The following is a 53037-nucleotide window of genomic DNA, read 5'->3' as shown; positions in this document are numbered from 1 at the left end:
CGGGCCAGCAGCTGTTCGGTCGCGGTTTCCGCCGCGCGGCCCGAGGCGGCGAATTCCGGCGCGGGCAGCGCCTTGCGGTCGAGCTTGCCATTCGACGTGACCGGCAGCGCCTTGAGCGCCACCTCGGCCGAGGGGATCATGTAGGCGGGCAGCCCGGCCGCCAGCTGCTCGGCCAAAAGGCCCGGCCGCCAATCCGCCGTCGGCACCAGATAGGCGACGAGGCGCTTTTCGCCGGCATGATCCTCGCGCGCGATGACCACGCATTCGCGGGCCAGGCCAGATGCCATGATCGCCGCCTCGATCTCGCCCAGTTCGACCCGCAGCCCGCGGATCTTGACCTGGTGGTCCGAGCGGCCGAGATAGACCACCGCCCCGTCCGGCCGCAGCCGGGCCAGGTCGCCGGTGGCGTAAAGCCGCCCCTGGGGCGCGTCGATGAACCGTTCCGCCGTCAGGTCGGGCCGGCCCAGATAGCCGCGCGCCAGCTGCACGCCGCCCAGGTAAAGATGCCCGGCCAGGCCCGGCGGCACCGGGCGCATGCGGTCGTCCAGCACCTCCAGCGCCGTGTTCCAGACCGGCCAGCCGATCGGGATCGGGTTCGCGCGATCCTCGGGTCCGGCGGGCCAGTAGCTCACGTCCACCGCCGCCTCGGTCGGGCCATAGAGGTTGTGCAGCTCGGCCGTGATCCGGGCGTGGAAGCGGTCGCGCTGGTCCGCCGTCAGTTCTTCGCCCGAGCAGAACACCCGGCGCATCGCCAGCCCCTGCGAGGCGGGCGAGGCCAGGAAGGCGGACAGCATCGACGGTACGAAATGACAGGTGGTGATGGCGCGTTCGCGGATCAGGCGGGCGATGGCGGCAGGGTCGCGATGCGCGCCGGGCGGCGCCATGACCAGTTCCGCCCCGGCCAGCATCGGCAGGAAGAATTCCCAGACCGAGACGTCGAAGGTCGCCGGGGTCTTTTGCAGGATGCGGTCCTGGGCCGTGACGCCGTAATGCGCCTGCATCCACATCAGGCGGTTGACGATGGCGCGATGCTCGACGGCGACGCCCTTGGGCTCGCCGGTCGAGCCCGAGGTGAAGATGACATAGGCCAGGTCGCCCGGCTGCGGCCCCCCCGTGGGGCGACCCTCGGCCGGCCAGTCGTCCGGCAGCAGCAGCTCGGTGCCGGCCGGGAACAGCGCGGCAAGGTCGGCCGTGGCCAGCACCGCCACCGGCCGGGCCTGCGCCAGGATGCGGGCGATGCGCTCGGGCGGATGGGCGGGGTCCAGGGGCAGATAGGCCGCGCCGGCGCGCAGGATCGCCAGCAGTGCGAGGGGCAGTTCCAGTGATCGCTCCAGCGCCACGGCGACGATGCGGTCGGGGCCGGCGCCAAGGTCTTGCAGCCGCGCGGCAAGGGCGGCGCTGCGGCGGTCGAGATCGGCAAAGCTCAGGCTCTCGGCGCCAAAGCTGACGGCCGGGGCCTTGGGCGTGGCGGCAAGCTGCGCCTTGATCAGCGCGGTCAGGGTGGTGTCGGGCAGGGGATGGCGCGTCGCCTGGGCGCGCGCCTTCGCCGCGGCGATCTCGGCCGGGCTGGCGGTCGGCACCTCGGCCAGGGTTTCGGCCGCAAGCGCGGCCTCCAGGAAGGCGACCAGCCGGTCGCCATGGCCGCGCACCTCGTCGGGCGCATAAAGCGCGGGGTTCGCGTCCACCTCGAAGATCATGCCCGAGGCCGGGTCGCCGCGGAAGGTCAGCGTCAGGTCGTCGACCGCGCCCGCCCCCAGGATATGCAACCGGGTTTGCAGCCCCGGAAATTCCGGTGCCTTGTCAAAGGGCTGCACGTTCACCAGCGGACCATAGAGCCGCCTGGTGCCGCCGACCAGACCCAGTTCGCGGCGCAGAAGCTCGCTGCGGTAAAGGCCGCGGCGGCGGCCCTGCGCCATGCGTTTCGACTGCGCGGCCAGCCATTCGGGCAGGGGCGCGTCCTCGTCCAGCCGCAGCCGGTGCGGCAGCACGTTCATCGCCATGCAGGGCACCTGCGCGATCTTGCGGCCCATCCGCGCCATGAAGGGCAGGCCGATCACCGCCTCGCCCCCGGTCCAGCGCGCCAGGTAGGCGCCGGTCAGCGCATTCAGCACATCGGGCCAGCCCAGCCGGTGCCGGGCGGCATAGCCCGCCAGCCGGTCCAGCAGCGCCTGCGGCAGCAGGCGGGAATCGCGCAGGAAGTCGGCCCCGCTGACCGCGCGGCCCGGTGCCAGCCCCGCGACCTCGGGCAGGCCGGCCAGTTCCGCGTGCCACCAGTCGCGGTCGGCCAGCCGGCGGGGCGAGGCGCGCCAGGCCGCGTCCTCTTTGGTCGCCAGCGACAGCGGGCCAAAGGGCTCGGGCGCCGGCGCCCCGGCCACCAGCGCGGCGTAATGCGCGGCAATGCGGTTCGTCACCAGCACCATGCCATAGCCGTCGATGGCCAGGTGGTGGATGCGTTCGTAAAGCAGATGCCGCTCGGGGCCCAGGACGAACAGCGTCAGCGCCCCGGCCGGCGCGCGGCCCAGGTCCAGCGGGCGCCGGCTGTCGGCGCGCATCTGCGCCAGGGCCTGCGCCTCGGCATCGGGCTGGGCCGAGAGATCGGCAAAGCCCAGCATCGGCGGCAGGCCGACCCATTGCCGCGGCCCCTGGGGCCCGGCGGCGAAGCGCAGCGCCAGGGCCGGGGTCTCGGCGATGGTGCGCTGCACGGCCTGGGCCAGCGCGTCGCGGTCCAGCGGGCCGGTCAGTTCCAGATATTGCCCGGTGTTCAGGATCGGGTTGCCGGGGTCCAGCGCCTGGACATACCACAGCCCCTCCTGCGCCTCGGTCAAGGGGCAGCCGGTCTCGGTCGGGATGTCGTGATGCGTATCCATGTCAGGCGCGCCGCGGCCGGAACGGGGAAATTCGCAAGAAAAAGGAAGAGCTGACAACCATGTTACCCCAGGCACCGGATTGCGGGCCTTGCCCGTCTGCGGTCATGGCCATAATGTCACTAAGGAATTTAGTCAACTTTGCACCCGGAACCATGCCCCCCAGATCCTTGCCCTTGCGCGATACCGAGCAGCTCTATGGCCAGGTGACGCGCCTGCTGCATTGGAGCATTGCCGCGCTGATGCTGTGGCAGTTCCTCGGCATGGGGCTGCGGGCGGCTTTGGGCCGCACGCCGCTGGTGTCCTTTTTCGTCGGCTCGCATCAGCCGGTGGGCACGGTGCTGTTCCTGCTGATCGTCCTGCGGGTGGTCTGGGCCGTGGCGAACCGCGGCCGCCGGCCGGATCACGGCCCCGGCCTTTGGGGGCTGGCGGCGCGGCTGGGCCATCTGGCGCTGTATCTGGTCATGGTCCTGGTGCCGGTCGCGGCCCTGCTGCGCGCCTATGGCGGCGAGCGGGCCTTTGCCCCCTTCGGCTTCCAGATCTTCCCGGCCCAGCAGCCGCCGGTCGGCTGGATGGTCGGCCTGGGCGAGGCGCTGCATGGCGAGATGGCCTGGCTGCTTCTGGCGCTGATCGCGGGCCATGTCGTCATGGTCGGCGTGCACGAGGGCATGTGGCGCGACGGCACGCTGGCGCGCATGGCCGGGCGCCGGCGGGCGGGCCTTTAGCAGGCTGCTGAAAAAGTCCTTGCGACAGGACAGCGCGGGCGGGGAACCGGGAAATCCGCCTCAACTTTGCCGAAAACACCCCATTTTCGGGCCGATATTAGCTGGATCCAGAACGATTTCCGCTGCGTCGCCCTCTCAAAATCCTTTTTCAGCAGCCTGTTAGGCCACAGGCGGGGCTTTAGGCCACAATCGCGCGGGGCGCGGCGCGGGGCCGCCCTTTTTCGTTGCTTGCGCGCCGGGGCGGTGTCACCATTCCTTCATGATGAATGCGCCCTTCGGTTTCCCGTCCGAGCATGATCGCGTGGCCTTCGACCGGGCCGAACTGGGCGTCATCCTGTCCCTTTACGGCCGGATGGTCGCGGCGGGCGAATGGCGCGACTATGCCATGTCCTTCCTGCGCGACATGGCGGTCTTTTCGATCTTTCGCCGCGCGGCCGAGCATCCGCTCTATCGCATCGAAAAGCGTCCCCGGCTGCGCCAGGCGCAGGGGCAATATGCGGTGATCGGCATGGACGGGCGCATCCTCAAGCGCGGGCACGACCTGCCCACCGTGCTGCGCGTGCTGGAACGAAAGCTGATCCGCCCGGTGGACTGACCGGCGCGGCCGCTGGGCGGGCAGTCAAGCTTGCGCGCCCTCCGGCGGGCGGCTGGCGCGGTTGCGCAGGTAGCTTTGCGGCGGGACGCCGAAATGGCTGCGAAAGGCCGCGACGAAGGCGCTGGCGCTGCGATAGCCCAGCGAATGGGCGATGGTGGTGCTGCTTTCGCCGCGCTCCAGCCGGCCTACGGCGGCCAGCAGCCGCACCCGGCTGCGCCAGTCGCGAAAGGACAGGCCCGTCTCGGCCCGGAACAGCCGTTCCAGGGTGCGGGGGCTGGCCCCGGCCTCGGCCGCCAGCAGCGGCAGCGGCCGCGGGTCCGAGGGATGGCGCCCCAGATGCGCCGTCAGCCGCCGCAGCCGCGGATCCTGCCCGCCCGGCAGGTCGAGCGGCGCGGGCGCCGCCGCCGCGATCTCGTCCAGCGCCACCGCGCCCAGCCGGGCCAGGCGACCGGCGTCCCCTTCGGCCGCCATGCGCAGGATCACCTCGCGCAGCAGGGCCGAGATCGGCAGCACTTCGCAGCCCCGCCCCTCGGGCCGCACCGGGCAGGAGGGATCGACGTAAAGGTTGCGCGTCCGCGCCCCGGTGCCGGGACGCGAGACCACGCGCATCTCGTGCCGGGTGCCGCCGGGGATCCAGATGCCGAAGCCGGGCGGCACCAGCCAGACCCCGTCCTCGGCGCCAAGCCGCAACAGCCCCTCGGCCGCCCACAAAAGCTGGCCGCGCGGATGGGCATGGGGGGCGACATGCGCGCCCGCCGCCAGGTCGCGCCCATGCGCCAGCACCGGGCGCGCGGGATCGAGGACAAAGGCGGTGCCGCTGGGGTCGAAGCGCAGGATTGGCGGATCATCGACATCTTTTGTCATGATGGCGAACTTACGCAGGGGGCCGGCTTCTGTCTAGGCTGCGCCGTTCCCCTGTTCAGGCGCCGCCATGAAGCTTTCCACCCGTCCCCTTGTCTTTCTTGCCAGCCTGGTCCTGGCCGTCCTGCTGGCCGTCGGGCCGGTGCCGCAGCCGCTGGGCCGCAATGCCGCCGTGGTGCTGGTCACGCTGGCCTTGTGGAGCACCGGGCTGGTGCCGCCCTTCCTGACCTCGCTGATCTTCTTTGCCGCGGTGCTGATCCCCGGCCTTGCGCCGCCCGATCTGGTCTTTGCCGGCTTCGGCTCGGCCGCGGTCTGGCTGATCGTGTCGGGATTCGTGATCGGGGCGGCGATCACCGGCTCGGGGCTGGGCGGGCGGATCGCCGGGGTGCTGGCGCCGCTGGCGGGCGGCAGCTACCTGCGGCTGGTGGCGGTGATGACGCTGGCGGCGATGGCGCTGGGTTTCGTCATGCCCTCGTCGGTCGGGCGGGCGGTGGTGCTGGTGCCGGTCGGCATGGCGCTGGCGGAACGGCTGGGGCTGCACAAGGGCTCGAACGGGCGCATCGGGCTGGCGGTGGCGCTGACCCTGGCCTGCAACATGCCCAGCTTTGCCATCCTGCCCTCGAACATTCCCAACATGATCCTGGCCGGCGCGGCCGAGGGGCAGCACGGCGTCACCTTCGGCTACATGTCCTATCTGCTGCTGCATTACCCGGTGCTGGGGATCGCGAAATCGGCGCTGACCGTGGCGCTGATCGTCGCGCTGTTCCCCGACCGGATCGAGGCCGGCAGCGCCGAGGCCACCCCGCGGGCCCCGCTTTCGCCGCAGGAGCGGCGGGTGGCGCTGATCCTGGCCGCCACGCTGGCCCTGTGGATGACGGACCGGCTGCACGGCGTCGGCCCGGCCTGGATCGGGATCGCCACGGCGGCGCTGCTCTTGATGCCGGGGCTGGGCGCGGTGCCGCCCAAGCAGTTCAACGCCTCGGTCGATTTCGGCATGGTGCTGTTCGTCGCCGGGGCGCTGGCCTTGGGGGCGGTGGTCAATGCCTCGGGGCTGGGCAGCGTGCTGGGCGGGGTCTTGCAGGACTGGCTGCCGCTGCACCAGGGCGCGAGCTTCGTCAACTTCCTGTCGCTGACCTCGATGTCGGGGCTGATGGGGCTGGTCACGACCAATCCCGGCGTGCCCACCGTGCTGACGCCGATGGCGCCGGACCTGGCCGCCGCCACGGGGCTGTCGCTCAAGGCGGTGCTGATGACCCAGGTGGTCGGCTTTGCCACGGTGATCTTTCCCTATCAGGTCGGGCCGCTGGTGCTGGCCATGCAGCTTTCGGGCGAGAAGCTGGGCCATGTGCTGCGCATCACCGTGCCGCTGGCGGTGCTGACCTTCCTGGTGCTGATGCCGCTGGACTGGCTGTGGTGGCGCCTGCTGGGCTGGCTGTGATCCGGGCGGGTGGGTTCAGCCGGCCCGCCTGCGCCGGGCAGCGGCCCGCCACGGCCGCCCGTCGATCGCCGCCAGCCCCAGGCCGATCAGCGCCATGCCGGCGAAATGGCGCGCTTGCAGGGCTTCGCCCAGAAACAACGTGCCCAGCAGGATGGCGCTGACCGGGATCAGGAACGTCACCAGCAGCAGGTTGGTCGCCCCCGCCGTGGCGAGGATGCGGAAATACAGCACATAGGCCAACGCCGTCGAAATCGCCGCCACCCCCAGCAGCGCCAGGGCGGCCGCCGGGCTGGGCGCCGCCAGCGTCCATGGCCGGTCGACGGCCGCCGCCAGCGGCAGCAGGACCAGACTGGACGCGATCACCTGCCCGGCGGCGGCGGTCATCGGGGCAATGCCCATCGCGCGGAACCTGCGCCCATGGATGCCGGCCAGGGCATAGGACAGCGCCCCGGCCAGGCAGGCAAGCTGCGCCGCGACCTGCGTGCCGAAGGCGTGCAGGGCATCGGCGCCGATCAGCGCCGCCACGCCGGCAAAGCCGACCAGCACCCCGGCAAGCTTGCCGCCGCTCATGCGTTCGTCGCGGGTCAGGACATGGGCGAGGATCACGGTGAAAAGCGGCGTCGCGGCGTTCAGGATCGAGGCCACGCCCGAGGCGACGTGCTGCTGCCCCCAGACGATCAGCGAAAACGGAATGGCGTTGTTCAGCAGCCCCATGCCCAGGAAGGCCGTCCAGGCGTCGCGGCCGTGCGGCATCCGCTCGCCCCGCAGGCGCAGGACGGCCAGCAGGATCAGCGCGGCCAGCGCCACCCGTGCGGCGACCACGGTCAGCACCGGCAATTCCCGCACTGCGACGGCGTTGAAAAAGAACGACCCGCCCCAAACCGCGGCCAGGGCCAGCAGCAGGCCCCATTCCACGGGCGTCATCGGGCGGTTGGCGGCGGGCGGTGCGGGCATGGGTTTCCTTCCTTCCGGCCCCTTCGGCCGGTTTCGGAAAGTCATGGCGCCGTCACCGCCCGGCCGCGATCCGTTTCTTGCGGCCGAAACCCCGCGGGATCAGCCCGCCTCGCCCGGCTTGATCTTTTGCGCCGTGCCCTGGGCAAAGCTGTCCAGCCGGCCGCGCGCCGCGTCCTGGGTGTTGACGATGCCGGCGACCATGGCCTCGGCATAGGCGGCGTCCAGCCCCGACATGTTCTGCATGTGCGAGATGGCCGAGCAGGCGGCGAAATTCGACAACGGCGTGTTCTGCGCCACCCGGCGGGCGAGGTCGTAGGCCATGGCCTCGCTGTCTGTCACGCGGTATTGCGCCAGCCCGACCTGCACCGCCTCGTCCCCGGAATAGAGCCGGCCGGTCAGCATCATGTCCACCATGCGCGCCTGCCCGATCAGCCGCGGCACGCGGATGGTGGCGCCGCCGCCGGTGAACAACCCGCGCTGGCCCTCGGGCAGGCCGAAATAGGTGGTCTCGTCCATGACCCGGATATGGACCGAGGAGGCCAGCTCCAGCCCGCCGCCGACCACCGCGCCCCTGAGCGCGGCGATGACCGGCACGCCGCCATATTCGATCTTGTTGAAGGCCTCGTGCCAGCGCAGGCAGATGCGCATGAACTCGGCTGGGCTGCGTTCCTCGCGCCCATGTTCGACCAGGTCCAGCCCGGCGCAGAAATGCGGCCCCTCGGCGCGCAGCACCACCGCACGGGCGCCCCAGGCGGGCAGGGCGGAAAACACCGCGACCAGTTCCTCGATGGTCTCGGCGTTCAGCGCGTTGCGCTTGGCGGCCCGGTTCAGGGTGACGGTGGCGATGCCGTCCCCGTCCATGGCGCAAAGCAGGTTGTTCAGCCGCAGATCCTGCATGGTCTAGCCTTTCGTGATCCAGTGAATGACGACGGGAACCGTGGCGATGCTGGCCGCGGTCGAGATCAGGATGGCGGCCGAGACGCGCTGGACCGCGGTGCCGAAATATTGCGCGAGGATATAGACGTTGCCCGCCACCGGCAGCGCCGCGGCGGCGATCATCACCCCCGCCGCGTAGGGCTCGACCGCGAAGACTGCCAGCGCGGCGATGCCCACCGCCAGGGGATGCAGCACCAGCTTGGCGAAGCTGAGCCAGGCCGCCGGGCCCATGCGCTCGGCCGCACCGCGGCCGGCCAGGCTGGCGCCGATGGCGAAAAGCGCCCCCGGCGTGGCCGAGGCGCCCAAGAGCGCCAGGAACTCGTCCAGCGGCCCCGGCATCGGCAGGTGCAGCCCGGCCCAGGCCAGCCCCGCCAGCATCGAGACGATCATCGGGTTCGAGACGATGCCGCGCAGCAAGGGCCACAGCGTCGAAACCCGCACCCGCCCCTGCCTTGCCGCGGTGACGATCAGGGTGATCAGCGTCGAGAACACCACCATGTCGATGGTCAGCACCATCAGCACCGGGCCGATGGCGCGCTCGCCCAGCAGCACGACCAGCATCGGCACGCCCAGAAAGCCGGTGTTGCCGGTCATCGCCGTATGCGCCTCCATCGCCGCGGCGACGAGCGGCTGGCGCCGCCAGCGCGCCACGGCAAACCCCAGCGCCCAAAGCGCGGCCGAGCCGGACAGATAGGCCAGCACGAAGGCCGGGTCGAAGAGGCTTGCCACGTCCAGCGTCGCGGCAAAGCGGAACAGCATGGCCGACAGCGCGAAGTAGAAGACGAATTTCGTCAGCCAGCCGGTCGCCTCGGCCGGGAAGAAGCGGGTGCGCCCGGCCAGCCAGCCCGTGCCGATGACCAGAAAGAACGGCAGGGTCTTCAGGAAGATCGCCAGCATCAGTCCGCGGCGATGGCGCAGGCGGGGCCGCGCTCGACGATATATTCGGTCTCGCCGGGGGCGACTTCGCGCCGGGCGATCAGCCGGTGGCCGGATTCGGCGCAGAAATGCGGCACGTCGATCACCGCGGCGGGATCGGTGGCCAGCAGCGTGACCCGCGTGCCCCTGGGCAGCGCCATCAGCCGCTTGCGCAGCCGCAGCACCGGCAGCGGGCACAGAAGGCCGCGTGCGTCGATCTGCACGGTCATGCGGCGGAATCCGCCAGCCGGGCGCGGCACCAGTCGTCGATCTGGTCCGGCCGCAACTCTTCGGCCAGGTCGCCGGCGAAGTCGCGAAAGCCCGGCAGCTGTTCGTCGGGCACATGCACCAGCACCGGGATGCCCGCGGCCAAGGCGCGGGCGATGGTGTCGCGAAAGCCGCGGCCGAAGCATTCCTGCTTGCCGAACTTGTTGACGATCATCAGCTCGGCCCCGCGGTCCAGCACCGATTCGGTGCGGGCGACGGCCTGGGCCAGCGCCCCGCTATCCAGCCGGCAGGCCTGCGAGCCCATGCCCAGCGACTGGGTGATGCGCACCAGCGGGCCGTCGTCGCCCAGGATGCGCAGGTCCATGTCGCAATCGCAGCCGGGGCTGATTTCGGTATTGATCTGCACCGCGCCGGCCAGCCGCATCCCGGCCGCGGCCAGCCGTTCGGCCGTGGCGGTCAGCAGCCGGTCGCCGGCGCCCGGCGTCTGGTCCTGGATGGTGACGAAACCCAGCATGGCGGCCCCTCTTTCAGCGGCCAGAATAGCTCTTGGCGGCGCGGGTGCAATATTGGGTATTTGGGCAACGGAGAAGGGCCTTAGTTCCCCTCGGCCAAGGGGCCGTAGAGGATCAGCGCCGGATGCGGGCTGGGGCCTTCGGTTGCCAGTTGCTCGGCAAGGGCCGCCACGGTCGTGCGGACCAGGCGCTGGTGCGGATGGCCCACCGCCTCGGCCAGCAGGGCCGGGGTGTCCGCGGGCAGGCCGTTTTCGACCAGCAGCGCCGCCATCTTCGGGAAGGTGCGCTGGCCCATGAAGACGACGGTGGTGGCGCGCGGATCGGCCAGGGCGGCCCAGTTCTGGTCCTCGGGCAGGCCGCCGGTCACGTCGGCGCCGGTGACGAATTGCAGCCGGCGCGCGGTCTGGCGGCGGGTCAGCGGCAGGCCGGCCACGGCGGCCGCGGCCATGGCCGAGGGCACGCCCGGCACGATCTGGAACGGGATGCCGTGGCTGCGCAGCGCCGCCAGCTCCTCTTCCAGCCGGCCGAAGATGCCCGAATCGCCGGATTTCAGCCGCACCACATGCTTGCCCGCCTGCGCATGTTCGACCAGCAGGGCGTTGACATGTTCCTGCTTGGCCGAGGGGCGGCCGGCGCGCTTGCCGACCGGGATGCGCTCGGCCTGCGGGCCGGCCTGCTCCAGCACCGGCCCCGAGGCGAGGTCGTCGTAAAGCACCACGTCCGCCTGGGCCAGCAGCCGCGCGGCGCGCAGGGTCAGGAGTTCGGGGTCGCCCGGACCCGAGGAGACGAAGCTGACAAGGCCGATCTGTTCACGCATGTTTTCGCGATGCGGCAAAATCCGCGCCAAGGCAAGGGGCTGCTTGCCGCCCGGCCCGCCATTTGCCATAGAAGGCGCGACCGCGACCTTGGGGACCAAGCCATGTTCCGTGCCCGCCACCTTCTGGGGATCGAGCCGCTCGCCCCCCCCGAGATCACCACGCTTCTCGACCTTGCCGAGACCTATGTCGACCTGAACCGCCGCACGGTGAAGCATTCCGATGCGCTGGCGGGGATGACGCAGATCAACATGTTCTTCGAGGCCTCGACCCGCACGCAATCCAGCTTCGAGCTGGCCGGCAAGCGGCTGGGCGCCGACGTGATGAACATGGCGGTGGCCTTGTCCAGCGTGAAGAAGGGCGAGACGCTGATCGACACCGCCCTGACGCTGAACGCCATGCATCCCGACCTGCTGGTGGTGCGCCATCCGCAATCGGGCGCGGTGGACCTGCTGGCGCAGAAGGTGAATTGCGCGGTGCTGAACGCCGGCGACGGGCGGCACGAGCATCCGACCCAGGCGCTGCTGGACGCGCTGACCATCCGCCGCGCCAAGGGCCGGCTGCACCGGCTGACCGTGGCGATCTGCGGCGACATCGCCCATAGCCGGGTGGCGCGCTCGAACCTGATCCTGCTGGGCAAGATGGAGAACCGGCTGCGGCTGGTCGGCCCGGCGACGCTGATGCCCTCGGGCGCGCGGGACTGGGGCTGCGAGGTCCACGAGGACATGCGCGAGGGGCTGAAGGGCGCCGATGTGGTGATGATGCTGCGCCTGCAAAAGGAGCGGATGGACGGCGGCTTCATCCCTTCGGAACGGGAATATTACCACCGCTGGGGCCTGGATGCCGAAAAGCTGGCCTTGGCGGCGCCCGATGCCATCGTCATGCATCCCGGCCCGATGAACCGCGGGGTCGAGATCGACGGCACCATCGCCGACGACATCAACCGCTCGGTGATCCAGGACCAGGTCGAGATGGGCGTCGCCGTGCGCATGGCGGCGATGGACCTTCTGGCGCGCAACCTGCGCGCCGAGCGCGGCGCCAAGGCGGCGGAGATGATGGCATGATCCTGCACTTCCACAATGCCCGCCTGGTCGACCCCGAGGCGCAATCGGTCGGCGAGGGCTCGCTGACCGTTCGCGACGGCCGGATCGAGGCCCTGGGCGCCGAGGCCCCGCAGGGCGCCGAGCTGATCGACTGCGGCGGCAGGTGCCTTGCCCCCGGCTTGATCGACTGGGGCGTCAAGATCGGCGAGCCGGGCGAGCGGCACAAGGAAAGCTTCCGCAGCGCCGGCCGGGCGGCGGCCGCGGGCGGCGTGACCACGGTGATCGCCCGCCCCGACACGCTGCCGCCGATCGACGCGCCGGAATCGCTGGAATTCGCCACCCGCCGCGCCGCCGACGCGCCAGTGAACATCCGCCACATGGCGGCGCTGACCCGCGCCCGCGAGGGGCGCGAGATGGTCGAGATGGGCTTTCTGCAGGATGCGGGCGCCGTCGCCTTCACCGACGGGGTGCGGGTGGTCGCGGACACCCGGCTCCTGTCGCGCTGCATGACCTATGCCCGCGGCCTCGGCGCGCTGATCGTCGGCCATCCGCAGGATCCGGGCCTGTCGAAAGGCGCCGCGGCGACCGGCGGCAAGTTCGCCTCGCTCTACGGCCTGCCCGCGGTCTCGCCCATGGCCGAGGTGATGGGGCTGGACCGCGACCTGGCGCTGGTGGCGATGACCGGCGCCCGCTATCACGCCGACCAGATCACCGTCGCGGCCAGCCTGCCGGCGCTGCGGCGCGCGCGCGAAGGCGGGCTGGACGTCAGTGCCGGCATCTCGATCCACCACCTGACGCTCAACGAATACGACGTCGGCGGCTACCGCACCTTCTTTCGCTTCACCCCGCCCCTGCGTTCCGAGGACGACCGGCTGGCCATGGTCGAGGCGGTGGCCGAGGGGCTGATCGACGTCGTCGCCAGCTTCCACACGCCGCAGGACGAGGAAAGCAAGCGCCTGCCCTTTGCCGAGGCGGCGCCGGGCGCGGTGGGGCTGCAGACGCTGCTGCCGGCGGCGATGCGGCTCTACCACCAGGGCGGGCTGAGCCTGCCGCAGCTGTGGCGGGCGATGTCGCTCAATCCGGCGCGGCGGCTGGGCCTGCCGGGCGGGCGGCTCGCGGCGGGCGCGCCGGCCGACCTGGTGCTGTTCGATCCCGACGCGCCCTTCGTGCTCGACCGCTTCACGCTGCTGTCCAAGTCGAAGAACACCCCCTTCGACGGGGCGCGGATGGAGGGCAGGGTGCTGGGCACCTGGGTCGCCGGCCGCCGCGTCTTCGGAGAGGACGCATGAGCCTGATCCTCTGGGCCGTCATCGGCTACTTGCTGGGCTCGGTGCCCTTCGGCATCGTCATCACCCGCGCGCTGGGGCTGGGCGACCTGCGCCGGATCGGCTCGGGCAATATCGGCGCGACCAACGTGCTGCGCACCGGCAACAAGCCGGCGGCGCTGGCCACGCTGCTCCTGGACAGCGGCAAGGGCGCGATCGCCGTGCTGCTGGCGCGCTGGCTGGCCGGCCCCGACGCGGCGCTGGTCGCGGGTGCTGCGGCCTTCCTGGGCCATCTGTTCCCGGTCTGGCTGGGCTTTCGCGGCGGCAAGGGCGTCGCCACCTTCCTCGGCACGCTGCTGGCGCTGGACTGGCGGCTGGGCCTCGCGGCCTGCTGCATCTGGCTGCTGACGGCGCTGGCCGGCCGGATCTCGTCGCTCTCGGCGCTGGTCGCGGCGGCGCTGACGCCCTTCGTTGCCCTGGGGCTGGACGGGACGCGCATGGCGGCGGTGACGGCTTTCATGGCGGTGCTGATCTTCATCCGCCACCATGCCAACATCGCCCGCATCCTTTCCGGAACCGAGCCCAGGATCGGCCGGAAACCCTGAATTTCTTCCGTGTGGAAATATCCTGGGGGAACGCCTCATGCGCCCCATCAAGGGGCGCCTGAGGCGTGGGGGCAAAGCCCCCGATCTCAGCGCGTCGGCACCGGCTCCTCGCCGGAATAATCGTAGAAGCCGCGCCCGGTCTTGCGGCCCAGCCAGCCCGCCTCGACATATTTCACCAGAAGCGGGCAGGGCCGGTATTTCGTATCCGCCAGCCCCTCGTGCAGCACGTTCATGATCGCAAGGCAGGTGTCCAGCCCGATGAAATCCGCCAGTTCCAGCGGCCCCATCGGATGATTGGCCCCCAGCTTCATCGACTGGTCGATGGATTTGACCGAGCCCACGCCCTCGTAGAGCGTATAGACCGCCTCGTTGATCATCGGCATCAGGATGCGGTTGACGATGAAGGCCGGGAAATCCTCGGCACTGGCCGAGGTCTTGCCGATCTTCTCGACCACCTCGACCAGGGCCTTGTAGGTCTCTTCGTTGGTGGCGATGCCGCGGATCAACTCGACCAGCTGCATGACCGGCACGGGGTTCATGAAGTGGAAGCCCATGAAGCGCTCGGGGCGGTCGGTGCGGCTGGCCAGCCGCGTGATCGAGATCGACGAAGTATTCGAGGTCAGGATGGTCTCGGGCTTCAGATGCGGCAGCAGATCCTCGAAGATCGCCTGCTTGACGGTCTCGCGCTCGGTCGCGGCCTCGATGATCAGGTCGGTCTTGCCCAGATCGGCCAGGGTCATGGTGGTGGCGATGCGCCGCATCGCCGCGGCCTTGTCCTCGGCCGAGACCTTGCCGCGGCTGACCTGGCGTTCCAGGTTGTGGTCGATCTGGGCCAGGGCCTTGTCCAGCGCCTCGCGCGAGATGTCGGTCATCAGCACGTCATAGCCCGCCAGCGCAAAGACATGCGCGATGCCGTTGCCCATCTGCCCGGCGCCGATCACGCCCACCGATTGAATCGCCATGAACCTCATCCTTTCGTCGGTCAGGCCGGACGATAGGCGCAAGCAGGCCGGACGTTCAATGCAAAAACCGCCGGGCCGCGCGGCCGCGCAGCTTTCCAGCCTTGCCGCGGGGATGGGCGCCGCGACTCGCACCTGATCCCAAGGATGGCGGCGGGTTGAGCGAGAATTTCATGTTACCCTTCCTGCCTGCCTGGCGGCTTGAACAGGAAAAAGGCAGCGCCTGGCCGGATGCCTGGGCCCGGCGGGGCCTTCGCAAGGATGCTCATACGCCCGGCACGGGTTGCCCGGATGAAACCGCGGGTGTTCTTTCGGGCGCTCATCCCTTGCCGGGGTCGCCAGGGGCTGCGTCGCCGCTTTGGTGGCCTGCGGGCATCTTTTGGTCTTGGCAAGGCGAGCGGTCAGCCGGGATATTGCTAAAGCGTCGGATCCCGGTTCATCACGGCAAGCGACGTTCCCGTGGTCGCCGAGCAGCGCATGGAAGAATGAGCGGGCCGTCGCCATTGTCGCTCTGTTTCCAGAGCAACGGGATTACTTCGGGTGCAGCGCATTCTTTGCGGGGTGGGGCGGGGGGCTCTGCCCCCCGCGCCCCTGCGGCCCTCGATGGGGCCGCAGGGGCGCTCCCCCCGGAGTATTTGCGGAACAGAGAAGTTCAGAGCTTGCCGGTCAGTTCCGGCACCAGGCTGAACAGGTCGCCCACCAAGCCGTAGTCGGCGATCTGGAAGATCGGTGCCTCCTCGTCCTTGTTGATCGCAACGATCACCTTGCTGTCCTTCATCCCCGCAAGGTGCTGGATCGCGCCCGAGATGCCCACCGCCACGTAGAGCTCGGGCGCCACCACCTTGCCGGTCTGGCCCACCTGCCAGTCGTTCGGGGCATAGCCCGAGTCCACCGCCGCGCGCGAGGCGCCCACCGCGGCGCCGAGCTTGTCGGCAAGCGCCTCGATGATGGCAAAGCTCTCCTTCGAGCCCAGGCCGCGGCCGCCCGAGACCACCCGCTTGGCCGAGGTCAGCTCGGGGCGGTCGCTCTCGGCAACCTCGTCGGCAACCCAGGCCGACAGGCCGGGATCGGCGGCGGCGGCGGTCTCGGCAACGCTGGCCGAACCGCCGATCCCCGCCGCCTCGAAGCTCGCGGTGCGGATGGTGAAGACCTTCCTGGCGTCCTTCGAGCGCACCACCTGGATGGCGTTGCCGGCATAGATCGGGCGCTCGAACGTGTCCGCGTCGATCACCGCCGAGACGTCCGACAGCACCATCACGTCCAGAAGCGCCGCCACGCGCGGCATGACGTTCTTGGCGTCCGTCGTCGCCGGGGCGGCGATGTGGTCGTAATCGCCGGCAAGGCCCACGATCAGCGCCGCCGTCGGCTCGGCCAGGCGGTGGCCGTAGAGCGCGTCTTCCGCCACCAGCACCTTGGCGACCCCGGCGATCTTCGCGGCCTCCTCGGCGGCCGCTTTCGCCGAGGCGCCGGCGCAGAGCACCGTGACATCACCCAGGCCCTTGACCGCGCCCACCGCCTTCGCCGTCGCGTCGCGGTTCAGCACCCCGTTCGTCACCTCTCCAAGCAGCAGAACAGCCATCAGATCACCCCCGCTTCTTTGAGTTTGCCGACCAGCTCGTCCACCGAGCCGACCTTGATGCCGGCCTTGCGGCCCTCGGGCTCGCGCACCGAGACCACCTCGAGCCGCGGCGCGACGTCGACGCCGTAATCGGCTGCGGTCTTTTCCTCCAAGGGCTTCTTCTTCGCCTTCATGATGTTCGGCAGGCTGGCGTAGCGCGGCTCGTTCAGGCGCAGGTCGGCGGTGACCACCGCCGGCAGCGCCACCGCGATGGTCTGCAGCCCGCCGTCGACCTCGCGGGTGACTTTCGCTTTGCCCCCGTCGATCTCGAGCTTCGAGGCGAAGGTCGCCTGCGCCCAGCCCAGCAGCGCCGCCAGCATCTGCCCGGTCGCGTTCATGTCGTTGTCGATCGCCTGCTTGCCGGCGATGACCAGCTCGGTGCCCTCGGCTTCGGCGACCTTGGCGAGGATCTTCGCCACCGCCAAGGGCTCGATGTCCTGCTGCACGTCATCCGTAGCGGTGACGAGAATGGCGCGGTCGGCGCCCATCGCCAAGGCCGTGCGCAGCGTCTCCGCCGCCTGCTTCACGCCGATGCTGACGGCGATGACCTCGGAGGCCTGGCCCTTCTCCTTCAGCCGGATCGCCTCCTCGACCGCGATCTCGTCGAACGGGTTCATCGACATCTTCACATTCGCAAGATCGACGCCAGACCCGTCAGCCTTCACACGGGCCTTCACGTTGTAGTCGATCACGCGCTTCACTGGCACGAGGATCTTCATCAGCCTCTCCCCTTTGGTTGCGTCACCTTTTCGGAGGGTTTGTTAGCGGGCCATCGGCGGCAATGACAGGGAAAAAACGACCCTAACGCGTCGTAACATTTCCATTCCGTCATGTTGTCGCTAACGGCTGGCTCCTGGTACCCACAGGATATCCTGCGCGCCGTTTTCATTGGCGACGCGCCCCGCCACGAACAGCCAGTCCGACAGGCGGTTGAGATATTTCACGGCGGCCGGATTCGCATCCTCGGCCGCCGCCAGCGCCACGGCGGCGCGCTCGGCCCGCCGCGCCACGGTGCGCGACAGGTGCAGATGCGCCGACAGCGCCGAGCCGCCCGGCAGGATGAAGCTGCGCAGGGCCGAAAGCCCGGCGTTCATCGCGTCGATCTCGGCCTCGAGCCGCGCGACCTGGGCGTCGATGATGCGCAGCACCGGATAGGGCGCCTCGGCATCCTCGTCCATGCGCGGGCGCGAGAGGTCCGCGCCGAGGTCGAAAAGGTCGTTCTGGATCACCGCGATGCGCGCCGCGATCTCGCCCGCGGCATGCAGTCGCACCAGGCCCAGCGTGGCATTGAGCTCGTCCACCGTGCCATAGGCCTCGACCCGCAGGGAGTGCTTGGGCACGCGCTCGCCGTTCGACAGCGCCGTCTCGCCCTTGTCGCCGGTGCGGGTGTAGATCTTGTTCAGCACGACCATCAGCTGCTCCTGACCCAGAGATAAAGCAGGAAGACCGCGATGGCGATGGCCTGGGCGATGATGCGCCAGCGCATCATGCGGTTGCCGTGCTTGCGGTTGAATTCGCCGCCCTTGGCGAAGCCGCCGATGCCGGTGGCCAGGATCACCACCACGGCAAGGCAGCAGATCGCGAGCAGGTAGAAAAGCGGTTTGTCATGCATGGGCGGGCCCTTTCGGCGCGAAGCCTAGCTGCGGCGCGCGAACCAGTCCAGAGCGCGCGTGGAAAGAAGCCGCCGCCCGATGCCCGAGACATGGGTCGGCGCGGTGACGTAATAGCGCGGCCGCGGCCGCGGGCTTTCCAGCGCCTGGGCGATCCGGGCGCTGACGGCCGAGGGCGGCAGTTCGAAGCGGTCCTTCCTGGCCGCCGGCTCGTAGAGGCGCTTCAAGAGCGTGCGCCGGTATTGCTCGGCCCGCGGGCTGGACCGCCAGTCGATCCAGCGCTCGAAATGCGGGATCGAGTTCTGGCGGATCTTCGTGCCGATGGGGCCGGGCTCGATCAGGATGAAGCGCACCCCGGTATCGGCCATCTCGACGCGCAGCACGTCGGTCAGCCCCTCGAGCGCGAATTTCGTCGCCACATAGGCGCCGCGCCAGGGGATGCCGACCAGGCCCAGGACCGAGCTGATGTTCACCACCCGCCCGCCATGCGCGCGGAAATGCGGGATCAGCCGGCGGGTCAGGTCATGGGTGCCAAAGAGATTGGCCTCGAAGATCGCCCGCAACGCGCCGCGCGGCAGATCCTCGGCGGCGCCGGGGATCGCGAAGGCGGCGTTGTTCACCAGTGCGTCGATGCGCCCCAGCGCCAGCGCCGATTCGGCGCAGCGGGCGACACTGTCATCGCAGCCCAGTTCCAGGGGCAGGGTGTCGAAACCCTCGGCGCGGCGGGCCTCGATGTCCTCGGGCTTGCGGCAGGTGGCGATGACGCGCCAGCCGCGCCCGCGCATGTGCCGCGCCGCGTCCAGCCCGATGCCCGAGGAACAGCCGGTGATCAGAACGGTCTTCATGCGCGCCTCCTTGCCGGATGGGGTTCTGCGCCATGGCCGGGCCTTGCGCAAGCCGCGCATTTCCGGCTGGACCGGGGCGGCGCGCGGCCCTATTCAATCGGCCATGTCCGACGATCCGAATGTTCCCGATCCGACCCCGCCCGATCCCAGCGCGGATCAGACCAGCTCCGAGCCGCTGTCGCGCGCCATCGGCGAGCGTTACCTGACCTATGCGCTGTCCACCATCATGAACCGGGCGCTGCCGGATGCGCGCGACGGGCTGAAGCCGGTGCATCGCCGCATCCTTTATGCCATGCGCGAATTGCGGCTTAGCCCGACCGGCGCCTTCCGCAAGTCGGCCAAGATCAGCGGCGACGTGATGGGCAACTATCACCCGCATGGCGATGCCGCGATCTACGACGCCATGGCGCGTCTGGCCCAGCCCTTTGCCATGCGCTATCCGCTGGTCGACGGGCAGGGCAACTTCGGCAATATCGACGGCGACAACCCCGCCGCCAGCCGCTATACCGAGGCCCGGCTGACCGCGGCCGCCGAGGCGCTGATGGAGGGGCTGGCCGAGAACGCGGTCGATTTCCGCCCGAACTACGACGGCACGCTGGAAGAGCCCATCGTGCTGCCCGCCGCCTTCCCGAACCTTTTGTGCAACGGCGCCTCGGGCATCGCGGTCGGCATGGCGACCAACGTGCCGCCGCACAACCTGCACGAGGTGATCGACGCCTGCCTGCATCTGATCAAGGCGCCGGATGCGCGCGACGACACCCTGGTCTCGATCGTGCCGGGACCGGATTTCCCGACCGGCGGCGTGCTGGTCGAATCGCGCGAGACCATCGCCGAGGCCTACCGGACCGGCCGCGGCAGCCTGCGGCTGCGGGCGCGCTGGTCGGTCGAGGATCTGGGCCGCGGCCAGTGGCAGGTCGTCGTCACCGAGATCCCCTACCAGGTGCAGAAATCCAAGCTGATCGAGCGGCTGGCCGAGGTGATCCAGCTGAAGAAGGTGCCGATCTTGGCCGATGTGCGCGACGAATCGGCCGAGGACATCCGCATCGTGCTGGAACCCCGCACCCGCGCCGTGGACCCCGAGCAGCTGATGGCGGCGCTGTTCCGCGTCAGCGACCTGGAAGTGCGCTTCGGGCTGAACATGAACGTGCTGATCGACGGGCGCGTGCCCAAGGTCTGCTCGCTGAAAGAGGTGCTGCGCGCCTTCCTCGACCACCGGCGCGAGGTGCTGGTGCGGCGCTCGAACCACCGGCTGGACAAGATCGCGGCCCGGCTCGAGGTGCTGGAGGGCTACATGATCGCCTTCCTGAACCTCGACCGGGTGATCGAGATCATCCGGCACGAGGACGACCCCAAGGCGGTGATGATCGCCGAGTTCAAGCTGTCCGACGTGCAGGTCGAGGCGATCCTGAACATGCGCCTGCGCGCGCTGCGCCGGCTTGAGGAAATCGAGCTGCGCGCCGAACACGAGAACCTGACCCGCGAGCGCGAGGGCCTGGCCGCCATGCTGGCCGACGAGGGCGCGCAATGGGCGAAGATTGCCGAGGAGCTGCGCGAGACGCGGGCCAAGTTCGGCAAGTCCGCCCCCGGCGGCCAGCGCCGCACCGAGATCGGCGAAGCGGGCGAGGTGGCCGAGATCGACCTGGACGCCATGATCGAGCGCGAGCCGATCACCGTGATCCTGTCGAAGATGGGCTGGATCCGCGCCATGAAGGGCCACCAGCCGCTGGACGCCGAGGTCAAGTTCAAGGATGGCGACGGCCCCTTCATGGCGATCCATGCCGAGACCACCGACAAGCTGATGGTCTTTGCCGCCAACGGCCGCTTCTATACCCTGCTGGCGAACAACCTGCCCGGCGGGCGCGGCATGGGCGAGCCCCTGCGGCTGATGATCGACCTGCCCAACGATGCCGCGGTGATCGACCTCTTTCCCTGGCGCGAGGGCGAGCGCTACCTGGTCGCCTCGAAGGCCGGGGACGGGTTCGTCGTGGCGGCCAGCGACATGCTGGCGCAGACCCGCGCCGGCAAGCAGGTGCTGAACGGCGAGGCGTTGCTCTGCCGCCGCGTGACCGGCGACCATGTCGCGGTGGTGGGGCAGAACCGCAAGCTGCTGGTGTTTCCCCTGTCCGAACTGCCGGAAATGGCCCGCGGCAAGGGCGTGCGCTTGCAGAAATACAAGGACGGCGGACTGTCGGACGCGATCTGCATCACCCTGGCCGAAGGGCTGCGCTGGCAGGAAACCGGCGGCCGGACGCGCAGCGAACCGGACCTGTCCGAATGGCTCGGCAAGCGGGCGGGCGCAGGCTATATGGCGCCGCGCGGCTTTCCGCGCGACAACAGGTTCAATTGAAAAAGGGCGGGTCTGGTCCCGCCCTTTACGCTAGCTGTTCACGCTCGGCGCGGGGGCCGGGCTTTCGGTCGGCGTGGTCGCCGCCGTTTGGTCGCTGGAGACCTTCTTGTGGCCGGGGCAATCCGCAAGCGCGGGAATGGCGGCCATCGAGAAAGCCAGCGCGAGGGCGACGGTCTTGCTGATCATCATCGGCTCCTTCGTGCGGTTCAGGCATGCCGGACAGGCCTGAGCGCAGGCCTCGACACGCTTCCAGCCTGACATGCGGGGGCGATTCGATCAATTCCGCTGCCTCAGTCTTCACGAACCTGTTTGCGGCCGGTAATCATCGGCCGCACCAGATCCTCGCGCTTCCAGTAGCGATAGAACAGGATCACCGCGACATGCAGCAGCACCAGGACCAGGATCAGGTTGGCGCCCAGGTTGTGCCAGCCTACCGCCTTGGACCGCGTGGCCCCGCTGACGTAAGAGGCCAGGGGCCCCACGTTGATATAGTCGTCGGGATCCGAGATCAGCCCGCTGCTGACCTGCGCCGCCAGCACCGCCAGCATGGCGATCACCGACAGCGCGCCCATCGGGTTGTGCCCCGGCCAATAGCTGGGCTCGCGCAGCATCAGGCCGCGCATATAGCCGGCGACGGCCCCCGGCCCGCGGACGAAATGCGAGAACCGCGCCGGGGCCGGGCCGACGAAGCCCCAGACCAGGCGAAAGACCAGCAGGCCCGCCACGACATAGCCGCACCAGAAATGCAGCGTCATCCTGGCCGGGCCGAACTGGCCCAGGCCCCAGGCCGCGATGACGAAAAAGGCCAGCAGCCAGTGGAATGCGCGCAGCAGCGGATCCCACAGCCGGACCTCGCGCACCGGGCCTTTCATCAGCTCTTTTCGCGATAATTGTCGTGGCAGGCCTTGCAGGCGCCGCCCAGCTTCTGCACCACCGCGCCGACATCCCCCGCGCCGCCCCGGACGGCATCCGAGGCGCCGGTCGCCGCTTCGCCCAGCCCGGCGAACTTGGTGCGGAAATCCTCGGGGTCGGACCAGATGTCGGGCTTGGCCGCGCTGTCCTGGGCCTCGGCCGAGCTGCTGCCTTCGATGAACAGGCTCGGCAGGTCGTATTGCACCAGCGCCTCGATATTGGCGGCGGCGCGGCTGGCCGCGGTCTCGTCATAGGCCAGGTCGCCCTTGGCCATGCCCGAAAGCGTGCCCATGTTGATGGCCAGCATCTGGTAAAAGCCGTGGCGGGCCTCGATGGCCTGCTTGACCGGGTCGTCCTGGGCCAGGCTGGCCAGCGGAACCGCAGCAAGGGCGGCGGCAGTGAGAATCAGGCGCATGTCGTCGTTCCTTTCATGTGGCATAGGGCTGCAATCGGGTTCGCGCCGCCTCAGAGTTGCACAGCCCGTCCCGCCTGCCAACGCATCCGGCGATGCCATTTTCGTGAAAACTCCCTGGTCCGGCGGGGTTTTCCATTCGCGGAACCGTGGTTTTTTCACCGCCCGACGGTGCCGATGGTCAGGATTTGGGCAAAACCGCTCTCATTGCGGTTGCGCGGGGCTGCGGCGCTTGCGCCCTGCCGCGCGCCGGGTGCAGGCTGAAACGGACGGGGCATTATCCCGTTACCCCGCGCCGCACGGGGTGCTTCATGAGCGACCGCCGTCCATGCCGCGTCTCCTCCCTCCGCGCGGGCATGGGCGGCGGCTTTTTCAGCCCGCCGGGATGCGCAGCTTCAGGCAATGCCGCAGCCGCCCGCAGGGCCGGGCGTCCATGATCCAGCCATCCGGCGCCGCCAGATAGGCGCGGATTGTCGCCGCGATGTCGCCCGCATCCGCGGGGCGCAGGTCGTGGAACAGATAGGCGCCGCGCCCCGGCGCCTGCAGCGCCATCAGCACCGGCCGGGCATCGCGGGCCCGCAGCGCGGCGCGGCGCAGCGCGATGTCGGGGCCAAGCGTGCGCAATGCCTCGGCCAGCGCATCGGCATCAGAGCCCGGCGGCAGGGTCAGCGTGACCGGCATCGGTCCAGCAGATAGACGTCCATGATCCAGCCATGCTCGGCCCGCGCGCGGGCGCGGGTTTCCAGGATGCGGCCCGCCACCTCGGGCAGCGGCCCGGAGATCAGGATCTGCTCGCGCATGCCCAGGAATGCGCCCCACCAGATATGCAGCCCCTGGGCATCCAGGCTTTGGAACGAGCATTCCCCGTCCAGCATGACGACCAGCCGGTCCACGGCCTCGGGCCAGCCATGGTCGCGGATCTGGCGGCCGGTGGTGATCAGCACCGGCGCCGCCACCGCGTTCAGCGGAATGGCATGGGCGGCGCAAAGCGCCTGGATCGCGGTGATGCCGGGGATCACCCGCAGGTTCAAGGGCAGGCGCCGCGCCACCCGTTCCGCGATGCGCAGCGTGCTGTCGTAAAGCGAGGGGTCGCCCCAGACCAGCAGCGCCGGGCGGATGGCGCCATGGGCGCGGATCACCTGTTCCCAGCGCGCGGCGATGGCGTCGTGCCAGGCCTCGACGCCCTGGCGGTAGCCGTCCGAGATGTCGCGCGCGGGCATGTCGAAGACGGCCAGCGGCGGCGGGCTGACCAGCACCTGCCGGCAAAGCGCCTGGCGCAGCGCGGCCAGGTCGGCCTTGTCCTCGCCCTTCGAGGGGATCAGGATCAGGTCGGCATCGGCCATGGCGGCCACGCCCTCGCGTGTCAGGTGGCCGGGGCTGCCGGTGCCGATGCCGATCAGCGCAAGCTCGATCATGGCGCCTCTCCGATCAGGTGGAAGAAGGTGCCGGTGGCATGGCCGCGGCGCGAGCCGGTCTCGGGCACCGCATCGCCATTGGCGTCAGTGACGCGGGCCAGGGCTGCGTCGGGCTGGGCCAGGATGGTGGCATAGTGGAACTCGTGCCCGGCCAGCGGCTGGCGATAGAGCCCGGCCAAGGGCTCGGCCCGGCGATAGCCCAGGTGCATCCGGCGCCGCTCGTAGCTGGTCTCAAGCCCCAGCAGCCCGGCCATTTCGTGCCGGGTGCCCTGGGCATCGACCAGCCCGGCGCCCATGGCCATGTAGCCGCCGCATTCGCCATGCACCGGGCGCGTCTCGGCAAAGCGGCGCAGCCCCTGGCGAAAGCGGCCGGCCGCGGCCAGCCGGCCCGCGTGCAATTCGGGATAGCCGCCGGGCAGCCAGCAGGCCCCGGCGCTGTCGTCCGGCGCCTGGTCGGCCAGCGGCGAAAACGGCAGGATCGTCGCCCCCGCCGCCCGCCAGCCGGCAATGAGATGCGGATAGACAAAGGAAAACGCATCATCCTGTGCCAGCGCGATGCGTTCGGCCGGCGGCGACAGCGGGCGAAAGGGCTCGGCCGCGATCCCGCCCGTGGCGGCGGCGATGATGGCGTCCAGGTCCAGGTGCCGCGCCGCCGCCTCGCCCGCCGCCGCCAGCAGGGCCTCCAGCGCGGCATGTTCCTGTGCCTGCACCAGGCCCAGGTGTCGCTCGGGCAGCTCGATCCCGGCCTCGCGCGGCAGCACGCCCAGCACCGGGATGGCCAGCGCCTCCAGCGCGTGCCGCATCAAGGCTTCGTGGCGGGGCGAGGCGACGCGGTTCAGCACCACCCCCGCCAGGGCCACGTCGCGGCGCATTGCGCGGAACCCCAGCGCCACGGCGCCGGCGGATTGCGCCTGCCCCTTGCAATCCATGACCAGCACCACCGGCCAGCCGGTCAGCGCGGCGATGTCGGCGCTGGCGCCATTGCCGCAGCCGCCCGCATGGGCCACGCCGTCGAACAGCCCCATCGAGCCCTCGGCCAGCGCGATATCCGCCCCTCCGGCCGTGCCGATCAGATGCGCGATCTGCGCCCGGCCCATGGCCCAGCTGTCGAGGTTATAGGATTCGCGCCCCGCCGCTGCGCGGTGAAAGGCGGGGTCGATATAGTCCGGCCCGCTCTTGAAGGGCTGCACCACCAGCCCGCGCGCCCGCAAGGCCGCGATCAGCCCCAGCGTGACCGTGGTCTTGCCGGACCCCGAGGCGGGGGCGCTGACGACAAGGCCCTTCATTCGGGGAACCTCGGTGCGGTGCCTACGGGGCGGAAGCGGCGGTCGTAATCGCCGGCATAGAGCCGGCTTTCGTCGAAGCCCTCGGCCGCCAGCGCAGGGCCGACCAGGATCAGCGCCGTGCGCTCGCCCGCACCGATGGCGGGGTCCAGCGTGCCCAGCGTGGCGCGAATGATGCGCTGGTCGGGCCAACTGGCGCGGAACACCACCGCGACCGCGCAACCCTCGCCGTAATGCGGCACCAGCTCGGCCTGCACGCGGTCCAGCACATGCACCGACAGGTGGATGGCCAGCGTGGCGCCGGTGGCGGCGAAATTGGCCAGGGTCTCGCCCGCGGGCATCGAGGAGGCGCGGCCCGAGGTTCGGGTCAGCACCACCGATTGCGCGAGGCCGGGCAGGGTCAGTTCCGTCCCCAGCGCCGCCGCGGCGGCGGCGAACGAGGGCACGCCGGGCGTCACGTCATAGGGGATGCCAAGGTCGCGCAGCCGGCGCAATTGCTCGCCCATGGCCGACCAGACCGACAGGTCGCCCGAATGCAGCCGCGCCACGTCATGGCCCGCCCGATGCGCGGCGGCGATCTCGGCGACGATCTGGTCCAGGTCCATGGGCGCGGTGTTCACGATCCGCGCGCCGGGCGGGCAATGGCTCAGCAGCGCCTCGGGCACCAGCGAGCCGGCATAGAGGCAGACCGGGCAGGCGGCGATCAGGTCGCGGCCGCGCAGGGTGATGAGGTCGGCCGCACCGGGGCCGGCGCCGATGAAATGGACGGTCATGCGGGGTCTCCTTCTGCGACGGCGGCGGTGGCCATGCCGTCTTGCGATGTCACGCGCGGCGCGACGATGCGCGCGCCGGGGCCAAGCGCGGCCAGCGCCGCCGCCTCGGCCAGCGAGCCGGTGCCAAGCCGCGCCAGGATGCGCGGCGATTGCGTGGGGGTGGCGATGCCGGCGACCTCGACCGCCAGCAGCGGCAGGCCGGTCCGGGCGGCCAGTGCCCGCATCACCCCCGCCTGCGCCTTGGCCGGGCTGGTCGCCAGCGCATCCGCCGCGCCGGCGCGGGCCAAGGCGTCTTGCAGCGAGGCAAGGCTTGCCGCCTGCCGAAAGCCGATGCCCGCGACCCTCATGGCCAGCTCCATTGCGTGACGCTGCGCGCCGGGGTCCAGCCGCGCATCCGGCCCAGCGGCGCGGCTTCCTCCAGCGCGATGCGGGTCAGGTTGCCGCCGCGCGTGGCGTGAAGGGCGATCAGCAGCGCCTCGGTCTCCAGCGTCACCGCGTTCACCACCAGCCGGGCCGGGGGCAGGGCGTCGATCAGCGTGGCCGAAGCGCCGCCGCCGACGAAGATCGCATCGGGCGGCGGTAGGCCGGCCAGAGCCTCGGGCGCGCTGCCGTGCAGGGCACGCATCCGGCCGGCCAGCCCGAAGCCCTCGATATTCGCGGCGATATTGGCGATGCGGTCGGCGCGGGGCTCGACGGTCACGGCGCGGCCGCCGTTCAGGCACCACTCGACGCTGACCGAGCCCGAGCCGCCGCCGATGTCCCACAGCATCTCGCCCCCCCGCGGGCCAAGCGCCGCCAGCGTCATCGCCCGGACGCTGCGGCGGGTGATCTGGCCGTCATGGGCGAAACTGTCGTCGGGCAGGCCGAAGCCGCGCGGCAGGCCGGCGCCCGGCGGCAGGTCCGTCCCGTCCAGCGCCACCGCGACCGGGGCGGCGCAGTCCAGCGCGAAGCCCTGGGCGCGCGCCTGCCGGATGCGTTCGCGCGGGCCGCCAAGCGCCTCCATCACCACCATGCGCGTCGCGCCCAGCCCCTGCGCCCGCAGCCACTCCGCCAGGGCGGCCGGGGCAGAGCCGTCGCGCAGCAGGCAGATCGCCCGCGCGCCGCGCGCCATCACCGGGCGCAGCCGGGCCAGGGGTGCGGCGTGCAGGCCAAGGCAGGCGACCTTTTCCAGCCGCCAGCCCAGCCGTGCCGCGGCCAGGGAAAACGTGCCGGGCGCGGGAAAGGCCCGCCATTCGCCGGGGTCCAGGACGGCGGCGATGCTGCCGCCGGCGCCGTGCCAGAACGGATCGCCCGAGACCAGCGCCGCCACGCCTTGCCCGCGCAGGGCCAGCAGCGGGGCCAGGTCGAAGGGCACCGGCCATTCCCGGCCCCGCGGCCCCGCGATCCCCGCCAGGTCCAGGTGCCGCGGCGCGCCGAAGACGATTTCCGCCCGATCCAGCGCATCGCGGCTTGCAGGCGGCAGGCCGGCAAGGCCATCTTCCTGGATACCGATGATGGAAAGCCAGGGATCAGGCATGACGCGCATCCTTTTGCTGGGCGGCACCACCGAGGCGGGGGCCATGGCCCGCGCGCTGGCCAAGGCCGGCCTGGATGCGGTCTATTCCTATGCCGGCCGCACCGCCAACCCGGTGGCGCAGCCCCTGCCCACGCGCATCGGCGGCTTCGGCGGGCCCGAGGGGCTGGCCGACTATCTGCGGGCCGAGCGCATCAGCCATGTCATCGACGCCACCCATCCCTTTGCCGAGGGTATGAGCCGCAATGCCGTCGCCGCCTGCTGCGCGACCGGCACGGCGCTGATCGCGCTGGAGCGGCCGCCCTGGGTGGCCGAGCCGGGCGACCGCTGGACCCGCGTCGCCGATTACGAGGCCGCCGCCCGCGCGCTGCCGGGCGACGGCTCGGCGGTGTTCCTGGCCATCGGGCGGCAGAACCTGCAGCCCTTCGTCGGGCTGAACCATGTCTGGATGCTGCGTTTCGCCGAGGTGGCGGCGCATCCCTTGCGCGACGCCACGCTGATCGTCTCGCGCGGGCCGTTCACCGTCGCGGGCGACATCGCGCTGATGCGGCGCCACGCCATCGCCCATGTCGTCGCCAAGAATGCCGGGGGCCAGGCCGCCCAGGCCAAGCTGGCTGCCGCCCGCGCGCTGGGCCTGCCGGTGGTGATGATCGACCGTCCCGTGCTGCCGTTGCGCCGCGTCGTCGCCACGCCGGCCGAGGTGATGGCCTGGCTTCATGGCACGGATCGCGGCGTATAGACCCAGGGGCCGACCCGGCGGGTGGCGCTGTTGCCCAGGATGACGACGGTGCGCATGTCGGCCATCTCGGGGCGGGCCTCGGCCAGGGTGACGGTGCGGATCGCCTCGTCCGGGGTCGAGACGGCGCGGGCGAAGCAGATCAGCCGGTCCGGCCCGCAAGCCTCGCGCAGGATCTCCAGCACGCGGGCGAACCCCTCGGGCCGGGCCTTGGAGCGTGGGTTGTAGAAGGCCATGGCGAAATCCGCCTCGGCCGCCAGGCGCAGGCGCTTTTCGATCAGCGCCCAGGGCTTGAGGTTGTCCGACAGGTTGATGGCGCAGAAGTCATGGCCCAGCGGCGCGCCGATCCGGGCGCTTGCCGCCAGCATGGCGGTGATGCCGGGCAGGATGCGGATCTCGGGGGCGTCCTCGCGCCCCTCCAGCGCCTCGAACAGCGCCGAGGCCATGGCAAAGACCCCCGGATCGCCCGAGGAGACCACCGCGACCCGCTTGCCCTCCGCCGCCAGGTGCAGCGCGAAGCGGGCGCGCTCCAGCTCGACCCGGTTGTCCGAGGGGTGCAGCGCCAGACCCGCGCGCGGGGCGACGCGGGCGACATAGGGGATATAGCCCACGATGTCGGTGGCCTCGGCCAGCGCCGCCCGGACCTCGGGCGTGACGAGATCGTCCGCGCCCGGCCCCAGGCCCGCCACCGCGACCCAGCCGCTCATTCCGCAGCATCCGCCAGAGGGCGGCGGCCGTTGCCATGCACCAGCACGGTGGCGAAATAGGGGCAGGCGTCCAGGTCGGCCTGCGCCAGCGGCGTCACGCGCTGGTTGGGCATGGTGCCGCGCTCGACCAGCCAGGCATCGGCCATGCGGCCGGCCGCGGCCAGCGCGCGGGCGATCTTGGGCAGGTTGCGGCCGGTCTTCATCACCACCACCGCATCGGCGGCGCGCATGTGGCGGGCCAGTTCCGCCTCGGGCAGGGTGCCCATCAGCACCGTCATCGCATCGTCGCCCCAGGTCATCGGCTGGCCGATGGCGTTCCAGCAGCCGGTCATGCCGGGGATGCCGGGGATGATCTCGACCGTGACGATGCCTTGCAGCCGGGCGTGCAGATGCATGAACGAGCCGTAGAACAGCGGGTCGCCCTCGCACAGCACCACCACGTCGCTGTCGGCGGCCAGGGCGGCCAGCCGCACGGTCCAGTCGTCGTAGAAACCCGAAAGCAGCCGGTTGTATTCCGGGCTGTCGAAGGGGATCTCGGTCGTGACCGGATATTCCATCGCATGTTCGACCACGTCCGGGGCCAGCATCCCTGCCACGATGCGGCGGGCCTGGCCGGCGCGGCCCTTCTTGCGGAAATAGGCGATCTGCCGCGCGCCGCGGATGGCGCGGTCGGCGCGGACCGAGATCAGGTCGGGATCGCCGGGACCGAGGCCCGCGCAGATGATCTTTCCGGTTCGGGGGCCCATGGCTATTCCTTTCGGCTGGCGAGCGCGTTGACGGCGGCGACGGTGATGGCCGAGCCGCCCAGCCGCCCGCGCACGATCAGCGCCGGCGCCGGCAGGTCGTCCATCAGCGCGGCCTTGGATTCCGTCGCGCCGACGAAGCCCACCGGGCAGCCGATGATCGCGGCCGGGCGCGGGCAGGCCGGATCGCGGAGCATGTTGAGCAGGTGGAACAGCGCCGTCGGCGCATTGCCGATGGCGACCACGGCGCCATCCAGGTCGTCGCGCCACAGCTCCAGCGCCGCGGCGCTGCGGGTGTTGCCCATCCGGGCGGCGAGGTCCGGCACGCGCGGGTCTTGCAGCGTGCAGATGACCCGGTTTTCGGCGGGCAGGCGGGCGCGGGTGATGCCCTCGCTGACCATGCGCGCATCGCAGAGGATCGGCGCGCCGCCTTCCAGCGCCTGGCGCGCCGCCGCGGCCATGCCGGGCGAGAATGCCACGTCGCGCTCCAGCCCCACCAGCCCGGCGGCATGGATCATGCGCACGACGACGGGCTCCTCTTCGGCGGTGAAGCGGGCGAGGTCGGCCTCGGCCCGGATGGTGGCGAAGGACTGCGCGTAGATCCGGGCGCCGTCGGTTTCGTATTGGTGCAGCATCGGGGTTCCCTGGGATTTTCGCGGCTATCTCATGCAAGCGGGCATTGGGCAAGGTCAGAGCGGGATGCGATGCGGCGCAAGCCCGCCCTGCGCGGCGGGATCGCGGGTGCCGCCGTCCCGGATCAGGTCGAAGCGGTCGGGCGCGGTGGCGACCAGCGTGACCGAGGCCGCGCCCCGATGCGCGCAGCCCTTGGCGCAGCCGCTGACATGCAGGCTTTGGCCGGGGGCAAGGCGCGGGGCGAGGCTGCGGGCCAGGGCGCGGACATCGGCCAAAGCCTGCGGGCAGCCGGGCGCGCCGGTGCAGGCATGGATGCGCAGGAGCGGGTCGTGGGGGTCGAGGATCGCGCCCTCGATCCGCGGGCGGACAGCACCCTCGATCAGCAGCGCGCGCCAGGGGGTCAGGCGCAGCGGGCCGATCGCGGCGGCGGCGGCCAGCTGCGCCGGCGTGATCTGGCCGAAGGCGAAGCCCAGCAGCCAGCCGTTCGGTGCCGGGCCGGGGGCGGGCGGTTGGGCGCCGGCGGTTCCGGTGGCGCTGTCGCATGGGTATTTGGGCAACAGAGAAGACGGCAGCGGGGTCGCGCCATGGGGCAGGGCGGGGGCGCGGCGCAGGTGGTCGCGCATCCGCCCGCGGCCGTCCTGCACGCCGCCTTGCATGAACCAATGCGCCAGGGCGATGGCGCGGGTGGCGGCCTGGGCGGTGTTATCGGCCTTGAGCGCCCAATCGGCGCCGTCCGGCAGGATCAGCCAGCCTGGGCCTTGCGGGCGCAGCCTGATGTCCGCGGGCGTGTCGGCCAGCACCGGCGGGTCGGCATCGACGGCAAAGCCGAACTTGCCGGGCACCTGCGGCGCATCGGGCGCGGTCATCGCCTGGGCGATGGCCTCGGCCAGTTGCCAGGCCGGGCCGCCCATCGGGGCGAAGGGCGACAGGATCACGTTGCGCCGTGCCTCGGATTCCGGGTCGTCGTCGATCAGGCCGATGCCGGCCAGGGCGGCGACGGCCGCGGCATGGCCGGAAGGGTCCAGCCCGCGCAGTTGCAGGTTGGCGCGGCTGGTCAGGTCGATCAGCCCGTTGCCGTGCCGGGCCGAGAGTGCCGCGATCAGCCGTGCCTGGTCCGGTTCCAGCCGGCCGTTCCGCGCCCGGATGCGCAGCACCAGCCCGTCGCCCGATTGCATCGGCCGCAGCGCACCGGGGCACCAGCCCTTGACGGCGAAGCTCATGGCGCCAGCTCCGCCAGGACCGAGTTGCGGCGGCTGACCCAGAGGCCCGATTCGAGCAGCCGCGCGAAAAGCGCGCGCATGGCGGCGAGCGCGGCGGGGTTTTCGCGTTCCATGAAGGCCAGGACCTCGGGCCGGCCCAGCGTGGCGTCGTGATAGAGGTCGAAGAGATGGCCGGGCACCACGCCGGCCAGGTTGGCGAAGGCGGCCATGTGGTCCAGCGTCGCCGCGATCTCGGCCGCGCCGCGAAAGCCGTGCCGCATCATGCCGTCGGCCCAGGCCGGATTGGCGGCGCGGGCGCGGGTGACGCGGGCGATTTCCTCGGCCAGGGTCCGGGCCCGCGGCTGGTCCGGGCGGGTGGCGTCGAGGTGGTAGAGCGCCGGCCGCGCGGCGCCGATCCGCGCCATGGCGGCGGCGAAGCCCGCCTCATGCGCGGCATAGTCGCCGGCCAGCAGCAGGTCGGATTCCGGCAGGTCCTGCGCATGGACGAAGGCATCGGCCTGGGCCAAGCGGTCGCGAATCGCCTGCGGCTGGTGGGTGATCCGGCCATCGGCGGCGATGGCATGGGAGGAGGCGGCCAGCCAGGCCTCGCCCGCCGCCTGCCGCGCCTGGTCGGTGAAGCTCTCGGCCAGGTCGGTGATGCCGAGGCCGTAGAGCCCCGGTTTGGGGCCGAAGACGCGGGGGGCGCGGTTGCGATAGGGGTTGTCGGCTGGGGTTTCGTCGCGGTCCGCCAGCGCCTCGGCCCCGGTCTCGAAAAGCTGGGCGAGGCCGGGGAAGATGTCGCGAAACAGGCCCGAGACCCGCAGCGTCACGTCGATCCGCGGCCGGCCAAGCTCGGCCAGGGGCAGGATCTCGATGCCCGCGACCCGGCCCGAGGCGCCGTCCCAGCGCGGGCTGAGGCCGGCGAGATGCAGCGCCATGGCGAATTCCTCGCCCGCCGTGCGCATGGTGGCGCTGCCCCAGAGGTCGACGACCAGGCCGCGGGGCCAGTCGCCATGGTCCTGCAGGTGGCGGCGCAGCAGTTCCTCGGCCAGTTTCACCCCCTGGGCATGGGCATTGCGCGAGGGCACGGCGCGGGGATCGACGGTGAAAAGGTTGCGCCCGGTCGGCAGCACGTCCTGCCGCCCCCGCGCCGGCGAGCCCGAGGGGCCGGGTGCGACCCGCTGGCCGGCCAGCGCGCGCGCCAGCCCTTCGCGTTCGGCCGCGCCGCAGGGGCCGGTGCCATAGACATGCAGCCCGTCGCCGAAGCGGCTGTCCTTGAGATCGCAGAGGAAGCGGTCGATCAGCGGGATCGCCTCGGCCGCCGCGGCGTCGGGGGGCAGGCCCAGGTCGGTTTCCACCCCGGCGGCGCGGGCCTCGTCGCGGATCGCCGCGATCAGCCGGTCGCGCCGGCGCGGATCCAGCCCGTCGGCGGTGGAATATTCGTCGAGCAGCCGCTCCAGATGCGCGAGGTTCTCGGGCACCGCGGAATCCGCCAGCGGCGGCGGCAGGTGGCCCAGCGTCACGGCGGAAAGCCGGCGCTTGGCCTGCGCAGCCTCGCCCGGATCGTTGACGATGAAGGGATAGATCACCGGCATGTCGGCCAGCAGCGCCTCGGGCCAGCATTCGCCCGACAGGGCAACCGACTTGCCGGGCAGCCATTCCAGCGTGCCATGCGCGCCCATGTGGATCAGCACGTCCGCCTGCGTGCGCAGCCACAGGTAGAAGGCGACATATTCATGGCGCGGGGTGCGCGTCAGGTCGTGGTAGTCGTCGGCGCGGGTCTTTGCCTCGCCGCGTTCTGGTTGCAGGGCGATCAGGTCGGCGCCGTGGCGGAGGGCGGCGAAGCGGAAGCCGTCGGGGGGCTCGCCCCATGCGGCGGCGAGGTCGTCGCGCAGGCGTTGCGGCAGGCGGGCCAGCGCTTGCCGGTAGTCCGAGAGCGGCCAGTGGATGCGCTCGGCGGTCAGCTGCCGGCCCAGGTCGTCATGGGGAAGCCCGAGGATCGCGCCGCAGGAGGCCAGCGCGTCCAGTCCGACCGCATGGGCCAGCTGATGCGCCTTGCCGGGATAGGTGGACAGCACCACCGCGCGGCGTGTCGCCTGCCGCAGCCGGTGCCAGGCGGTGATCCGCGCCACCGCCGCCTCGATGCGGTCCGGGTCGGGGGCATGGATCACGCGGGCGAGTTGCAGGTCGGGGTCGCGCTCTTGCGGTTCCTTGAAGCTGATCGCGCCCAGGAATATGCGGCCGTCCACCTCGGGCAGCACGACATGCATCGCCAGGTCGGCGGCGGAAAGCCCGCGATCCTCGGCCGCCCAGAGGGCGCGGGGCGCGGTGGACAGCGCCACCTGGAAGACCGGGCAATCCGTGCCGTCGAAGGGCGTGGCGCCGGCATCGTCGCGGGCGGAAAAGGCGGTCAGGTTCACCACCGCGACAAGGCCGGGCAGGTGCGGCGCCAGCCAGTCGGCAAAGCCCGGCGCCTTGAGCGAGGGCGCAAAGACCCCGGTCGCGGCAAAGCCGGCCGTGCGCAGGGCGCGGATCATCGCGTCCACCGGCGCCAGGTCGGCCGCGGTCAGGTAGCTGCGATAGAAGCTGACCAGCACGCCGGGTTCGGGGTCGGGCCGGGGGCGGTCGATGACGCCGCGGTCGGGATCGTAGAAACCGAAGTCCGGGATCGCGGCCTGCCCCTGGACCGGGGCGGCGGGCAGGCCGGCGGCCCCGGCCAGTTCCGCCAGCGCCATCTGCGCCGCGACCGCACCGCCCTGGTCGCAAAGCGCCGCCAGCCGATGCAGCAGCGGCAGCGGCAGGGTGGAAAACCGCTCCAGCGTCGGGTCGGGACGCCCGTCCGCCGGCAGGAAGGCCAGGGCGATCCCGCGGCGGCGGGCCAGATCCTGGAGGCTGGCGACGCCGTAATGCCAATAGGGCTCGCCGCCGATCAGCCGGACCAGCACGGCGCGGGCGCCGGAAAGCGTCGCCTCGCAATACTGATCGACCGAGACCGGGTGCCGCAGCGCCGAGAGGTTGCACAGCCGCAGCGAAGGCAGCCCCCCGGCAGCGCGATGCCAGCCCGCCGCGAAAGCGCCGAGGTCGCTGTCGGAATAGGACAGCACGACCAGGTCGGCGGGGCCTTGGCCGGGGTCGGTCGGAACCTCGGTCTCTTCCAGCCCACGGCTTTCGCGGAAGACGACATGCATCGTCAGGCAGCCAGGACCGCCCGGATCGCGGCCTCGTCGATGTCGTCATGTTCGGCGATCACCACCAGGCGCGAGGCGCGGGGGGCGTCGCCCCAGGGCCGGTCGTATTGGTGCCGCACCCGCTCGCCCACCGCCTGCACCAAGAGGCGCATGGGCTTGCCGGCGACGGCGACATGGCCCTTGACCCGCAGGATGTTCTGTTCGCGGGCCAGCCGCTCGATGCGGGCGGCAAGCTCGCCGGGGTCGGCGATCTCGGCCAGCTCGATCACCACCGAGTCGAAATCGTCGTGTTCGTGGTCGTCGGCGCCGTCGTGGTGGCTGGGGCGGGCGGCGAGGTCGTCCTCGGCCGCGGCACCCAGGCCCAGGATCACGCGCGGGTCGATCACCCCGTCGGTCAGCGGCAGGATCGGCAGCTTGCGCGGCGCCTCGGCCTCGATCACGGCGCGGGCGGCGGCCAGCCCCTGCTCGCCGGCCAGGTCGGCCTTGGACAGCAGCACGATGTCGGCGCAGGCGATCTGGTCCTCGAACACCTCGGAGAGGGGCGTCTCGTGGTCCAGGCTGTCGTCGGCGGCGCGCTGCGCCTCGACCGCGGCCTCGTCGGGGGCGAAGCGGCCCGCCGCCACCGCCTCGGCATCGGCGAGCGCGATCACCCCGTCCACGGTGATGCGCGAGCGGATCGCCGGCCAGTCGAAGGCCTTCAGCAAGGGCTTGGGCAGGGCCAGGCCCGAGGTCTCGATCAGGATGTGGTCGGGCTTGACCGGCATCGCCATCAGCCGTTCCAGCGTCGGGATGAAATCGTCGGCGACGGTGCAGCAGATGCAGCCGTTCGACAGCTCCATGATGTTCTCGGCCGGGCAATTCTCGTCGGCGCAGGACTTCAGGATCTCGCCGTCGACGCCCATGGTGCCGAATTCGTTGACCAGCACCGCCAGCCGCTTGCCCTGCGGCTGCGACATCAGGTGGCGGATCAGCGTGGTCTTGCCGGCGCCCAGAAAGCCGGTGATGACGGTGACGGGGGTCTTGGTCAGGTCGTTCATCTTCTATCCAATCGGGGGAATGCGCGCGAGGCTGCGCTTGCGGAAAATCGTGACGCGCTCGCGCCAGGGCACGATGCCGTCGGGGGCCTGGGCATAGGCGGCGGCGCCCAGCAGGATCTCGGTCGCGTCCTCGGCCGACATGCGGCCGTAGACATAGGTCCAGCGGCCCGCCGCCGACAGCGCGATGGCGGCGCCGTTGGCGCAGGCGGACAGGCATTCGACGGGGACGATGCGCACGCCGTCGGGGGCGCCTTCGGCCGCCAGCGCGTCATGCAGCCGCGCGCCGGGCACGGGCTCGCCCTCGGGGACGGGCTGGCCGGCGCGGCAGGTGATGCAGACATGCAGCGTGACGGTCATGCGCCCTTCATCCCTCAAGGCGGCACGAGGCAGGGGACCAGCGCCCAAGCCCCAGCGGGAACACCCCGTCCGCCGGTCAATCCTTCGCGCGCTGGCAGGTCTCCCGGCTTGCGGATTCGGGCCTGGGCCCACGGCCGCCCCGCCTTCCCGGCGTCTCGCCAGTGGCCTCGGGGCGACCTTTCCGGTCACGGTCGCGGGGGCGGCTGCTTCCAGGCGGTTGCCTGTCGCATTCCCTCTTCGCCTGTCGTAGGACAGGAACCAGCGCCTCTCGTCTGTGCGCGCCCGGTCCCGACTTGTCAAGCGAAGGAGTGCCCGATGCAGACCGACGACAATACCCGCCACGCCGAGAAGATGGCCCGGATCAAGGCCGCCCGCGACCGGATGATGGCCGAGAAGCAGGGCGAGAAGGGCCTGGTCATCGTCCATACCGGCAAGGGCAAGGGCAAGTCGTCCTCGGGCTTCGGCATGATCCTGCGCTGCATCGCCCATGGCATGCCCTGCGCGGTGGTGCAGTTCATCAAGGGCGCCTGGGACACCGGCGAGCGGCGGTTGCTGACCACGCATTTCGGCGACCTGTGCCAGTTCCACGCCATGGGCGAGGGCTTCACCTGGGAAACCCAGGACCGCGAGCGCGACATCGCCGCCGCCCGCGCCGGCTGGGAAAAGGCCAAGGAGCTGATCCGCGATCCGCAGATCCGCATGGTCCTGCTGGACGAGATCAACATCGCGCTGCGCTATGACTACCTGGACCTGGACGAGGTGCTGGATTTCCTGCGCAGCGAAAAGCCGCCGATGACGCATGTGGTCCTGACCGGACGCAACGCCAAGCCGGAACTGATCGAGCTTGCCGATCTTGTGTCCGAGATGGAACAGGTCAAGCACCCCTTCCGCGATGGCATCAAGGCGCAACCGGGGGTGGAGTTCTAGCCTGTTTCCTGTCATCTGCCGCTTGTGCAGGATCAGTGAATTCGAAAGGATGTTCGGACATGTTTGCGAGACAAGGCCTTGTGGCGCTGCTGGCGATCTGCCCCGTCTCGGCGGCCTGGGCCGTGCCCGCCACCGAAGAGGGGGCCGCGCGGCTGCGCGGCGTTTTCCAGACCTATTTCGGCGGCACCGAGGGCGTGGTCGCCGTCACCCCCCAGGGCGAAAGCTATGAACTGCGGATCGACCCGGCGCCGCTGCTGGCGCAGGTTCCGGCCGAGCAGGCCCAGGTCAGCGTCTCGGCCCTGACCTATCGGCTGACCGACAATGGCGACGGCAGCTGGGGCGTCAGCGAGGACCAGGTGCTGAGCTGGTCGGTGGTGGTGCCGCGCCTGTTCGAGCAGAAGGGCACGACCAGGGTCGAATCCACCGGCATCTGGGACGAGGGGCTGATGAGTTTCCGCGAACAGACGGCGGTGATGACGGATTACGTCATCGAGTCGGTGCAATATGCGCCCCCGCCGCCGCCCGGCGCCGAAGCCGCGCCCGAACAGCCCCCGACCGAGCCCGAGGTCGTCTCGCGCGATCACCAGCGCACGGCGCGGATGGAGGTGTCGCTGACCGGCGCGCCCGGCAAGGCCGGCGGCGTCGACCAGGCCATGAGCTTCACCGCCGAGGGGCTGGAGCAGTCGCAGGAGATCCTGATGGGTCCGGGCGGCCAGCCGATGACCTTCCAGATCACCGCGCCCGGCTACGAGGGCAGCGGCCAGATCACCGGCGCGCGCACCGAAGGCATGCTGTCCCTGCTCGCCTGGTTCGTCGCCCACCCGTCCGAGGAGCTGATCAAGGGCTCGCAGGACGGGCTGCGCGACAAGCTGGCCGCCGCCATGCCGCTGTGGGACGACCTGTCGATGGAGGCGGTCCTGCATGATCTGAAGATCGGCTCTCCGCTGGGCGAGTTCGGCCTTGCCTCGACCAAGGTGACGGTCGGCCTGTCCGGCGCCACCGCCGACGGCCGGCTGCACGAACGGGTGGCGCTGTTGGGCGTGACCGTGCCCGAGGGCGTGCTGCCGCCCTGGGTCGAGCCGATCCTGCCGCAAGAGGTGACGCTGGATTTCACCGCCTCGGGCTTCGACCTGGCGGCGCCGGCGAAGATGCTGATCGAGGGCTTCGACCTGGCCGCCGAGGAACCCTTTGCGCGGCTGGTGCCCGAACAGCTGCAGGCGGCGCTGCTGCCTGGCGGCACGGCCGACCTGAAGCTTGCGCCGTCGCAGATCAAGGGCGACGGCTACCAGATCGACTATCGCGCGGACATCGCGGCCGGTCCGGGCGCGGCGCCCACCGGCGCGGCGCTGATCTCGGCCACGGGGCTCGACAAGGTCGAGGCGGCGCTGGCCGCGGCCCCGCCCGAAGAGGCCGCCCAGCCGCTGATGATGCTGCGCATGGCCCGCGCCATGGCCAAGCCCGGCGCGAGCGGCGAGAATGTCTGGGACATCCAGATGCCCGAGGGCGGCGGCCCCTTTACCGTCAACGGCCAGCCCATGGGCCCGGCCACCTCGCAGCCCTGAACCAAGCGGCCCCGCCGGATGCGGCGGGGCCTTTCAGCGCCGTTGCCAGCCGGAGGCGGTGTTTTCCTGCCAGCCGGTGCGGTGCAGCAGCGGCGTGTCGTCGGTGAACTCGGGCCAGCCCAGGCAGAGCAGCGCCGAGAACTCCCAGCTTTCGGGCACCGCCAGCAGCGGGCCGATCCGCGCGGGGTCGAGGATCGAGACCATGCCAAGCCCCAGGTTGCGCACCCGTGCCGCCAGCCACAGCGCATGGATCGCCATCGCCGTCGATTGCCGCAGGGTCTGCGGCATGGTGGCGCGGCCAAGGCCGTGGCCCTCGGACGGGTCGATCTCGGTAAAGACGGCCAGCCAGACCGGCGCGCGGTCCAGCCCGGCGAGCTTCAGCGCATCGTATTCCTGCCGCTGCCGGCCCTGGTAGCGTGCGGCGGCCCGGGCATTGCAGCGCAGGAAATCGGCGCGGATCGCGGCGCGCAGATCGGGGCTTTCGACCCGGATCACCCGCCAGGGCCGGGCATTGCCGACCGAGGGCGCCAGTTCCATCGCCGCGCGCAATTCCTCCAGCAGCGGCTCGGGGATCGGGTCGTCGCGGAAATGCCGCACGTCGCGGCGCCAGCACAGGATGCGGTCCAGCGCCGCCTGGTCCTCGGGGCCGAACCGCATCATCGGGGCGTGGCGCAAATGGCGCTGTCGGGCAGGCCCTCGGCCCCGGCGCGGATGCCGACCGGGCGGTCGGGCACGGTCAGTTCCACGGCGAGCGGCCGGCCCGCCACGGTCAGCGGGCGGTGGTCGTTCGAGTTCAGCTCGACCCGCAGCCGGTCGCCGGCGGCGAGCATGTCGAGGTGATGGGCCGGGCCGTAGAGCCGGGCGATCTTGGCGCCGTTCAGGTAAAGATGCGCATGGCCCTCGCCGCGGCGATCGGCCAGCCCGGCATGTTCGGGGGCGAAGCAGAAGCCCTCGGCCTCGACGAACAGGTTCCAGCCGGCGGTGCTGTCGGGCTCCAGCCGGGCCGAGGCGGTGGCGCTGCCCGCGGGCAGGTCGATGGGCGCGCCGTGGTCATGCGCCGCGGCCTGGGTGCCGTGGCCATGCGCGCCGTGGTCGTGGCCGTCCAGCGTGATGCCGTTGGCGGCGGCGATGACGAAGCCCATGCCGCCGCCGAAGATCAGGCCGATCAGCAGCATCGGGATCGAACGATCCATGTCTTTTCCCCGCTTTCATGAAAGGGCCGGGCGCGACAGGCACGCCCGGCCGAAACGGTTGCGGCCCGGATCAGGCGGCTTGCGGCACCGGCGCGCGTTGGCTTTCGCGCTGCCAGAACCAGCCGGCCAGCAGGCCGAGCAGCGCCCAGGCCATGGCGCCGGCACCCAGGGCGCGCCCGGCGAATTCCGCCGAAAGCTCGGGCGGGACCGGGCCGGCATAGCTGTCGGGCTGCGGCGCGCCGATCACATGCGGCGCCAGGATCAGCACGATGGCCACGCCCCAGGCCGCCCAGCCCTTGCCAAAGGCGACCAGCCACAGCGCGAGCCCGGTGGCGGCGGCGGTGCCCAGCCACCAGATCGCGCGCAACTGCACATCGGCGGCGGCGACGCCCGGCACTTCCGGCGCCAGGCCGAAGGCGGGGGCAAGCTGCATGGTCAGGTAGCCGGCCAGGCCCCAAAGCAGCCCCTGCCGCGCCGTGACCGCGTTGCCCTGCGCCTCGGACAGCGCCATCAGCGCCACCAGCATCAGCCCGTAGCCGGCATAGACCATCATGGTGAACAGGACCGAAAGCATGTTGCGGGTCCATTCGAAGGGCCCCAAGTCCTGGTGCGCGCCGACGGCCTCGGCGCCGAAATGGGCCAGTTGGCCGGATTCATACAGTTCGGCATGCAGCAGCACGGGCTGCACGAACCAAAGCTGCAACAGGGCGGCAATCAGCCCCGTTGCAGCGCCAGCGATCAACCCGCTGGTCAGAATGCGCGAGAACATGTCAGTGGCAGGGGAAGCCGGTCGCGTGACGCACGTCATGGGCGGCGTCATGCAGGGTCTCGGCCTGCACCAGCCCGGACATGAAGATCAGCCCGAAGCCGATCGCGAAGGCGGCGATGGCGGGAAACAGGACCGAGGCGCGGCTGGCGCCGGCGGCGGTCATGGGTTTTGCGGTCATCTGCGACCCTTTCCTTTGGTCGTCCAACCCGACGACATTGCGGTTCCTGCATCGGCAGGTCTCCTGGCTTGCGGGTCACGGCAGACGCCCGCCTTCCCGGCCGGATGGCCAGTGGCGCGATGGACGTCCGCTCTCCGCCTACAGTCGCGGGGGCGGCTGCGGATTTGGCCCCCGAGACGCCGAGGACCGCACCGCATTCCCTTTTGGCCCCGGAAAGGGGCACCGATACACGCGCATGTTACCTGCGATGCCGCGGCGGCGGCAAGCGGAATCGGGTGGCCGCTGCGGGCGGGGTCGAAGGCCGGGCGACGGGCCGGCAGGCGGCGCCGTCGCATGGGTATTTGGACAACGGAGAAGATGCCGGGGCATCGCGCGGGGACGGGCGGAAGGGGCTTGTCCGAATCAGGGTGCCGGCGGCCAGTCCAGGTCGACCCAGACCAGCCGGTGCGCGGAAGCGGCCAGCGCGGCCTTGGCCAGCGGTCCCTCGGCCGGCCAGAACACGCCCGAGTCCAGCACCTTGAGCGGCCTTGCCGGCAGGACGTAGTCGACGCGCAGGTTGCCCGGCGGCTTGTCGTCCGGCCAGTCGCCGGTATCCAGCGCCGGATCGCCCCGGTGGCCGTCGTTCACCCCGCCCTTGGCCGTCGCGCCGCCCGCGCTGCGGGGCAGGGGGTCGGTGACATGGGCCATGATCCGGGCCAGCGCCTCGGGCCGGCCTTCGCTGTCCAGGGGGTCGAGGTTCAGGTTCCCGGCCAGAACGAAGGGGCCGTCGGGCAGGTGATGCAGCCAGAACGCCAGCTCGTCATGGTTGCGTCGCCCGTTCAGATCCTCGGGCCCGTCGAAGACCGGCGGCGTCGCGGACATGGCCAAGAGGTGCAGCGGCCGGCCCGCGACCGTGACCACCGCATCCCAATGCGCGGTCGAGGACAGGCGGCGGATGGCCGCCACCTCCTCGGGCAGCGGCGGCATCAGGTTGTCGGGCAGGTCGCGCCAGAGGAAATCCGTGTAATCCTTGACCGGCCCGAGCGGATGGCGCGACAGGATCGCCATGCCGCCCTGCCCCGAGAAGGTGCCGAAGCCCTGCGCATCGTCGGCCGTGCCCAGCCGCCCGTCGGCGTTCAGGTCGAGCCCGGTCGCCATGCCGGAATTCGGCCGGGCGGCGAAGCGGTGCGGATAGTCCAGCCCGGCCTGCGCCAGCCTGGCGGCAAAGGCGTCCAGCGCGCTGTCCTCGTAATCCCAGTCGAAATGCGTCAGCAGCAGGATGTCGGGCCGGGTTTCCGCCAACACCTGCACCACGGCGTCGATCTGCGCATCCTTGCGGCCGAGGTCGCGCAACAAAAGCCCCGGCCCGTCGCGCGACAGGTCGGGGCTGAAGGTCGCGATCCGCAGCGGATCGGCCTGGGCGGCCAGGCCAAGGGCGGCGATCAGCGCCGCCCCGGCAAGCAGCCTTACACCCAAGGCCGGCTCTGGGCCATCTGCGCCTCGTAGGCGTCGATGGCGGGGGCCTTTTCCATGGTCAGGCCGATGTCGTCCAGCCCGTTCAGCAGGCAGTGGCGGCGGAACGGGTCCAGCTCGAAGGGGAAGCTCTGCCCGTCCGAGGTGGTCACGGTCATGTTTTCCAGATCCACGGTCATGCGGGCGTTGGCGCCCTTCTTGGCGTCCTCCATCAGCACGTCCACCACCTCTGGCGGCATGACGATGGGCAGGATGCCGTTCTTGAAGCAGTTGTTGTAGAAGATGTCGGCGAAGCTGGTCGAGATCACGCAGCGGATGCCGAAATCCAGCAGCGCCCAGGGCGCGTGTTCGCGCGAGCTGCCGCAGCCGAAGTTGTCGCCGGCGACGATGATCTGGCTGTCGCGCCAGGCCGGCTGGTTCAGCACGAAATCCGGGATCTCGTTGCCCTGGGCGTCATAGCGCATCTCGTCAAACAGGTTCTTGCCCAGACCCGAGCGGTGGATCGTCTTCAGGAACTGTTTCGGGATGATCATGTCGGTGTCGATGTTGACCAGCGGCATGGGTGCCGCGATTCCGGTCAGGGTGGTGAACTTGTCCATGTCGTGATCCTCGCAGAATTGACTTGGGCCGCAGCGGCCCGTTAACCGAGACCCGTCCGGCGCCTTGCGCCATGGAAAGGGCTTCGCTGATGTTTTTCGGGTTTTCCAGCCTTGCGGCCCTGCGCGCCTGCATTGCGCGCGACTGGAGGCCGCAGATCGGAGACCCCGAGATCACCGGCTGGCTGACGGTGCTCTCTTACTTCCTGTGCTTCGTGCTGGCCGTCATGGTGCTGCGCCGCCGTCCGGCCGGCGCGGCGCGCGGGCTGTGGCTGACGATCGCCGGGCTGATGGCCTTCCTGGGGGTGAACAAGCAGCTGGACCTGCAGACCGCGCTGACCGCCACCGGACGCTGCATGGCGCGGGCGCAGGGCTGGTACGACGACCGCCATATGGTGCAGCTGGCCTTCATCGCCGGGCTGGTGCTGGGCGTGGCACTCGCGCTGGCCTGGACGACGAATGCCCTGCGCGGGCACATGCGCCGCAACGGCCCGGCCCTGCTGGGGCTGGCCGTGCTGTGCGGCTTCGTGCTGGTGCGCGCGGTGGGCTTTCATCATGTGGACAGGCTCATCAGCGCCGATTTCGCGAACATCAAATACAACTTCTGGTTCGAGAACGCCGGGCTCTGGCTGATTGCGATCAACGCCTTGATGCTGCTGCGGCGGGGCCGGTAAGGCCCCGCGCCGCCCGCCATCAGACGGTTTCCGCCAGCAGTTCGCGCACGTCGGTCAGGTGGCCCCTGATCCCGGCTGCGGCCGCCATCACCGGCGACATCAGGTGGGTGCGGCCGCCCCGGCCCATGCGGCCCTCGAAGTTGCGGTTCGAGGTCGCGGCGCAGCGCTCGCCCGGCGCCAGCTGGTCGGGGTTCATGCCCAGGCACATCGAGCAGCCGGCCAGGCGCCATTCGAAGCCGGCGTCGATGAAGATCTTGTCCAGCCCCTCTTCCTCGGCCTGCATGCGCACCAGGCCCGAGCCCGGCACCACCATGCCGCGCACGCCCGGCGCCAGCCTGTGGCCCTTCAGGATGCCGGCGGCGGCGCGCAGATCCTCGATCCGGCCGTTGGTGCAGGAGCCGATGAAGACCGCGTCGATGCTGATCTCGTTCAGCGGCGTGCCCGGCTTCAGGCCCATGTAGTCCAGGCTGCGGCGCGCGGCCTCGACCTTGCCGCCCTCGAAATCCTCGGGCGCGGGCACCCTGCCGGTGATCGGCAGCACGTCCTCGGGCGAGGTGCCCCAGGTCACGACCGGGGCGATGTCCTCGCCGCGGATGGTGACGACCTTGTCCCAATGCGCGCCCTCGTCCGAGAACAGCGTCTTCCACCAGGCGACGGCGGCCTCCCATGCGGCGCCCTTCGGGGCGTGCGGGCGGCCCTTGACATATTCGAAGGTCTTTTCGTCCGGCGCGATCAGCCCGGCGCGGGCGCCGCCCTCGATCGCCATGTTGCAGACGGTCATGCGGCCTTCCATCGACAGGTCGCGGATCGCCTCGCCGCAATATTCGATGACATAGCCGGTGCCGCCGGCGGTGCCGGTGGCGCCGATCACCGACAGGGTGATGTCCTTGGCGGTCACGCCGGGACGCAGCTTGCCGGTGATCTCCACCTTCATGTTCTTGGATTTCTTCTGGATCAGCGTCTGGGTGGCCAGCACATGCTCGACCTCCGAGGTGCCGATGCCATGCGCCAGCGCGCCGAAGGCGCCATGCGTCGCGGTGTGGCTGTCGCCGCAGACCACGGTCATGCCGGGCAGGGTCCAGCCCTGCTCGGGGCCGACGATATGCACGATGCCCTGGCGGATGTCGTTCATCGGGTAATAGTTCAGCCCGAATTCGCGCGCGTTCTTGTCCAGCTCGGCGACCTGGATGCGGCCCTCGGGGTTCTCGATCCCGTCCACGCGGTCGGGCGTCGTGGGCACGTTGTGGTCCGGCACGGCGATGGTCTGGTCGGGGCGGCGCACCTTGCGCCCGGCCATGCGCAGCCCTTCGAAGGCCTGGGGCGAGGTCACCTCATGCACCAGGTGCCGGTCGATATAGAGGATGCAGGTGCCGTCCTCGGAACGCTCGACCACATGGGCGTCGAAGATCTTGTCGTAGAGGGTGCGGGGCGCGCCCGCGTTCGTGTTGCCGGTCATGGCTGTCTCTTTTCTGGAAGACTAGCTGGGAAAGGGCGGAGGGGGTGCCGCAGCCTGCGGCAGGGCGCGCGCAAGCGCCCGCTCCCGTCAAAGTCGGGCGGTGACGGACAGGCTTTCGCCGTAGAACCGGCCGGGCAGGCGGGCGCGGTCGTGAATGTCGAAATAGACGAATCCTCGCATAGGGGCATTAATAGGGCGATTTCACATCATATTCAATATCGCCACACGGCCCTGTTAATTCCAAGTTGGGAAATGGTCCCTATCTTGGCGCCGAAAGACACGGGAAAGGGGACCGATCATGCTGATTCGCATCATCCTGCGGGCGATCCCGCTGATCTGCGTGGCCGTTTTCGCGCTGGCGGTGCATTGGGCGGACACGCCGCTGAAGCAGGCGCGGGCGGCGGCGGGTGCCGAAAGCCTGCACCTGGCCTGGGGCGCGGGGCAGGTCAGATGCGCCGATCCCTGGGGAAATCTGCCGGTTTCGGCCTGCCCGCCGGCGGATGCGTCCAGAAATCCGCTGCGCCTGCATTGAGCGGGCGCGATTCCGTGCTACATTGGTAAGGCCCCGGCGCCGGGGGAGATCGGCGTGATGACCGGAGGATGAACCCTGTCCAATACCGTCTCGCCGGCCGCTGCGCCGGCTGCGACCACCGCGGAATCCGGGCTGACGAGCGATCAGCTACTGGACCGCATTCTTGCCTCTCTTGACGACGACAAGGCCGAGGATGTCGTGACCATCGACCTGCGCGGCCGCTCGGCCATGGCCGATCACATGGTGATCGCCTCGGGCCGGAACGCGCGGCAGGTGGCCTCGATCGCCGAGAAGCTGGTCGAGCGCCTGAAGGAACAGACCGGCCGCTCGGCCCGGATCGAGGGCAAGGAGACCGGCGATTGGGTGCTGATCGACACCGACGACGTGATCGTCCATGTCTTCCGCCCCGAGGTCCGCGAGTTCTATCAGCTGGAAAAGATGTGGATGCCCGCCGACGCCCTGCGTTCGGCCACGCTTGAGCGGCTGCGCGCCGAACACGCCGCCATCGAGGCCGGCAAGCACCAGATCTGATCCATGCGCATGGTCATTGCCGCGGTCGGGCGGCTGCGGCAGGGCCCCGAGGCGAAGCTGATCGCCGATTACCTGGACCGTCACGCCAAGGCGGGCCGCGGTCTGGGCCTGCCCCCCGTCACCCTGGCCGAGGTCGACGACCGTCGCGGCGGCGGCATGGCGGCCGAGGCGGCGCTGCTGGCCAGGGCCATTCCCGACGGTGCTGCCCTGGTGGTGCTGGACGAGCGCGGCCAGATGCTGAGTTCCCCCGAATTTGCCGCCCGCATCGCCGGCTGGCGCGACCAGGCGCGCGACATCGCCTTCGTGATCGGCGGCGCCGATGGCATCGATCCCAGCCTGCGCGACCGGGCCGATCTGGCGATCAGCTTCGGCCGCATGGTCTGGCCGCATATGCTGGTCCGCGTCATGCTGGCCGAGCAGATCTATCGCGCCACCACCATCCTGGCCGGCAGCCCCTATCACCGCGAATGACAAGCCGTTCAGATTGCTAGGATTTTAAGAAAACACCCGGCAAAGAGCGGGTGAAATCCGCCGGGAAACGGCTATGATGGGCATATCCAGATCAGTATCTTCGGGTGTGTCATGATTCCAACCGTTCACCAGATCCAAAGCCGGGCCGGTCCCGCCGCCACGCAGGCGGCGCGAGAGGTCGAAATCGTCGGTCCCACCCTTGCCCGCGCCCAGCCCGAGGTGCCCGCGGTCGAGGAATCCGGCGGCGTGGGGCAGGACATGCAGCTTGGCCGCCAGGGCATCGACCATTCGCGGCAGGCCGCATCGGCCCAGGCTGCGCAGGGCGGCGGCTCGGCCGCATCCGCGGCCGAGGATGCCGACGGGCCGCAGGATCGCGCGGTGTTTCGGGCCAAGGTGATCCGCTTCCTGACCGCGATCTATGGCGATGATGAATCCTTCCAGCGTGCGCTGAAGCTGGGCACCATCGTGATTCGCGCCGTCGAGGATCAGCCGGAACCCGAGATGCGGCCGGAGCTGTCGCATGCGACCTATCGCCACGGCGCGGCCCAGGCGCAGGCGGCGACGGAACGCCGGGGCGGCGGCCCGCCGCCGAATGTCGCGGCGGGTGATTTCGTGGCCTGGTGGCCGAAATAGCCCTGGCGGAAAGGCCGGGTTCGCCTGCCCGAGTCCTGGCCGAGGGGCGGCCGGCGCGCTTGCCGACCGGGCTGCGCTCGGCCTGCGGGCCGGCCTGCTCCAGCACCGGCCCGAGGCGAGGTCGTCGTAAAGCACGACGTCCGCCGGGCCAGCCGCCGCTCGGCGCGCAGGGTCAGGAGTTCGGGGTCGCCCGGACCCGAGGGAGACGAAGCTGACAAGGCCGATCTGTTCACGCTGCCCCGGCTGTCGGACATGCTGGCGTCGTGATGCCTGCCCCGGTGCGATGCGATCCGCGGCGACGCTCCGGCGAGTTGGGTCCGTAGCGCGTGGCGGCGCCGGGGCGGGAAAGGCTGCCGAAGGAAAAAAGCGCCTGAGCGGGAAGGCCCGAATGAAAAGCGGTTGAGCGGGAAAGGTGCCCTACGAAAGATCCGCAGTCATTGTTGTGGCCCTCGGACGAAAGGCCCTCGAAGGATATAAAGGCCCCGAAGGATGGTGCCCTGCACCGGTAAGGGCGCCTGAATGGAAAGGGCCCGTGACCGGAAAGGTTCGTGACCGAAATGGGCCGAGGCTGTGTGGAAACTTAGTCGAGCATGGTCGGGCACGGAACAATGTTCGCCTGCTGGCATTGCGGAGAGACTTTGTTCTAGCGCGCATCGCCGATGGTCCGAACCAAACGCGCCCATCGCGCCCCCGTCGCCGGCGACAGCTTCAGGCGCGCCGCTGCCGCTCGTCCGCTCAGACCCTCCTCGATGTAGCGTTGAAACCGAACACGAAGCGCCGATGGCAATGGTGCTGACATGATCCATCCTCCCAAAGGAAGGGAAACACGAAAAACCGCCAGCAGGAATCCCCCGATTCAAGTTTCGGGCGCACCGCTTTAAAGCCGGCCGCCGTGAATGTATTTCTAAGGAAACTGTTCTTCGTAAATTTTCGGAATTGGAGTTTTCACACAGCCTCGGCCGCGACCCCCAAAGGCCTGTGATCGAAGTAAAGGCCGCCGGGACGGAAAGGCGGCCTGAACGGAAAGCGGCCTGAAAGGGCATCCGACCGAAGAAGGGGCCGGCGGAAGAAGGGGCCGACGGAACGAAGCAGCTAGCGGAACGAAGAAGCTAGCGGAACGAAGAAGCCAGCGAAACGAAGCAACCAGCGGAACGCGACCGCGCATGATCGGCCGCATGACCGGCCATTCAGCGCCCAAAGCTGCGCGAAGCCGGGTGCCCAGGATCTGGCCCCGGCCGGCGCCTGCCCCGTTTCAGGGGCAGGGCACGACCCAGTTGTCGATGATCTCGACCGCCTCGTCGGCGCTTTCGACGAAGCTGATCAGCTCCAGGTCTTCGGGGCTGATGGTGCCGGCCTCGGCCAGCGCCTGCCAGTTGATGACCTTGTGCCAGAATTCCGGCCCGAACAGGATGAAGGGCACCCGCCTCATGCGGCCGGTCTGGATCAGGGTCAGCGCCTCGAACATCTCGTCCATGGTGCCGAAGCCGCCCGGAAACACCGTGACCGCCTTGGCCCGCATCAGGAAATGCATCTTGCGGATGGCGAAATAGTGGAAGTTGAAGCACAGGTCCGGGGTCACATAGGCATTCGGCGTCTGTTCGTGCGGCAGCACGATGGACAGCCCGATCGAGGCGCCGCCGGCCTCGTGCGCGCCCAGGTTGCCCGCCTCCATCACCCCCGGCCCGCCGCCGGTGCAGATCACGTTCTCGGCGCCATAGCTTTTCAGGCTGCGCTCGGTCATCAGCCGGGCAAAGCGCCGCGCCTCGTCATAGTAATGCGACAGCGCCGCCAGGACCGGCGTGCGCGCGCCCTCGCGCCGCTCGGGCGAGGGGATGCGGGCGCCGCCGAACATCACCACGGTCGAGCGGATGCCGCGCGCATCCATGATCATCTGCGGCTTCAGCAACTCAAGCTGCAGCCGCACCGGGCGCAGCTCTTCGCGCAGCAGGAATTCGGTGTCGGTGAAGGCCAGCCGATAGGCCGGCGCGCGGGTCTGGGCCGTGTCGGGCGTGGTCTGCGCCACCGCCACGTCCTGATGGCTGTCGCGGAACGGGTGGCTGCGCTCGTCAAGTTCTGTCATCCAATCCTCTGGCCGAAACCGCCGCATTGCGCGGCCGCACCCCTCGGCTTATAGCCCTTGGGCAAGAGTTTCCACCGTTGAGAGGCCAGACCATGTCGAATGACGCCCTTGAAGCCGCCATCGAATCCGCCTGGGAGATCCGCGACCAGATCACCCCCGCCACCAGGGGCGAGGTCCGCGATGCCGTCGAGGCCACGCTGGAGGCGCTGGACAAGGGCGAGCTGCGCGTCGCCGAAAAGCGCGGCAGCGACTGGCACGTCAACCAATGGGCGAAAAAGGCCGTGCTGCTGGGCTTTCGCCTGAAGGACATGGAGGTCCAGACGGGCGGGCCGCAGGGCGGCACCTGGTGGGACAAGGTGGACAGCAAGTTCGCCCATTGGGGCGAGGCGCAATGGAAGGTCGCCGGTTTCCGCGCGGTGCCGAACTGCGTCGTACGCCGCTCGGCCTATATCGCCAAGGGCGTGGTGCTGATGCCCAGCTTCGTCAACCTGGGCGCCTATGTCGACGAGGGCACGATGGTCGATACCTGGGCCACCGTCGGCTCCTGCGCGCAGATCGGCAAGAACGTGCACCTGTCGGGCGGCGTCGGCATCGGCGGCGTGCTGGAGCCGATGCAGGCCGGCCCCACCATCATCGAGGACAATTGCTTCATCGGCGCGCGGTCCGAGGTGGTCGAGGGCTGCATCGTGCGCGAGGGCTCGGTCCTCGGCATGGGCGTCTTCATCGGCAAGTCCACCAAGATCGTCGACCGCGAGACCGGCGAGGTGATGTATGGCGAGGTTCCGGCGGGTTCGGTGGTCGTCGCCGGCTCGATGCCGTCGAAGAACGGCGTGAACCTCTATTGCGCGGTGATCGTCAAGCGGGTCGATGCGCAGACCCGCTCCAAGACCTCGATCAACGAGCTTCTGCGCGACTGAACCGTTGCGCCCCTGCACCGGGCTCGCCCTTGCGTGAGCCCGGCGTGAAACCCAAGCGCCGCCGCTGCGTTCAACCCGCACGAATGTCCTGAAAGCGGAGTTTCACATGCAGGGTTTGGGTTGGCTGGCCGCGATCATCGTCGGCGGTCTTGCGGGCTGGATCGCCAGCAGCATCATGAAGGCGGATACGGGGATCATCCTCAACGTCATCCTGGGCATCGTCGGCGCCATCGTCGGCAATGCGCTTCTGGGTCTGGTCGGGCTGAACGCCCAGGCCGGCAGTTGGCTGGCGCAGGGGGTCGCCGGGCTGATCGGGGCGGTGATCCTGATCTGGCTCTATCGCGCGGTGGCCGGATAGCGGAACCGGGCGGGGGTCTTCCCGCCCCTTCCCGTCAGGCGGTGAAATCCGCCGCCTTCGCGCCGGTGAGACGGAGCAGGTCGGCCGGCGCGATGGCAAAGACATGGCGCGGCGTGCCCGCCGCCGCCCAGACCAGGTCGAAATCCAGCAGGCGCGGGTCCAGCCAGGCCTCGATCTGCCGCAGATGCCCGACCGGGGCCACGCCGCCGATGGCAAAGCCGGTCTCGGCCCGGATCAGTTCGGCATCGGCCTTGCCCAGCCTTTGCCCGGCCACCTCGGTCGCCTTGGCCGGATCGACGCGATTGCCGCCCGCAGTCAGGAACAGCACGACATGGCCGCTTTCCTCGCCGCGGAAGATGATCGACTTGGCGATCTGGTCCAGCGCGCAGCCGACCGCCGCCGCCGCGCCCGCGGCGGTGCGGGCGCTGTCGTCGGTCTCGTGGATCCGGGCGGCAAGGCCCGCCGCCTCCAGCGCCGATCGCACCCGTCGCAAGCTCTTGCTCATTGTCACCTCCGTCCGTTTCGGGCGATATGACGGCAAATCGCGACGAAGGAAAAGCCATGCAACAGGTCTATACGCTTCTGGTCCAGGTCGGCCGCGCCACCGACGACGGCCTGCCGCAGGGCGCCACCGGCGCGGCGCTGGTCTGCTACGCCGCCGGCACGACCGAGGACGAGGCGGTGCGCGAGACCGTCGCCATCCTGAAGCAGGCCGGCCTTGCGCCGCTGGAAGTCACCGGCCACGGCAGCATCGACGAACGCCTGGCCGAGGGCCACGAAATCCCCGACGAAGAGCGCGCCCTGATGGACCGCGCGCTGGCCGAGAACGCGGTGATCGTGGCGCAGATGGAGCCGCTCTGGGACGAGCAGGGCTGATCCGCCCCTATCCAGCCGCGCCGGCCTGGGCTAGACTGGCTGCGAGCAGAGCAGGCAGAACAAGAACACGGAACGGACAGGCAGAATGACCAGACGCATCTCGCGCATCGCGACCATGGCCATCCTGATCGGCACGCTGGCCGGCTGCGGCGTGTCGCTGAACCAGGGACCGGGCGCCGCCGGCGGCCATTTCGGCGGGCTGCCCACGGCCGGGGGGCAGGGCTCCGAGGCCGGTTTCCAGAACTGGGTGCAAAGCTTCCGCCCGCGCGCGCTGGCCTCGGGCGTCTCGCCCGCGACCTTCGACCGGGCCATGGCCGGGGCGCATTACCAGCCCAGCATCGTCGCGCTGGACCGCAAGCAGAGCGAATTCACCAAGCCGATCTGGGAATACCTCGACGGCGCCATCGGCACGCGCGGCGCGACCGGCCGGTCCAAGGCCGCGCAATATGCAAGCACGCTTTCGGCCATCGAGGCGCGCTACGGCGTCCCGCGCGAGATCGTGCTGGCCGTCTGGGGCATGGAATCCAACTTCGGCGCCAACCGCGGCAATACGCAGATCGTCCCGGCGCTGGCGACGCTGGCCTATGACGGAAGGCGCGGCGAATTCTTCGCCGGCGAGCTGGTGGCGGCCTTGCGCATCATCCAGTCGGGCGACGTGGACAGCGCCCATATGGTCGGCAGCTGGGCCGGCGCCATGGGGCATACGCAGTTCATGCCCTCGTCCTTCCTCGGCCATGCCGTGGACTTCAACGGCGACGGCCGCCGCGACATCTGGTCGGACGACCCGACCGACGCGCTGGCCTCGACCGCCAGCTACCTGCGCCAGAACGGCTGGCGCCCCGGCCAGCCCTGGGGGACCGAGGTGATCCTGCCGCCGGGCTTCGACTTCAACCAAGCCGGAAAATCGGTGCAGCATTCGGGCAGCCAATGGGCGGCGATGGGCGTGCGCACGATCGGCGGGGCGCCGGTGCCCTCGGGTTCGATCCTGGCGCCGGCCGGGTCGCGGGGCCCGGCCTTCCTGATCACCGAGAACTTCCGTGCCATCCTGAAATACAACGCCTCGGACAGCTACGCCCTCGGCGTGGCCTATCTGGGCGAGGCGATCGCCGGCCGCCGCGGCATCCAGGGCAGCTGGCCGCGCGGCGACCGCACGCTGTCGAACAGCGAAAAGGCCGAGATCCAGCGCCTGCTGATGGCCCGCGGCTTCGACACCGGCGGCGTGGACGGCAAGCTCGGCAGCCAGTCGGCCGAGGCGATCAGGGCCTTCCAGCGCTCGCGCGGCGTGACGCCCGACGGCTATGCCGACACCCGCCTGCTGGCCATGCTGCGCAGCTAAGGCAAAAGGGCGGCCCCGAAAGCCGCCCTTGCGCATTTCTCCGTTGCCCAAATACCCATGCCGCCCGCGCCACCCGGCGCGGCGCGGGCCGTTCAGGCCAGGATCTCGCGGAAATCGCCCAGAACCTGGGCATAGACATCGCGCTTGAAGGGCACGATGCCGTCGATCAGATCGGCCGCCCGCATCCATTGCCAGCGCTCGAACTCGGGATGGTCGGTGGCGATCCGCACCGCCTCATCCTCGCCCAGGAAGCGCATGGCGAACCATTTCTGCTTCTGCCCGCCATAGCGGCCCTTCCAGACCTTGCCCAGCAGCTCGGGCGGCAGGTCATAAGTCACCCATCCCGGCGTTTCCATCAGCACGTCGACCAGGTCGGTGGTGACGCCGGTCTCCTCGACCAGCTCGCGCAGCGCCGCCTGGCGCGGGGTCTCGCCCTGGTCGATGCCGCCCTGC

General features: G+C 70.3%; 59 protein-coding genes and 2 riboswitches (2 of these 61 cut by a window edge). Of the genes, 19 read left to right on the top strand and 40 right to left on the bottom strand.

Annotation, left to right across the window (positions count from 1 at the left end):
• Nucleotides 1–2867: the 5' portion of a non-ribosomal peptide synthetase gene (locus KF941_RS11300; protein ID WP_214273364.1), read on the bottom strand. Its footprint begins 991 nt before the window's first position; only the first 2867 of its 3858 coding nucleotides appear in the window; it begins with the start codon at nt 2865–2867; the stop codon falls past the left edge of the window.
• Nucleotides 2868–3040: 173 nt separating this feature from the next.
• Between KF941_RS11300 and KF941_RS11295 the strand changes: the two genes are divergently transcribed.
• Nucleotides 3041–3589, top strand: a complete 549-nt coding sequence (locus KF941_RS11295) for a cytochrome b (RefSeq protein WP_240540283.1) — start codon at nt 3041–3043, stop codon at nt 3587–3589.
• Nucleotides 3590–3851: 262 nt separating this feature from the next.
• Nucleotides 3852–4184: a DUF2794 domain-containing protein gene (locus KF941_RS11290; RefSeq protein WP_036760319.1), complete on the top strand. Its 333-nt coding sequence runs from the start codon at nt 3852–3854 to the stop codon at nt 4182–4184.
• 24 nt (nt 4185–4208) lie between these two features.
• Here KF941_RS11290 and KF941_RS11285 read toward each other — a convergent pair whose 3' ends face one another.
• Nucleotides 4209–5048 (bottom strand): helix-turn-helix transcriptional regulator, encoded by an 840-nt coding sequence (locus KF941_RS11285; RefSeq protein ID WP_214273363.1) that lies wholly within the window; start codon nt 5046–5048, stop codon nt 4209–4211.
• 67 nt (nt 5049–5115) lie between these two features.
• On the opposite strand from KF941_RS11285, the gene KF941_RS11280 reads away from it, so the two are divergent.
• Nucleotides 5116–6483 (top strand): SLC13 family permease, encoded by a 1368-nt coding sequence (locus KF941_RS11280; protein ID WP_214273362.1) that lies wholly within the window; start codon nt 5116–5118, stop codon nt 6481–6483.
• Between the two features lie 15 nt (nt 6484–6498).
• Here the strand turns inward: KF941_RS11280 and KF941_RS11275 are convergent, their stop codons facing one another.
• From KF941_RS11275 to cobA, 6 genes are all read right to left on the bottom strand, one after another.
• Nucleotides 6499–7437 carry a DMT family transporter gene (locus KF941_RS11275; RefSeq protein ID WP_214273361.1) on the bottom strand — a complete coding sequence of 313 codons (939 nt, stop codon included), beginning with the start codon at nt 7435–7437 and terminating at the stop codon, nt 6499–6501.
• A gap of 99 nt (nt 7438–7536) precedes the next feature.
• The gene (locus tag KF941_RS11270; RefSeq protein WP_214273360.1) at nt 7537–8334 is read right to left on the bottom strand and encodes a crotonase/enoyl-CoA hydratase family protein; all 798 of its coding nucleotides are present in this window, start codon (nt 8332–8334) and stop codon (nt 7537–7539) included.
• 3 nt (nt 8335–8337) lie between these two features.
• Entirely contained in the window at nt 8338–9270 is a 933-nt protein-coding gene (locus KF941_RS11265; protein ID WP_214273359.1) for an AEC family transporter, read from the bottom strand.
• Nucleotides 9270–9518 carry a sulfurtransferase TusA family protein gene (locus tag KF941_RS11260; RefSeq protein WP_214273358.1) on the bottom strand — a complete coding sequence of 83 codons (249 nt, stop codon included), beginning with the start codon at nt 9516–9518 and terminating at the stop codon, nt 9270–9272. Before KF941_RS11260 ends, KF941_RS11265 begins: the two co-directional genes overlap by 1 nt.
• Nucleotides 9515–10030 (bottom strand): DUF2478 domain-containing protein, encoded by a 516-nt coding sequence (locus KF941_RS11255; protein WP_036760312.1) that lies wholly within the window; start codon nt 10028–10030, stop codon nt 9515–9517. Before KF941_RS11255 ends, KF941_RS11260 begins: the two co-directional genes overlap by 4 nt.
• A gap of 80 nt (nt 10031–10110) precedes the next feature.
• Nucleotides 10111–10845: a uroporphyrinogen-III C-methyltransferase gene (gene cobA, locus KF941_RS11250; RefSeq protein ID WP_036760323.1), complete on the bottom strand. Its 735-nt coding sequence runs from the start codon at nt 10843–10845 to the stop codon at nt 10111–10113.
• 102 nt (nt 10846–10947) lie between these two features.
• Here cobA and KF941_RS11245 point away from each other — a divergent pair, with 102 nt between their 5' ends.
• The 3 genes from KF941_RS11245 to plsY are packed head-to-tail and all read left to right on the top strand — an operon-like array spanning nt 10948 to nt 13756.
• Nucleotides 10948–11907, top strand: coding sequence for an aspartate carbamoyltransferase catalytic subunit (locus tag KF941_RS11245; RefSeq protein ID WP_036760313.1), 960 nt, complete (start codon nt 10948–10950; stop codon nt 11905–11907).
• Nucleotides 11904–13175, top strand: a complete 1272-nt coding sequence (gene pyrC / locus KF941_RS11240; RefSeq protein WP_214273357.1) for a dihydroorotase — start codon at nt 11904–11906, stop codon at nt 13173–13175. Before KF941_RS11245 ends, pyrC begins: the two co-directional genes overlap by 4 nt.
• On the top strand, nt 13172–13756 hold the full coding sequence (gene plsY / locus KF941_RS11235) for a glycerol-3-phosphate 1-O-acyltransferase PlsY (RefSeq protein WP_214273356.1): 585 nt from the start codon (nt 13172–13174) through the stop codon (nt 13754–13756). The genes pyrC and plsY overlap by 4 nt, the downstream gene beginning before the upstream one ends.
• 86 nt (nt 13757–13842) lie before the next feature.
• Here the strand turns inward: plsY and KF941_RS11230 are convergent, their stop codons facing one another.
• The 6 genes from KF941_RS11230 to KF941_RS11205 form a co-directional block, all read right to left on the bottom strand.
• Nucleotides 13843–14718 carry a 3-hydroxybutyryl-CoA dehydrogenase gene (locus tag KF941_RS11230; RefSeq protein WP_036760325.1) on the bottom strand — a complete coding sequence of 292 codons (876 nt, stop codon included), beginning with the start codon at nt 14716–14718 and terminating at the stop codon, nt 13843–13845.
• A 649-nt stretch (nt 14719–15367) separates the two neighbouring features.
• On the bottom strand, nt 15368–16294 hold the full coding sequence (locus KF941_RS11225) for an FAD-binding protein (protein WP_214273355.1): 927 nt from the start codon (nt 16292–16294) through the stop codon (nt 15368–15370).
• The gene (locus KF941_RS11220; protein ID WP_214273354.1) at nt 16294–17052 is read right to left on the bottom strand and encodes an electron transfer flavoprotein subunit beta/FixA family protein; all 759 of its coding nucleotides are present in this window, start codon (nt 17050–17052) and stop codon (nt 16294–16296) included. The genes KF941_RS11225 and KF941_RS11220 overlap by 1 nt, the downstream gene beginning before the upstream one ends.
• Nucleotides 17053–17172: 120 nt before the next feature.
• The gene (locus KF941_RS11215; RefSeq protein WP_036752137.1) at nt 17173–17745 is read right to left on the bottom strand and encodes a cob(I)yrinic acid a,c-diamide adenosyltransferase; all 573 of its coding nucleotides are present in this window, start codon (nt 17743–17745) and stop codon (nt 17173–17175) included.
• Nucleotides 17745–17945, bottom strand: coding sequence for a twin transmembrane helix small protein (locus KF941_RS11210; protein ID WP_036752134.1), 201 nt, complete (start codon nt 17943–17945; stop codon nt 17745–17747). The genes KF941_RS11215 and KF941_RS11210 overlap by 1 nt, the downstream gene beginning before the upstream one ends.
• Nucleotides 17946–17969: 24 nt before the next feature.
• Entirely contained in the window at nt 17970–18788 is an 819-nt protein-coding gene (locus KF941_RS11205) for an SDR family NAD(P)-dependent oxidoreductase (RefSeq protein ID WP_214273353.1), read from the bottom strand.
• A gap of 103 nt (nt 18789–18891) precedes the next feature.
• Between KF941_RS11205 and parC the strand changes: the two genes are divergently transcribed.
• Nucleotides 18892–21135: a DNA topoisomerase IV subunit A gene (gene parC / locus KF941_RS11200; protein ID WP_116223288.1), complete on the top strand. Its 2244-nt coding sequence runs from the start codon at nt 18892–18894 to the stop codon at nt 21133–21135.
• Nucleotides 21136–21165: 30 nt separating this feature from the next.
• Here the strand turns inward: parC and KF941_RS11195 are convergent, their stop codons facing one another.
• The 9 genes from KF941_RS11195 to cbiE all read right to left on the bottom strand — a co-directional run bounded on the left by KF941_RS11195 (nt 21166) and on the right by cbiE (nt 27446).
• Nucleotides 21166–21324: a hypothetical protein gene (locus tag KF941_RS11195; protein ID WP_157034061.1), complete on the bottom strand. Its 159-nt coding sequence runs from the start codon at nt 21322–21324 to the stop codon at nt 21166–21168.
• Nucleotides 21325–21425: 101 nt separating this feature from the next.
• Nucleotides 21426–22007, bottom strand: coding sequence for a cytochrome b/b6 domain-containing protein (locus tag KF941_RS11190; protein WP_072461126.1), 582 nt, complete (start codon nt 22005–22007; stop codon nt 21426–21428).
• The gene (locus KF941_RS11185) at nt 22007–22462 is read right to left on the bottom strand and encodes a cytochrome c (protein ID WP_214273352.1); all 456 of its coding nucleotides are present in this window, start codon (nt 22460–22462) and stop codon (nt 22007–22009) included. Before KF941_RS11185 ends, KF941_RS11190 begins: the two co-directional genes overlap by 1 nt.
• 369 nt (nt 22463–22831) lie before the next feature.
• Nucleotides 22832–23140, bottom strand: coding sequence for a DUF1636 family protein (locus KF941_RS11180; RefSeq protein ID WP_072461124.1), 309 nt, complete (start codon nt 23138–23140; stop codon nt 22832–22834).
• Nucleotides 23125–23874, bottom strand: coding sequence for a precorrin-6A synthase (deacetylating) (gene cobF / locus KF941_RS11175; protein ID WP_214273351.1), 750 nt, complete (start codon nt 23872–23874; stop codon nt 23125–23127). The genes KF941_RS11180 and cobF overlap by 16 nt, the downstream gene beginning before the upstream one ends.
• Entirely contained in the window at nt 23871–25160 is a 1290-nt protein-coding gene (locus KF941_RS11170) for a cobyrinate a,c-diamide synthase (RefSeq protein WP_214273350.1), read from the bottom strand. Before KF941_RS11170 ends, cobF begins: the two co-directional genes overlap by 4 nt.
• A complete protein-coding gene (gene cobM / locus KF941_RS11165; RefSeq protein WP_214273349.1) occupies nt 25157–25930 on the bottom strand; it encodes a precorrin-4 C(11)-methyltransferase in 774 nt (257 codons plus the stop codon). The genes KF941_RS11170 and cobM overlap by 4 nt, the downstream gene beginning before the upstream one ends.
• Complete coding sequence (locus KF941_RS11160; protein ID WP_214273348.1) at nt 25927–26277, bottom strand: cobalamin biosynthesis protein; 351 nt, start codon at nt 26275–26277, stop codon at nt 25927–25929. The genes cobM and KF941_RS11160 overlap by 4 nt, the downstream gene beginning before the upstream one ends.
• On the bottom strand, nt 26274–27446 hold the full coding sequence (gene cbiE / locus KF941_RS11155; RefSeq protein WP_214273347.1) for a precorrin-6y C5,15-methyltransferase (decarboxylating) subunit CbiE: 1173 nt from the start codon (nt 27444–27446) through the stop codon (nt 26274–26276). The genes KF941_RS11160 and cbiE overlap by 4 nt, the downstream gene beginning before the upstream one ends.
• On the opposite strand from cbiE, the gene KF941_RS11150 reads away from it, so the two are divergent.
• The gene (locus tag KF941_RS11150; RefSeq protein WP_214273346.1) at nt 27445–28182 is read left to right on the top strand and encodes a cobalt-precorrin-6A reductase; all 738 of its coding nucleotides are present in this window, start codon (nt 27445–27447) and stop codon (nt 28180–28182) included. The genes cbiE and KF941_RS11150 overlap by 2 nt on opposite strands.
• Here the strand turns inward: KF941_RS11150 and cobJ are convergent.
• The 7 genes from cobJ to KF941_RS11115 are packed head-to-tail and all read right to left on the bottom strand — an operon-like array spanning nt 28158 to nt 36043.
• Entirely contained in the window at nt 28158–28886 is a 729-nt protein-coding gene (gene cobJ, locus KF941_RS11145) for a precorrin-3B C(17)-methyltransferase (protein WP_214273345.1), read from the bottom strand. The genes KF941_RS11150 and cobJ overlap by 25 nt on opposite strands.
• On the bottom strand, nt 28883–29632 hold the full coding sequence (locus tag KF941_RS11140; protein ID WP_214273344.1) for a precorrin-2 C(20)-methyltransferase: 750 nt from the start codon (nt 29630–29632) through the stop codon (nt 28883–28885). The genes cobJ and KF941_RS11140 overlap by 4 nt, the downstream gene beginning before the upstream one ends.
• A 2-nt stretch (nt 29633–29634) precedes the next feature.
• Complete coding sequence (locus KF941_RS11135) at nt 29635–30264, bottom strand: precorrin-8X methylmutase (RefSeq protein WP_116223092.1); 630 nt, start codon at nt 30262–30264, stop codon at nt 29635–29637.
• A gap of 54 nt (nt 30265–30318) precedes the next feature.
• A complete protein-coding gene (locus tag KF941_RS11130; protein ID WP_214273343.1) occupies nt 30319–31482 on the bottom strand; it encodes a precorrin-3B synthase in 1164 nt (387 codons plus the stop codon).
• Entirely contained in the window at nt 31479–34649 is a 3171-nt protein-coding gene (gene cobN / locus KF941_RS11125) for a cobaltochelatase subunit CobN (protein ID WP_214273342.1), read from the bottom strand. The genes KF941_RS11130 and cobN overlap by 4 nt, the downstream gene beginning before the upstream one ends.
• A 2-nt stretch (nt 34650–34651) precedes the next feature.
• Nucleotides 34652–35686: a cobalamin biosynthesis protein CobW gene (cobW, locus tag KF941_RS11120; protein WP_114535002.1), complete on the bottom strand. Its 1035-nt coding sequence runs from the start codon at nt 35684–35686 to the stop codon at nt 34652–34654.
• 3 nt (nt 35687–35689) lie between these two features.
• Complete coding sequence (locus KF941_RS11115; RefSeq protein ID WP_214273341.1) at nt 35690–36043, bottom strand: DUF1636 domain-containing protein; 354 nt, start codon at nt 36041–36043, stop codon at nt 35690–35692.
• A gap of 75 nt (nt 36044–36118) precedes the next feature.
• Nucleotides 36119–36321, bottom strand: a riboswitch (cobalamin riboswitch).
• Nucleotides 36322–36358: 37 nt separating this feature from the next.
• Here KF941_RS11115 and cobO point away from each other — a divergent pair.
• A complete protein-coding gene (gene cobO, locus KF941_RS11110; RefSeq protein ID WP_114535003.1) occupies nt 36359–36970 on the top strand; it encodes a cob(I)yrinic acid a,c-diamide adenosyltransferase in 612 nt (203 codons plus the stop codon).
• A gap of 59 nt (nt 36971–37029) precedes the next feature.
• The gene (locus KF941_RS11105) at nt 37030–38532 is read left to right on the top strand and encodes a hypothetical protein (RefSeq protein WP_214273340.1); all 1503 of its coding nucleotides are present in this window, start codon (nt 37030–37032) and stop codon (nt 38530–38532) included.
• 33 nt (nt 38533–38565) lie between these two features.
• On the opposite strand, the gene bluB is transcribed toward KF941_RS11105, so the two are convergent.
• The 6 genes from bluB to leuD all read right to left on the bottom strand — a co-directional run bounded on the left by bluB (nt 38566) and on the right by leuD (nt 42723).
• Nucleotides 38566–39189, bottom strand: coding sequence for a 5,6-dimethylbenzimidazole synthase (gene bluB, locus KF941_RS11100; protein WP_214273688.1), 624 nt, complete (start codon nt 39187–39189; stop codon nt 38566–38568).
• Entirely contained in the window at nt 39189–39725 is a 537-nt protein-coding gene (locus KF941_RS11095; protein WP_114535005.1) for a hypothetical protein, read from the bottom strand. The genes bluB and KF941_RS11095 overlap by 1 nt, the downstream gene beginning before the upstream one ends.
• Nucleotides 39726–39795: 70 nt before the next feature.
• Nucleotides 39796–40494 carry a CbtA family protein gene (locus KF941_RS11090; protein ID WP_072461111.1) on the bottom strand — a complete coding sequence of 233 codons (699 nt, stop codon included), beginning with the start codon at nt 40492–40494 and terminating at the stop codon, nt 39796–39798.
• Between the two features lies 1 nt (nt 40495).
• The gene (locus KF941_RS11085) at nt 40496–40672 is read right to left on the bottom strand and encodes a CbtB domain-containing protein (RefSeq protein ID WP_024843046.1); all 177 of its coding nucleotides are present in this window, start codon (nt 40670–40672) and stop codon (nt 40496–40498) included.
• Between the two features lie 35 nt (nt 40673–40707).
• Nucleotides 40708–40914: riboswitch (cobalamin riboswitch) on the bottom strand.
• 160 nt (nt 40915–41074) lie between these two features.
• Nucleotides 41075–42127, bottom strand: coding sequence for an endonuclease/exonuclease/phosphatase family protein (locus KF941_RS11080; RefSeq protein ID WP_214273339.1), 1053 nt, complete (start codon nt 42125–42127; stop codon nt 41075–41077).
• A complete protein-coding gene (gene leuD / locus KF941_RS11075; protein WP_114535007.1) occupies nt 42118–42723 on the bottom strand; it encodes a 3-isopropylmalate dehydratase small subunit in 606 nt (201 codons plus the stop codon). The genes KF941_RS11080 and leuD overlap by 10 nt, the downstream gene beginning before the upstream one ends.
• A gap of 89 nt (nt 42724–42812) precedes the next feature.
• Between leuD and KF941_RS11070 the strand changes: the two genes are divergently transcribed.
• On the top strand, nt 42813–43394 hold the full coding sequence (locus tag KF941_RS11070; protein ID WP_052095767.1) for a hypothetical protein: 582 nt from the start codon (nt 42813–42815) through the stop codon (nt 43392–43394).
• 19 nt (nt 43395–43413) lie between these two features.
• Here KF941_RS11070 and leuC read toward each other — a convergent pair whose 3' ends face one another.
• Nucleotides 43414–44850, bottom strand: coding sequence for a 3-isopropylmalate dehydratase large subunit (gene leuC, locus KF941_RS11065; protein ID WP_214273338.1), 1437 nt, complete (start codon nt 44848–44850; stop codon nt 43414–43416).
• Between the two features lie 298 nt (nt 44851–45148).
• Here leuC and KF941_RS11060 point away from each other — a divergent pair, with 298 nt between their 5' ends.
• The 4 genes from KF941_RS11060 (at nt 45149) to KF941_RS11045 (ending at nt 47017) form a co-directional block, all read left to right on the top strand.
• Nucleotides 45149–45382 carry a hypothetical protein gene (locus KF941_RS11060; RefSeq protein WP_036752050.1) on the top strand — a complete coding sequence of 78 codons (234 nt, stop codon included), beginning with the start codon at nt 45149–45151 and terminating at the stop codon, nt 45380–45382.
• Between the two features lie 132 nt (nt 45383–45514).
• Nucleotides 45515–45913 (top strand): ribosome silencing factor, encoded by a 399-nt coding sequence (gene rsfS, locus KF941_RS11055; protein ID WP_114535008.1) that lies wholly within the window; start codon nt 45515–45517, stop codon nt 45911–45913.
• Nucleotides 45914–45916: 3 nt separating this feature from the next.
• Nucleotides 45917–46384 carry a 23S rRNA (pseudouridine(1915)-N(3))-methyltransferase RlmH gene (gene rlmH, locus KF941_RS11050; protein WP_114535009.1) on the top strand — a complete coding sequence of 156 codons (468 nt, stop codon included), beginning with the start codon at nt 45917–45919 and terminating at the stop codon, nt 46382–46384.
• A gap of 111 nt (nt 46385–46495) precedes the next feature.
• Nucleotides 46496–47017, top strand: a complete 522-nt coding sequence (locus KF941_RS11045) for a hypothetical protein (RefSeq protein WP_214273337.1) — start codon at nt 46496–46498, stop codon at nt 47015–47017.
• Nucleotides 47018–48269: 1252 nt separating this feature from the next.
• Here KF941_RS11045 and KF941_RS11040 read toward each other — a convergent pair.
• Complete coding sequence (locus KF941_RS11040) at nt 48270–49097, bottom strand: LOG family protein (RefSeq protein ID WP_036752041.1); 828 nt, start codon at nt 49095–49097, stop codon at nt 48270–48272.
• Nucleotides 49098–49189: 92 nt separating this feature from the next.
• On the opposite strand from KF941_RS11040, the gene dapD reads away from it, so the two are divergent.
• Both dapD and KF941_RS11030 read left to right on the top strand, forming a co-directional pair.
• Complete coding sequence (gene dapD / locus KF941_RS11035) at nt 49190–50014, top strand: 2,3,4,5-tetrahydropyridine-2,6-dicarboxylate N-succinyltransferase (protein ID WP_036752038.1); 825 nt, start codon at nt 49190–49192, stop codon at nt 50012–50014.
• A gap of 106 nt (nt 50015–50120) precedes the next feature.
• Nucleotides 50121–50372 carry a GlsB/YeaQ/YmgE family stress response membrane protein gene (locus tag KF941_RS11030; RefSeq protein ID WP_024843035.1) on the top strand — a complete coding sequence of 84 codons (252 nt, stop codon included), beginning with the start codon at nt 50121–50123 and terminating at the stop codon, nt 50370–50372.
• Nucleotides 50373–50406: 34 nt separating this feature from the next.
• Here KF941_RS11030 and KF941_RS11025 read toward each other — a convergent pair whose 3' ends face one another.
• A complete protein-coding gene (locus KF941_RS11025; RefSeq protein ID WP_036752035.1) occupies nt 50407–50877 on the bottom strand; it encodes a YbaK/EbsC family protein in 471 nt (156 codons plus the stop codon).
• A gap of 56 nt (nt 50878–50933) precedes the next feature.
• Between KF941_RS11025 and KF941_RS11020 the strand changes: the two genes are divergently transcribed.
• Complete coding sequence (locus KF941_RS11020; protein WP_036752145.1) at nt 50934–51248, top strand: hypothetical protein; 315 nt, start codon at nt 50934–50936, stop codon at nt 51246–51248.
• 85 nt (nt 51249–51333) lie between these two features.
• Nucleotides 51334–52584 carry a lytic murein transglycosylase gene (locus KF941_RS11015; RefSeq protein ID WP_214273336.1) on the top strand — a complete coding sequence of 417 codons (1251 nt, stop codon included), beginning with the start codon at nt 51334–51336 and terminating at the stop codon, nt 52582–52584.
• Between the two features lie 92 nt (nt 52585–52676).
• Here the strand turns inward: KF941_RS11015 and KF941_RS11010 are convergent, their stop codons facing one another.
• Nucleotides 52677–53037, bottom strand: partial view of an RNA pyrophosphohydrolase gene (locus KF941_RS11010; protein ID WP_214273335.1) — the 3' portion only. Its footprint extends 131 nt past the window's final position; only the last 361 of its 492 coding nucleotides appear in the window; the start codon falls outside the window, past its right edge; its stop codon occupies nt 52677–52679.

This window comes from Paracoccus sp. pheM1, assembly GCF_018499825.1.
Taxonomy (GTDB): Bacteria; Pseudomonadota; Alphaproteobacteria; order Rhodobacterales; family Rhodobacteraceae; genus Paracoccus; species Paracoccus versutus.
The sequence above is the reverse complement of the archived record's forward strand: the minus strand, read 5'-3'. Positions and strand labels throughout refer to the sequence as shown.

Coding starts and splice junctions, on each gene's coding strand:
- cobJ (WP_214273345.1), bottom strand. CDS start 28,886: ATGAGCGGCTGGGTCGCGGTGGCGGGCCTGGGGCCGGGCGCGGACGAT.
- KF941_RS11030 (WP_024843035.1), top strand. CDS start 50,121: ATGCAGGGTTTGGGTTGGCTGGCCGCGATCATCGTCGGCGGTCTTGCG.
- KF941_RS11230 (WP_036760325.1), bottom strand. CDS start 14,718: ATGGCGATTCAATCGGTGGGCGTGATCGGCGCCGGGCAGATGGGCAAC.
- pyrC (WP_214273357.1), top strand. CDS start 11,904: ATGATCCTGCACTTCCACAATGCCCGCCTGGTCGACCCCGAGGCGCAA.
- KF941_RS11135 (WP_116223092.1), bottom strand. CDS start 30,264: ATGCTGCACCAATACGAAACCGACGGCGCCCGGATCTACGCGCAGTCC.
- KF941_RS11060 (WP_036752050.1), top strand. CDS start 45,149: ATGCTGATTCGCATCATCCTGCGGGCGATCCCGCTGATCTGCGTGGCC.
- KF941_RS11105 (WP_214273340.1), top strand. CDS start 37,030: ATGTTTGCGAGACAAGGCCTTGTGGCGCTGCTGGCGATCTGCCCCGTC.
- cobF (WP_214273351.1), bottom strand. CDS start 23,874: ATGATCGAGCTTGCGCTGATCGGCATCGGCACCGGCAGCCCCGGCCAC.
- KF941_RS11280 (WP_214273362.1), top strand. CDS start 5,116: ATGAAGCTTTCCACCCGTCCCCTTGTCTTTCTTGCCAGCCTGGTCCTG.
- KF941_RS11275 (WP_214273361.1), bottom strand. CDS start 7,437: ATGCCCGCACCGCCCGCCGCCAACCGCCCGATGACGCCCGTGGAATGG.
- KF941_RS11040 (WP_036752041.1), bottom strand. CDS start 49,097: ATGACAGAACTTGACGAGCGCAGCCACCCGTTCCGCGACAGCCATCAG.
- KF941_RS11090 (WP_072461111.1), bottom strand. CDS start 40,494: ATGTTCTCGCGCATTCTGACCAGCGGGTTGATCGCTGGCGCTGCAACG.
- KF941_RS11195 (WP_157034061.1), bottom strand. CDS start 21,324: ATGATGATCAGCAAGACCGTCGCCCTCGCGCTGGCTTTCTCGATGGCC.
- plsY (WP_214273356.1), top strand. CDS start 13,172: ATGAGCCTGATCCTCTGGGCCGTCATCGGCTACTTGCTGGGCTCGGTG.
- dapD (WP_036752038.1), top strand. CDS start 49,190: ATGTCGAATGACGCCCTTGAAGCCGCCATCGAATCCGCCTGGGAGATC.
- parC (WP_116223288.1), top strand. CDS start 18,892: ATGTCCGACGATCCGAATGTTCCCGATCCGACCCCGCCCGATCCCAGC.
- KF941_RS11115 (WP_214273341.1), bottom strand. CDS start 36,043: ATGACCGTCACGCTGCATGTCTGCATCACCTGCCGCGCCGGCCAGCCC.
- KF941_RS11290 (WP_036760319.1), top strand. CDS start 3,852: ATGAATGCGCCCTTCGGTTTCCCGTCCGAGCATGATCGCGTGGCCTTC.
- KF941_RS11180 (WP_072461124.1), bottom strand. CDS start 23,140: ATGCCGGTCACGCTGACCCTGCCGCCGGGCTCTGATGCCGATGCGCTG.
- KF941_RS11020 (WP_036752145.1), top strand. CDS start 50,934: ATGCAACAGGTCTATACGCTTCTGGTCCAGGTCGGCCGCGCCACCGAC.
- KF941_RS11245 (WP_036760313.1), top strand. CDS start 10,948: ATGTTCCGTGCCCGCCACCTTCTGGGGATCGAGCCGCTCGCCCCCCCC.
- KF941_RS11255 (WP_036760312.1), bottom strand. CDS start 10,030: ATGCTGGGTTTCGTCACCATCCAGGACCAGACGCCGGGCGCCGGCGAC.
- KF941_RS11095 (WP_114535005.1), bottom strand. CDS start 39,725: ATGGATCGTTCGATCCCGATGCTGCTGATCGGCCTGATCTTCGGCGGC.
- leuD (WP_114535007.1), bottom strand. CDS start 42,723: ATGGACAAGTTCACCACCCTGACCGGAATCGCGGCACCCATGCCGCTG.
- KF941_RS11270 (WP_214273360.1), bottom strand. CDS start 8,334: ATGCAGGATCTGCGGCTGAACAACCTGCTTTGCGCCATGGACGGGGAC.
- KF941_RS11130 (WP_214273343.1), bottom strand. CDS start 31,482: ATGAGCTTCGCCGTCAAGGGCTGGTGCCCCGGTGCGCTGCGGCCGATG.
- KF941_RS11045 (WP_214273337.1), top strand. CDS start 46,496: ATGATTCCAACCGTTCACCAGATCCAAAGCCGGGCCGGTCCCGCCGCC.
- bluB (WP_214273688.1), bottom strand. CDS start 39,189: ATGCGGTTCGGCCCCGAGGACCAGGCGGCGCTGGACCGCATCCTGTGC.
- cobN (WP_214273342.1), bottom strand. CDS start 34,649: ATGCATGTCGTCTTCCGCGAAAGCCGTGGGCTGGAAGAGACCGAGGTT.
- KF941_RS11190 (WP_072461126.1), bottom strand. CDS start 22,007: ATGAAAGGCCCGGTGCGCGAGGTCCGGCTGTGGGATCCGCTGCTGCGC.
- KF941_RS11140 (WP_214273344.1), bottom strand. CDS start 29,632: ATGGGCCCCCGAACCGGAAAGATCATCTGCGCGGGCCTCGGTCCCGGC.
- KF941_RS11025 (WP_036752035.1), bottom strand. CDS start 50,877: ATGAGCAAGAGCTTGCGACGGGTGCGATCGGCGCTGGAGGCGGCGGGC.
- cobM (WP_214273349.1), bottom strand. CDS start 25,930: ATGACCGTCCATTTCATCGGCGCCGGCCCCGGTGCGGCCGACCTCATC.
- KF941_RS11015 (WP_214273336.1), top strand. CDS start 51,334: ATGACCAGACGCATCTCGCGCATCGCGACCATGGCCATCCTGATCGGC.
- leuC (WP_214273338.1), bottom strand. CDS start 44,850: ATGACCGGCAACACGAACGCGGGCGCGCCCCGCACCCTCTACGACAAG.
- KF941_RS11160 (WP_214273348.1), bottom strand. CDS start 26,277: ATGAGGGTCGCGGGCATCGGCTTTCGGCAGGCGGCAAGCCTTGCCTCG.
- rlmH (WP_114535009.1), top strand. CDS start 45,917: ATGCGCATGGTCATTGCCGCGGTCGGGCGGCTGCGGCAGGGCCCCGAG.
- KF941_RS11150 (WP_214273346.1), top strand. CDS start 27,445: ATGACGCGCATCCTTTTGCTGGGCGGCACCACCGAGGCGGGGGCCATG.
- KF941_RS11220 (WP_214273354.1), bottom strand. CDS start 17,052: ATGAAGATCCTCGTGCCAGTGAAGCGCGTGATCGACTACAACGTGAAG.
- KF941_RS11285 (WP_214273363.1), bottom strand. CDS start 5,048: ATGACAAAAGATGTCGATGATCCGCCAATCCTGCGCTTCGACCCCAGC.
- cobA (WP_036760323.1), bottom strand. CDS start 10,845: ATGCGTGAACAGATCGGCCTTGTCAGCTTCGTCTCCTCGGGTCCGGGC.
- KF941_RS11260 (WP_214273358.1), bottom strand. CDS start 9,518: ATGACCGTGCAGATCGACGCACGCGGCCTTCTGTGCCCGCTGCCGGTG.
- KF941_RS11085 (WP_024843046.1), bottom strand. CDS start 40,672: ATGACCGCAAAACCCATGACCGCCGCCGGCGCCAGCCGCGCCTCGGTC.
- cobW (WP_114535002.1), bottom strand. CDS start 35,686: ATGAACGACCTGACCAAGACCCCCGTCACCGTCATCACCGGCTTTCTG.
- KF941_RS11170 (WP_214273350.1), bottom strand. CDS start 25,160: ATGAAGGGCCTTGTCGTCAGCGCCCCCGCCTCGGGGTCCGGCAAGACC.
- cobO (WP_114535003.1), top strand. CDS start 36,359: ATGCAGACCGACGACAATACCCGCCACGCCGAGAAGATGGCCCGGATC.
- KF941_RS11185 (WP_214273352.1), bottom strand. CDS start 22,462: ATGCGCCTGATTCTCACTGCCGCCGCCCTTGCTGCGGTTCCGCTGGCC.
- KF941_RS11215 (WP_036752137.1), bottom strand. CDS start 17,745: ATGGTCGTGCTGAACAAGATCTACACCCGCACCGGCGACAAGGGCGAG.
- KF941_RS11265 (WP_214273359.1), bottom strand. CDS start 9,270: ATGCTGGCGATCTTCCTGAAGACCCTGCCGTTCTTTCTGGTCATCGGC.
- cbiE (WP_214273347.1), bottom strand. CDS start 27,446: ATGCCTGATCCCTGGCTTTCCATCATCGGTATCCAGGAAGATGGCCTT.
- KF941_RS11225 (WP_214273355.1), bottom strand. CDS start 16,294: ATGGCTGTTCTGCTGCTTGGAGAGGTGACGAACGGGGTGCTGAACCGC.
- KF941_RS11070 (WP_052095767.1), top strand. CDS start 42,813: ATGTTTTTCGGGTTTTCCAGCCTTGCGGCCCTGCGCGCCTGCATTGCG.
- KF941_RS11210 (WP_036752134.1), bottom strand. CDS start 17,945: ATGCATGACAAACCGCTTTTCTACCTGCTCGCGATCTGCTGCCTTGCC.
- KF941_RS11205 (WP_214273353.1), bottom strand. CDS start 18,788: ATGAAGACCGTTCTGATCACCGGCTGTTCCTCGGGCATCGGGCTGGAC.